This window comes from Nostoc sp. (assembly GCF_036917515.1).
GTDB lineage: Bacteria > Cyanobacteriota > Cyanobacteriia > Cyanobacteriales > Nostocaceae > Nostoc.
On sequence record NZ_JBALDE010000175.1, the window covers coordinates 1 to 48,494 of the forward strand.

At 42.4% G+C, this 48,494-nt stretch carries 41 protein-coding genes and 3 pseudogenes; 22 read left to right on the forward strand and 22 right to left on the reverse strand.

Annotation, left to right across the window (positions count from 1 at the left end; genetic code table 11):
• Positions 1-92: 92 nt before the first annotated feature.
• The 5 genes and pseudogenes from V7K89_RS23240 to V7K89_RS23260 all read left to right on the forward strand — a co-directional run.
• Complete coding sequence (locus tag V7K89_RS23240) at positions 93-512, forward strand: hypothetical protein (protein ID WP_335191348.1); 420 nt, start codon at positions 93-95, stop codon at positions 510-512.
• A gap of 34 nt (positions 513-546) precedes the next feature.
• Complete coding sequence (locus V7K89_RS23245; protein ID WP_335191350.1) at positions 547-1,104, forward strand: hypothetical protein; 558 nt, start codon at positions 547-549, stop codon at positions 1,102-1,104.
• A 548-nt stretch (positions 1,105-1,652) separates the two neighbouring features.
• On the forward strand, positions 1,653-3,290 hold the full coding sequence (locus V7K89_RS23250) for an FAD-dependent monooxygenase (protein WP_335191351.1): 1,638 nt from the start codon (positions 1,653-1,655) through the stop codon (positions 3,288-3,290).
• A gap of 34 nt (positions 3,291-3,324) precedes the next feature.
• Positions 3,325-3,546, forward strand: a complete 222-nt coding sequence (locus tag V7K89_RS23255; protein ID WP_335191353.1) for a hypothetical protein — start codon at positions 3,325-3,327, stop codon at positions 3,544-3,546.
• 397 nt (positions 3,547-3,943) lie between these two features.
• Positions 3,944-4,297, forward strand: a pseudogene (locus tag V7K89_RS23260) (hypothetical protein); the annotation flags it as partial.
• Positions 4,298-4,422: 125 nt separating this feature from the next.
• Here V7K89_RS23260 and V7K89_RS23265 read toward each other — a convergent pair.
• The 7 genes from V7K89_RS23265 to V7K89_RS23295 form a co-directional block, all read right to left on the reverse strand.
• Entirely contained in the window at positions 4,423-5,904 is a 1,482-nt protein-coding gene (locus V7K89_RS23265) for an amidase (protein WP_335191355.1), read from the reverse strand.
• Positions 5,905-6,163: 259 nt separating this feature from the next.
• Positions 6,164-6,823 carry a hypothetical protein gene (locus V7K89_RS23270; RefSeq protein ID WP_335191357.1) on the reverse strand — a complete coding sequence of 220 codons (660 nt, stop codon included), beginning with the start codon at positions 6,821-6,823 and terminating at the stop codon, positions 6,164-6,166.
• 221 nt (positions 6,824-7,044) lie between these two features.
• Complete coding sequence (locus V7K89_RS23275) at positions 7,045-8,529, reverse strand: acyl-CoA synthetase (RefSeq protein ID WP_335191359.1); 1,485 nt, start codon at positions 8,527-8,529, stop codon at positions 7,045-7,047.
• Positions 8,530-8,678: 149 nt separating this feature from the next.
• Positions 8,679-9,659 (reverse strand): magnesium transporter CorA family protein, encoded by a 981-nt coding sequence (locus V7K89_RS23280; protein ID WP_335191360.1) that lies wholly within the window; start codon positions 9,657-9,659, stop codon positions 8,679-8,681.
• A 118-nt stretch (positions 9,660-9,777) separates the two neighbouring features.
• Entirely contained in the window at positions 9,778-11,838 is a 2,061-nt protein-coding gene (locus V7K89_RS23285; RefSeq protein ID WP_335191362.1) for a tetratricopeptide repeat protein, read from the reverse strand.
• A gap of 266 nt (positions 11,839-12,104) precedes the next feature.
• Positions 12,105-13,937, reverse strand: a complete 1,833-nt coding sequence (locus V7K89_RS23290; RefSeq protein WP_335191364.1) for an aspartate kinase — start codon at positions 13,935-13,937, stop codon at positions 12,105-12,107.
• A gap of 121 nt (positions 13,938-14,058) precedes the next feature.
• Positions 14,059-14,628 carry a Uma2 family endonuclease gene (locus tag V7K89_RS23295; RefSeq protein WP_335191368.1) on the reverse strand — a complete coding sequence of 190 codons (570 nt, stop codon included), beginning with the start codon at positions 14,626-14,628 and terminating at the stop codon, positions 14,059-14,061.
• Between the two features lie 97 nt (positions 14,629-14,725).
• Here V7K89_RS23295 and V7K89_RS23300 point away from each other — a divergent pair, with 97 nt between their 5' ends.
• Both V7K89_RS23300 and V7K89_RS23305 read left to right on the forward strand, forming a co-directional pair.
• Positions 14,726-14,956 carry a DUF433 domain-containing protein gene (locus V7K89_RS23300; RefSeq protein ID WP_335191370.1) on the forward strand — a complete coding sequence of 77 codons (231 nt, stop codon included), beginning with the start codon at positions 14,726-14,728 and terminating at the stop codon, positions 14,954-14,956.
• Positions 14,957-14,964: 8 nt separating this feature from the next.
• Positions 14,965-15,327, forward strand: a complete 363-nt coding sequence (locus V7K89_RS23305) for a DUF5615 family PIN-like protein (RefSeq protein ID WP_335191372.1) — start codon at positions 14,965-14,967, stop codon at positions 15,325-15,327.
• Between the two features lie 660 nt (positions 15,328-15,987).
• On the opposite strand, the gene V7K89_RS23310 is transcribed toward V7K89_RS23305, so the two are convergent.
• Positions 15,988-16,197 carry a tetratricopeptide repeat protein gene (locus V7K89_RS23310; RefSeq protein ID WP_442941744.1) on the reverse strand — a complete coding sequence of 70 codons (210 nt, stop codon included), beginning with the start codon at positions 16,195-16,197 and terminating at the stop codon, positions 15,988-15,990.
• An 88-nt stretch (positions 16,198-16,285) separates the two neighbouring features.
• Positions 16,286-16,525: pseudogene (locus V7K89_RS36030) on the reverse strand (IS982 family transposase); the annotation flags it as partial.
• Positions 16,526-16,676: 151 nt separating this feature from the next.
• On the opposite strand from V7K89_RS36030, the gene V7K89_RS23315 reads away from it, so the two are divergent.
• The gene (locus V7K89_RS23315) at positions 16,677-17,306 is read left to right on the forward strand and encodes a hypothetical protein (protein WP_335191374.1); all 630 of its coding nucleotides are present in this window, start codon (positions 16,677-16,679) and stop codon (positions 17,304-17,306) included.
• Positions 17,307-17,602: 296 nt separating this feature from the next.
• On the opposite strand, the gene V7K89_RS23320 is transcribed toward V7K89_RS23315, so the two are convergent.
• The 3 genes from V7K89_RS23320 to folD all read right to left on the reverse strand — a co-directional run bounded on the left by V7K89_RS23320 (position 17,603) and on the right by folD (position 20,298).
• A complete protein-coding gene (locus V7K89_RS23320) occupies positions 17,603-18,058 on the reverse strand; it encodes a divergent PAP2 family protein (protein ID WP_190939008.1) in 456 nt (151 codons plus the stop codon).
• 287 nt (positions 18,059-18,345) lie between these two features.
• Positions 18,346-19,278 (reverse strand): geranylgeranyl diphosphate synthase CrtE, encoded by a 933-nt coding sequence (gene crtE / locus V7K89_RS23325; protein WP_335191376.1) that lies wholly within the window; start codon positions 19,276-19,278, stop codon positions 18,346-18,348.
• 132 nt (positions 19,279-19,410) lie between these two features.
• Positions 19,411-20,298, reverse strand: a complete 888-nt coding sequence (gene folD, locus V7K89_RS23330) for a bifunctional methylenetetrahydrofolate dehydrogenase/methenyltetrahydrofolate cyclohydrolase FolD (protein WP_335191379.1) — start codon at positions 20,296-20,298, stop codon at positions 19,411-19,413.
• 278 nt (positions 20,299-20,576) lie between these two features.
• Here folD and V7K89_RS23335 point away from each other — a divergent pair, with 278 nt between their 5' ends.
• From V7K89_RS23335 to V7K89_RS23355, 5 genes are all read left to right on the forward strand, one after another.
• Positions 20,577-21,119 carry a hypothetical protein gene (locus tag V7K89_RS23335; RefSeq protein ID WP_442941745.1) on the forward strand — a complete coding sequence of 181 codons (543 nt, stop codon included), beginning with the start codon at positions 20,577-20,579 and terminating at the stop codon, positions 21,117-21,119.
• Between the two features lie 21 nt (positions 21,120-21,140).
• Positions 21,141-21,575 carry an NUDIX hydrolase gene (locus tag V7K89_RS23340; protein ID WP_335191381.1) on the forward strand — a complete coding sequence of 145 codons (435 nt, stop codon included), beginning with the start codon at positions 21,141-21,143 and terminating at the stop codon, positions 21,573-21,575.
• A gap of 107 nt (positions 21,576-21,682) precedes the next feature.
• The gene (locus tag V7K89_RS23345) at positions 21,683-22,783 is read left to right on the forward strand and encodes an AI-2E family transporter (protein ID WP_335191383.1); all 1,101 of its coding nucleotides are present in this window, start codon (positions 21,683-21,685) and stop codon (positions 22,781-22,783) included.
• A gap of 334 nt (positions 22,784-23,117) precedes the next feature.
• A complete protein-coding gene (locus V7K89_RS23350) occupies positions 23,118-23,867 on the forward strand; it encodes a hypothetical protein (protein ID WP_335191385.1) in 750 nt (249 codons plus the stop codon).
• Positions 23,868-23,876: 9 nt separating this feature from the next.
• Positions 23,877-24,488 carry a DUF4231 domain-containing protein gene (locus V7K89_RS23355; protein WP_335191387.1) on the forward strand — a complete coding sequence of 204 codons (612 nt, stop codon included), beginning with the start codon at positions 23,877-23,879 and terminating at the stop codon, positions 24,486-24,488.
• Positions 24,489-24,506: 18 nt separating this feature from the next.
• Here V7K89_RS23355 and V7K89_RS23360 read toward each other — a convergent pair whose 3' ends face one another.
• The 5 genes from V7K89_RS23360 to V7K89_RS23380 form a co-directional block, all read right to left on the reverse strand.
• A complete protein-coding gene (locus V7K89_RS23360) occupies positions 24,507-25,241 on the reverse strand; it encodes an HAD family hydrolase (protein WP_335191389.1) in 735 nt (244 codons plus the stop codon).
• Positions 25,242-25,402: 161 nt separating this feature from the next.
• Positions 25,403-26,467, reverse strand: a complete 1,065-nt coding sequence (locus V7K89_RS23365; RefSeq protein WP_335191391.1) for a 30S ribosomal protein S1 — start codon at positions 26,465-26,467, stop codon at positions 25,403-25,405.
• Positions 26,468-26,777: 310 nt separating this feature from the next.
• Complete coding sequence (locus tag V7K89_RS23370) at positions 26,778-26,885, reverse strand: photosystem II reaction center protein T (RefSeq protein WP_084227385.1); 108 nt, start codon at positions 26,883-26,885, stop codon at positions 26,778-26,780.
• 112 nt (positions 26,886-26,997) lie between these two features.
• Positions 26,998-28,527 (reverse strand): photosystem II chlorophyll-binding protein CP47, encoded by a 1,530-nt coding sequence (gene psbB, locus V7K89_RS23375; RefSeq protein WP_335191393.1) that lies wholly within the window; start codon positions 28,525-28,527, stop codon positions 26,998-27,000.
• 501 nt (positions 28,528-29,028) lie between these two features.
• Positions 29,029-29,355, reverse strand: coding sequence for a hypothetical protein (locus tag V7K89_RS23380; protein ID WP_335191395.1), 327 nt, complete (start codon positions 29,353-29,355; stop codon positions 29,029-29,031).
• Positions 29,356-29,818: 463 nt separating this feature from the next.
• Here V7K89_RS23380 and V7K89_RS23385 point away from each other — a divergent pair, with 463 nt between their 5' ends.
• Together V7K89_RS23385 and V7K89_RS23390 are read left to right on the forward strand one after the other, a co-directional pair.
• Entirely contained in the window at positions 29,819-31,471 is a 1,653-nt protein-coding gene (locus V7K89_RS23385) for an ABC transporter substrate-binding protein (protein WP_335191397.1), read from the forward strand.
• A gap of 60 nt (positions 31,472-31,531) precedes the next feature.
• A complete protein-coding gene (locus tag V7K89_RS23390; RefSeq protein ID WP_335191399.1) occupies positions 31,532-32,557 on the forward strand; it encodes an ABC transporter permease in 1,026 nt (341 codons plus the stop codon).
• Here the strand turns inward: V7K89_RS23390 and V7K89_RS23395 are convergent.
• Together V7K89_RS23395 and V7K89_RS23400 are read right to left on the reverse strand one after the other, a co-directional pair.
• Entirely contained in the window at positions 32,554-33,159 is a 606-nt protein-coding gene (locus V7K89_RS23395) for a hypothetical protein (protein ID WP_335191400.1), read from the reverse strand. The two genes, V7K89_RS23390 and V7K89_RS23395, sit on opposite strands and share 4 nt — an antisense overlap.
• Positions 33,160-33,200: 41 nt before the next feature.
• Entirely contained in the window at positions 33,201-33,746 is a 546-nt protein-coding gene (locus V7K89_RS23400) for a hypothetical protein (protein ID WP_335191401.1), read from the reverse strand.
• Between the two features lie 315 nt (positions 33,747-34,061).
• Here V7K89_RS23400 and V7K89_RS23405 point away from each other — a divergent pair, with 315 nt between their 5' ends.
• Together V7K89_RS23405 and V7K89_RS23410 are read left to right on the forward strand one after the other, a co-directional pair.
• A complete protein-coding gene (locus tag V7K89_RS23405) occupies positions 34,062-35,090 on the forward strand; it encodes an nSTAND1 domain-containing NTPase (protein ID WP_335191402.1) in 1,029 nt (342 codons plus the stop codon).
• Between the two features lie 216 nt (positions 35,091-35,306).
• Positions 35,307-38,000, forward strand: coding sequence for an AAA family ATPase (locus V7K89_RS23410; protein WP_335191403.1), 2,694 nt, complete (start codon positions 35,307-35,309; stop codon positions 37,998-38,000).
• Here the strand turns inward: V7K89_RS23410 and V7K89_RS23415 are convergent.
• From V7K89_RS23415 to V7K89_RS23425, 3 genes are all read right to left on the reverse strand, one after another.
• Complete coding sequence (locus tag V7K89_RS23415; protein WP_335191404.1) at positions 37,960-38,253, reverse strand: hypothetical protein; 294 nt, start codon at positions 38,251-38,253, stop codon at positions 37,960-37,962. The genes V7K89_RS23410 and V7K89_RS23415 overlap by 41 nt on opposite strands.
• Positions 38,254-38,335: 82 nt before the next feature.
• Positions 38,336-39,451 carry an ABC transporter permease gene (locus V7K89_RS23420; protein WP_335191406.1) on the reverse strand — a complete coding sequence of 372 codons (1,116 nt, stop codon included), beginning with the start codon at positions 39,449-39,451 and terminating at the stop codon, positions 38,336-38,338.
• A gap of 121 nt (positions 39,452-39,572) precedes the next feature.
• The gene (locus V7K89_RS23425; RefSeq protein ID WP_335191408.1) at positions 39,573-40,454 is read right to left on the reverse strand and encodes an Npun_R2479 family HD domain-containing metalloprotein; all 882 of its coding nucleotides are present in this window, start codon (positions 40,452-40,454) and stop codon (positions 39,573-39,575) included.
• A gap of 546 nt (positions 40,455-41,000) precedes the next feature.
• On the opposite strand from V7K89_RS23425, the gene V7K89_RS23430 reads away from it, so the two are divergent.
• From V7K89_RS23430 to V7K89_RS23450, 5 genes and pseudogenes are all read left to right on the forward strand, one after another.
• Positions 41,001-42,458: an efflux RND transporter periplasmic adaptor subunit gene (locus V7K89_RS23430; RefSeq protein WP_335191410.1), complete on the forward strand. Its 1,458-nt coding sequence runs from the start codon at positions 41,001-41,003 to the stop codon at positions 42,456-42,458.
• A gap of 84 nt (positions 42,459-42,542) precedes the next feature.
• A pseudogene (locus tag V7K89_RS23435) lies at positions 42,543-45,692 on the forward strand (efflux RND transporter permease subunit).
• Positions 45,693-45,817: 125 nt separating this feature from the next.
• A complete protein-coding gene (locus V7K89_RS23440; RefSeq protein ID WP_335191413.1) occupies positions 45,818-46,294 on the forward strand; it encodes a hypothetical protein in 477 nt (158 codons plus the stop codon).
• 203 nt (positions 46,295-46,497) lie between these two features.
• Positions 46,498-46,779, forward strand: coding sequence for a hypothetical protein (locus tag V7K89_RS23445; protein WP_335191415.1), 282 nt, complete (start codon positions 46,498-46,500; stop codon positions 46,777-46,779).
• Positions 46,780-46,868: 89 nt separating this feature from the next.
• A complete protein-coding gene (locus V7K89_RS23450) occupies positions 46,869-48,428 on the forward strand; it encodes a HEAT repeat domain-containing protein (protein ID WP_335191417.1) in 1,560 nt (519 codons plus the stop codon).
• Positions 48,429-48,494: the final 66 nt, after the last annotated feature.

Consider the following 48,494-nt stretch of genomic DNA (forward strand, 5'->3'; position numbering starts at 1 on the left):
TACAAATGCTCTGAATGCGGTAACTAAAAAAGACATTATTGGATGGTTCACCCACTGCTGTTACTATATTGCACCCAACTGAGAACCGCTATATGTACATGACTGGCGCAACAGACGAAGCGGAGCTTGACCGAATCGCCCAGAAACTCGACGTCTCCAAGCTTGCTTTGCAGATCAAGTGTCCATTCCTGGTTGCGGCAGGTGAGGACGACCAGTTGAGCGATTCCCACTATACCTTCGACTTCCTCAACAGCCTGAGAGGTGCTAAATCTTTGATCTTCTATGAAGGCGAAGACCACGGTATGCACGCTAGCCGTGCCGGACAGCTAGGACCGGAAGCGTACACAATGGTGGCGGACTGGTTGAGCGATCGCGTGCAAGGTATCGAGGCTCAGTCGATGTACACCGAGGTGGATGCAACTGGCATGGTTCACGTCGAACCGTGGGGAGACCAGCGTGAGTATACCTATGGCATCACAGAGTATAGGAAGAAGCTGATCTTTGGCAACTAATTGCGAGCGTTAACCTTCAACCAGGAGATTCAAGATGGCAGTAGAACACAAAAATGCAGCCGGGACATTTCCCGATCGCCAACACATCGAGACAGCCCTCAGTCAACTCAAAGCTGCTAATTTTCCCATGCACAACGTCTCAGTCGTTGCTCAGTACGGTGACTCAAATGAGGTAACGCTGAAGCCATTGGAGCCAATGGTACAGTCTGAAGCCCAATTTGCTCGTCACCGCCTGATCGAGCGAATTGAGCATGGTGCTTTAGATGCTGGGAGCTGGGGCGGGATTGTCGGCGTTTTAGGAGCTGAACTCGTAACCCTGGCAGTTCCAGGAGTTGGCTCGATTGTCTTAGCCGCAGAAGCCGCTTCTGTGGGACTTGCGACTGGAACCTTTTATGGAGCTGTGGCAGGTGCAATCCTTGGAGGAGCGATCGGAACAAACATCTCAGACAAACAAATAAAGCGCTACCGGGAGCGGTTAGCGCAAGGAGAATATCTGATCGTGATTAAGGGAACTAACGATGAAATTCACCAGGCAGAAACAGTTCTGAAGACGCAAGGTGTTCAAGATTGGATCATCTTTGACACACTTTAATACCAATTCTCTAAAAGAAGGCAACAGATACAAAGCACAAAACTCTTCCTGCAATGCCGGTTTTTTAATTGCGAATTGCGTTAGCGACGCAGGAGCGTCATTGCAAATTGCGATTCGTGTCCATTCCACGGTGCACCAAACATGCGTTTCAAGTCGATTCGGAAATAGTACGATTCATAAACACCTATGTGCCCGCAGGGTTTGAGTACATGATTATAGAGACAACTGAACCGGCAAAGGCCCGCACATTACCTCCTGCTTCGATACCTTCTCCCACTAAAGAACAACCATTATAAGTGATGGAGCAAGTCATTCAAAAGTATCCGGCGGCAAAAACCAACTTCTTGCAAGCTTACGAAAGCTAAGTTATAGCCTTAGTCATAAAGGTTAAGACATAATGACAAGCGTGAATGCTAGGAATAGTAACAGTTCTACCTCCTGCCTCCAGCATAGCTGCCTCCTGCTATAGCTAACACCGAATCAGCCGAAGCTTGGCTTCAAAAGCGATCGCTCATTTGCAGTACTAGCTATCAATAACAGAACTCTTTATGAACGAGCAAGACAAACGCACAACAAGTAGTCCTCGTCCAGTGCTGATTGTCGGCGCGGGACCAACGGGAATGACAGCAGCGATGGAACTCTCTCGCCTCGGCGTTCCTGTCCGCATTGTAGATAAGCTGCTGTCACCTTCCACTACATCTCGCGCTCTTGCTGTGCAGAGTCGCACATTGGAACTCTTCGAGCAGCGCGGGCTGATCCAAGAGATGCTCCGAATTGGCAACAAAGGCACCGCAGCTACCATCTATGGAGATGGCAAGTGCTTGGGTAAAGTACACCTTGAACAGATTAAAAGCCGTTACAACTTCATCATACTCATTCCTCAGTCGGAAACAGAACGCATTCTGCGGGAGCAACTAATTCGCCAGGATGTTGAGATCGAGCGCGGTACAGAGATGATCGCGTTTGCTCAATCAGAGTCGTCCGCTCAGCCTGGACAGGGTGGTGTGAAGGCTGTACTCCGTAACCGCGAAGGGGAACTTGAGGAACTGGAAGCGGCTTATCTAATTAGCGCCGAAGGTTCACACAGTCTGGTTCGCCGTACCCTAAATTTGCAATTTCAGGGTAAATCCATCGACCAGAATTATGCCCTGGCAGACTTATATCTCGACGGCGATCTTCCTGACGATGAACTCTCGATATTCACCTGTGCACATGGCTTCATGGCTGTTTTTCCAATGGGCAATCGCCACTTCCGGTTTATGGCTACCGATCCGGATCAGTACGCGAACGACGAGCCGACTTTAGAAAACCTGCAAAAGCTCTATGACGAGAACTCGCACATTCCTGCGCGACTGCGAGATCTGACCTGGAGTTCTCGGTTTCGGATTAACAGCCGGATGCTGCATACACTACGGGAGCGCCGCATCTTCTTTGGCGGCGATGCGGCTCACATTCATAGCCCGGCAGGTGGACAGGGGATGAACACAGGCATTCAGGACATGATCGACCTGAGTTGGAAGCTAGCTATGGTTTGGCACGGCAAAGCGGCAAGAGAGCTGCTGAACACTTACGAGGAAGAGAGACTGCCGATCATCCGTGATATTGTGTCGAGGACAGAAGCCGCTACAGATGCGCTCAACTCTAGCAGCATGATCGTGCATCAACTGATCACGCTCCTCACACCAGTTTTCCTCAACACTCATTTAGTGCAGCAATTGAGCACTGGAATGCTCAGCGAGGTCGCTGCAAATTATCGCAAAAGCTCACTTTCCCAAACCTATCATGTTCATGGCAACCTCCAGGCGGGCGATCGGCTCCCAGACATTGATGTACTGACGTGGAATCTGGATTCGTTGAGTGATACCCAGCCTCGCAAAATGCACCTTTATGAAATCCTCGATCCATCGTGCTTTACTCTGCTGGTAGCAGGGAGTAAAAGTACAACCGACCTCCCTGCTACCTGGAAAGAGCAGCTCGAACCTTGGCATGGGTTTCTGAAACTGCAACGTATCGCGCCTGCCTCTACCCAACCGGAAGCAAAGATGCAATTTGACAGCGCCTTTGGCAGTAGTCAGAGCCTTTTACTTGTGAGACCCGACTCGTATCTCGGCTTTGTTGGCAACCAGAATGCTTTACCAGCACTGACACAATGGCTCGGTCGATGGTTCCCACCAACTGCCAGTTGATTGAATCAGTATAAATAACTTCAAGAGAGTAACTATGACCGAACAATGCTACCTCAACTCCTGTATGCAGCTGCAACAAGCAGGCGCGATCGTTTGTAACTGGACAGTGATTGCCGCTATGCTGCAACGGGACTGGCGACGACCCACCGCCGAGAGCACATTCAAGCATGTCTTCGATGGTCATCTGCCATTTTACGAGTGGCTATCAAACAATCAGAACTATACACGCACCGCCAGCAAGAGTACGATAGCTTAAGCCTTGAGCAAGATTGCCCCGCCACAACGTAGATCTGTAAGGAGAATGAAATGGATAAGTTTAGGACAAATTTAACTTAATCTTATCCTTTTTTTGATTTGTTCTTAATTGTCCAAAGACTTTTAATACCTTTTAATACAATAAATTCTATTTAATCAGTATAAAATCCTTCTATAAAAATCCGATTTAATTTTTGAAAAGCTTGCCTGCTGTACCTTTGGGTGATGTCAATCAGAGCTTTGGTATACTTAAAAAGATTAATACCGGATTCTTAAGAGTTCTATGTGATATTTTCAAAGCAGGTTTAAGGATTCAGCTGACCGTTTGGTATTGTCCTCACTAAATCAGGATAAACTCTATGTATCGATTTCAGGTCAGTGCATAGACTCAAACGGGCGAATCCATTGGTCTCGTCGGTTCTACTCCAGAGTTAGGATTGTGGGATATTAGCAAATGTGTTCATCTGCGTACAAGTGGCGATCGCGGTGGTGTGTTAGATTTAGTCAACAAGCTGGAAAAACAATGCCAGGGGAAGCCATTTCATCTCTTGCTTCTTTCTCCCCAAAGCGACGATGAGTTTTTAGACCTTCCAAATGTGCTGCATTACAATGTCGAGTTTAATCCCGATCACATGTATGACGATTTAGGCCACTGGATGTACTGCACAGAGGTGATGCGAGGAATTCTAGAATCCCTTGGTGTGTCCAGTAAAAACCTCTTTTGGTGTCCACCAAAAATACTGAAGGGGTGAGAAGTTAGATCGGGGCGATGCCTGCGGCGGGCTACGTCAACGCATTTGTTATTTCGGGGAACTCATTTGTTATTTCGGCAACTGGGTTGTTTGAGTTTTTCAACTTACCGTGATATTGTATCCGGTTAAAAATAGCCTAATGGATGGCGGAAATCACCAACCGCTTTGTCAAGTTCTTGAGCGATCGCTAGCAACTCTATCTCGCGCCATCGCTTGCCAATAATTTGGATTCCAATCGGTAAGCCATTGTGAGTTTGCCCGATAGGAATCACCACCGCCGGATGACCACTGAGATTAAATGGCATAGTGTAAGATCCGTTTGCCACCGCATGAGGATAGGATTTGCCGTCTATATCAATGGCGCTCCAAGCCGGACAATGGGTAAATGCAGGAGTTGCTGTCACAGGAGTGAGCCATACATCCCACGCTTCTAAAGCTTCATCGATTTGGGCAATGAAGCGATCGCGCTCGGTGAGTGTCTCGAAATATCCTCTTAAGCTAGGATTCAAAAGTTCTGGCAGAAAGCTGCTGAAATTCCCCAATTTTCGCAATTTTTTGTCGCCTTGAGTTGCCGTACGAAAAAGTAACTCTAAGCTGCGTAGCACATTATAGCGATCCTTGGGTTGGGCGTAGTTGTTGATGTATGCTTCCATCCGCCCGCAGAGGTTCCACACTGTCGATAAATCAAAATCTTTGGGAAGCCAACGTTCAACATGAGTACCTGCTTGAGCAAGTTTTTGCACTACTGTCTGTACTGCACCTCGAATTTCCGCAGCAACAGGAACTTCTATCCATTGATCAATCCAAGCAATTTTAAGATCCTGCAAAGACTTGCCTGATGGAGTATCAAGGGGAATCGGTGGCACATCTGGGCGACGCAGATCCGCACCAGCGATCAGTGAAAAACAAAGGCGAATATCTTCGAGCGATCGCGCAAAACAGCCAATAGTCAACATTTGTCGCAAGCATAGCGGCATTCCTGGTACTTCAGGGATACTTCCAGCGGTGGAAATACGGCGATCTGTTGGCTTTAAGCCATACACACCGCAGAAAGTTGCAGGCTGACGCACTGAACCTGCAATATCGTTACCTATATCTAATGGTGAAAGTCCGGCTGCAACAGCAGCAGCACTACCTCCAGAACTGCCACCTGCTGTATAGTCAAGATTCCAGGGATTATTTACCCGTGGAAACAGAGAATTTGTACTTTGAAAATCACTAGCCAGTTCTGCCATGTTGGTTTTTCCCAGGATAACGGCTCCTGCTGTCCGCAGCCTGGCAACAACGGTGGCATCCTGTTGAGGAATGTAGTCCTTAAGAGGAATGTAACCCGCTGTAGTACGAAGTCCTACTGTTTCAAAAATGTCTTTGATCGTGATCGGAACACCGTGCAGAGCGCCCCAGTGTTCTCCTCTAGCTAGGGCTTCATCTGCAAGCTTTGCTCTGGTACGAGCATTGTCTTCGTCTAACGTGCAAATCGCATTCAGCTTTGAGTTATGTTTATAAATCTGCGCCAGGTAAGCATCGAACACTTCGACAGCAGAGACTTGGCGATCGCGAATCATCTGAGCAAGTTGATGAGCGGGTAGAAAAACTAAGTCACTCATAGGTTGATTTCACCTCATTTGTCAGATTCTAAGTTTTGATAAAAATATAGGAAAGAAAAAAGTAAGAACGCCGGGTGTAAACACCCGTAAAACTGCCTAAACACAAGCTTTAGGCGAACTAGTGCTGTTCAGCTTCCTTCCGAAAGAATAGTTTTTATAATCTTTACCTTCAGAGAGAGCAAGAAAATTTTTTGTACACTTATTCAGATTTATAAGCCTAACAAGCATCTAGCTCAACATAGTCTTTGACCACGCATGACTACCCCTTTGCTATCTGTATCATAGACGTCACCGATGGTTCAACTCCGTAATTCGATACTTTCAGAATTTTGATAGGGATAAGATTGTAACTAAACAACAGAGATATTTCATTCGGCAATGAGCTTGGGTTTAAAACACTATCAATGTCTAGCTTTTGCTCGTAGAGTTTGACAGGTTTTTGAGAAGGATTAACATAAGCATATAAAGAAATTTTGTGGAGTCCACACTCATACATAAAATCTAGAGTATCAGGATAAAAAACGTAGTATTTAACAACACTTTCACCAGGCTTAAGAGATATAATATCAGGTATTTCTACCTGATTAGAATTAAATTCTTGACCAAACAGGATGCTTTGCTTCCAAGCATAAAACCTTTCAATTTTATGAGTTGAAAGATTTGTAAGTTCAATGTAAAAAGCATCAATAACTCCAGTTCGACTACCAATGTTTATAATCGCAATCGGAAAATTGATAAGTAAGGTGTGATTTGGTAAACGCCCAAAAGTTATCCATCTTAGTGGAGGACTAACGAACTTTGCACCACGCCAAATATTCCAATAAGCAGTAAAAATTGAAATTAAAAGGGACGTAGCCGCTATAAAGTCTTTGGCTTCTATCTTTGGCAAAATGATATTCGGTAGAGATAGATAAAACATGACGTTAGTTATAAATTCTACCTAACTACAAACCGTATTGAATGAATTCCTGACACTACTATCAACTTTAAAGCATTACTTTGCCTTCAATGTGATGGCTTGGATACTAAATACCTACCGACAATATTACATTCTGGAACAATCTTAGCTACTTGGGATTCACTTAATTTTAAAGACTTACAAGCTTTAAAACTCCACGTCTAATTGGGTGTTAGCGATCACTATGCTCGAAATAGCTCAATCACCCTCGGCTTAATCACTTTCCCCATCGCGTTGCGCGGTAATTCTTCAACGATCAAAATTTGGGTTGGCACTTTATAAACCGCCAATCGCTCTTTTGCCCAACTCCTAAAAGCTTGTAAGGTTAAAGGTTGTGAACCTTGCAATACTAACGCCGCACAAACCCGTTCACCCCACTCTAAATCAGCAACCCCAACCACTGCACATTCTTGAATATCTGGATGCGATCGCAGTACTTCTTCAATTTCTAAAGCTGAAACTTTATATCCTCCGGTTTTGATGATATCTACGCTCATCCGTCCCAGAATTCGGTAGTTACCGTTTTCTATTACGGCGGTATCTCCAGTACGGAACCAGCCATCTTGGAAGGCTTTGGCGGTTGCTTGGGGGTTTTGCCAATATTCTAGAAACACTCCAGGGCCTTTAACTTGGATTTCTCCTGGTGTTCCGGTTGTGAGTAACTCTCCGTTTTCATCTACTAATCTCACTTCAACTTCAGGTAGAGGCTTTCCTACATATCCAGATAACCGTTCACCGTGTAAAGGATTCGATAGCGCCATGCCGATTTCAGTCATACCATAGCGCTCCAGCAGAAAATGGCCGCTGATGCTCTGCCACTTTTCTAAAACTTGAACTGGTAATGCTGCCGAGCCAGAAACCATTAGGCGCATCTTAGCACAGCCTTCTGACATGATTTGTTGACGTTCCTTAGAGGCAGTTTCCCAAGCCGCAATTAGCTTTACATAAATTGTTGGTACTGCCATAAATAAGGTTAAGTCACTGTCACAAATTCGCCTCCAAACGGTTTCGGCATCAAATTTGCTCAATATCTCGCATTCTGCTCCAGACCACAAAGCACAAGTCAGTACGTTAATAATCCCATGAATATGATGTAGTGGCAGAATATGCAAAATGCGTTCGCTAGATGTCCATTCCCAAGCAGTAGTTAAGCTAGTCACTTGCGCTTGAATATTTTGGTGAGTTGTAACTACACCTTTGGGTTTACCTGTTGTACCACTAGTGTAGAGAATTAAGGCGCGTCTAGTGATATCTATCTTCGGGAGGCAACTAATATTATGTGGAAGCGTTTCTGAGGTGAGGATAAATCGTAAATTGTGTTCTTGGGCAAGCGATCGCAGTATATCCTCAAAATTAGGATGAGCAATAATAATCGATGCTCCAGAATTAGTAATTACATACTCTAATTCTGGGCGGGGATGGGAAACACACAGAGGTACAGCTATGCCACCAGCCCGCCAAATTCCCCATTGAGTCGCTACATACTCAAATCCAGGTGGGATGAGAAAGGCAACTCGCTGCTCTTGTAAATCTTTTGTATTTTGAAGAAGACCTGTTGCTATTTGACTGGAAGTGTGAAGCAAATCTCGATAAGTAAATGCTCCGTCTGTTGTCACGATTGCTCTTTTTTCGTTGTATTCCTTAGCACGAATAATCAATTGAATCACCTTTGTTTACCGATTATTTAGGCTTGATTCAGTTTACTTTCATAAAGTATATAGCAATCAATCGGATTTGATTTTTTCTGCGCCGAAAGACTCAAATCCACGAGTTGTTTAATAAGTAAGTAATCTTTTTACTCGTAGCTTTATAGATACTACAACCAACGTTGTTTTTTAGCATAGATAATACTGCCAATCACAATTAATGCCATCATGCCGATCACCGCAGGATAAGCCCAAGGTTGTTCTAACTCTGGCATATACTTGAAGTTCATACCATAGAAACCAGACATAAAAGTGATTGGTAAAAATATAGTTGAGAGGATTGTTAGGCGATTAATTCTTTCACCTGTTTTGCTAGCAATATTATCGCGTTGAATTTCCATTAATTCTGACATCCAGGCTCTCAAAGCTTGATATTCTTGCCAGAGTTTATCAACGTGATGAATCAATTCTTGATTGAATAGTTCTTTCATTGGCTGGCCGATCCATTGGAAATCTTCATTATCCATAATAGCTAGAAGTAACTTGATGTTTTGAAAGTTACGGCGTCCAGAACGAGTAGATTGCCTCATTGTGGCAATTTTTTGGTACGTTGATTCATCACCAGAATTGTCTAAAACTTCATCTTCTAAATCATCAAGCTTTCTAGAAATATAGGTAAATACAGTTTCGTAATTATTCAAAATGTCTTTGAACATGAGATAAAAAAGATAGTCAATTCCTAACTTTTGAATATCTATAGTTCGTTTTTGCAGATGATTAGTTAAAATATTGAAAATTTTTAGTTCAGTAATTTCAAAAGTTATAATAAAATTATTTCCAACTATAATATTACCCCGTATAACCTCAAGCTCATTATTTTTTATTTGAGGAGTTAGAATTTCATAGCTATCAAATAAACAATCTTCTATGTCTTCATCAATTCCTACAGGTGAATGGTTGAAAATCATGTTAACACGAGATGGATTAAGTCCAAAGTGCTTGATAATTCTAGCTATTCCAGTGCGATCGCGGAAATGAATACAGCGTAACCAAATATTATGAGAACCATCAATTATTTTCAGTACCGTATCGACATCCTTATGGGTAAATATTTCCAGACTATCTGGATAAAAAGTCAGGAGAGTTAGCATATATAGCAATTATAATTGAGTCGTGAAAAAATACTGTGACTCATAGTCACTCGCTTCTCAAAATTAAAAATTAAAAGAGTTTTGACAGTTGATAGTCAATACTATATTAAGTGGTAGCTCAGTTTTTTTCTATTTTCCCAGATTTCGGGCGAGTATTTTTCGCTGGCGCAGACTTATTTTGTAAAATTGCAATTTCCCGCTGTGCATCTTGATAACTATCTTGTTCCCCTTGCTGCTGGAATAGTTTTGCGGCTTTTTTGAAATCTGTGATCGCACCCGGTTTATTTTTCTGCTTGGTACGAATCATACCCCGGTTATAGTAGGCTAAGGCATTGTTAGGATTAATTGCGATTGCGCGTGAATAATCTTGATTTGCAGCTTTTTTATTTCCCAGTTCAAGATAAGCATTACCACGGTTGTTGTAAGCTGCTATATTATTTGTATCTAGTTTCAGCGCTGCGGTATAATCTTCAATAGCGCCTTTATAATCTCCAAAAGAAAAGCGGTGAATACCTCTGTGAATATAAGCTGCAATAAATTTAGGATCTATCTGTAAAATAGTGTTGTAATCTTCAGTAGCTTCTACTTGATTTCCCAAATCGCTGTAAATATCACCACGATTTAGATAAGCTTCTATGTATTTGGGATTGATATTGATTGCATCTGTGTAATCTTTCAGTGCTTCATCTTTTTGTTTATTAATAGATTGAGTTAAACCCCTTTGATAATAAGCTTTAGCATCGCTAGGATTAATCTTAATTACTTTATTGAAATCTTGGATTGCTTCAAGTCTTTGTTTGAGACGACGGCGAAGGATACCTCGTTGCAAGTAAGCTTCGGTATACTGAGGTTTGAGAGCTATCGCTTTACTAAAATCTCCAAGTGCGCCTTTATTATCCTTCAATTGAGCATGAGCTAATCCCCTGCCATAGTAAGCATAAGCATCTTTGGAATTTAACTTTATTGCTTGGGTATAGTCTGCGATCGCATTTTTATACTTGCCTAATTCCGAAAAAGCAAATCCTCGGTCAAAATAGGCATTAGCATCTTGAGGATTGAATAAAATAGCTTGGCTAGAATCTGCTTGTGCTTGCTCGTAATCTCCTAATCGATAATAAGCATCACCTCGCCGATTATAAGCCAAAGCGTTTTGCGGATCTAATTCAATAATCTGATTGAAATCTGCAATTGCTCCTTCATAGTTTCCTGACTCATATTTATTTACTCCCTCTTGGTATAATGTCTGTTGGGCATCACTTACAAGTTTTGGCGATCTCAATTGCCAAGCTGCAATAATAAGGGTAATACAGCCAGCTATCCCCGCTAGAACTAGTAATAGTTTTTTCTGATGCTGTTTTTGTTGATTGTCATCAACATTTATTAAATTTTTCAGGTCATCTAAAACTTCGGTTGCATACTGGTAGCGCTTACGATAGTCATAACGCACCATTTTATTAATAATTCTTACTAACTTTCTGTTAACTTTTAAATTTTTATCGCGCCAAAGTATTTCACCCGTCAGCTGATTTTTCTGATTTCGCAAATTAGATATTTCCTTTGTATGTAAACCTTTTAGTACTGCAATCGCAACAAGACCTAAAGCATATATATCGCTGTTATATTTGAGGTTGCCGTTAATTTGTTCTATAGGCATATATTCGAGATTAGTAACGGTATTATTAATAGCTTCATTAAAAGTACCAAAACTAACTAAAACTAATTTTTTATCTGATTCACGGCGAATAATATTTGCTGGTTTAATATTCCGATGAATCATGCCATAGCTGTGTACAACAACTAAAATTTTTAATATCTCTGATAAAAGACTAATTACTTCATCTTCTTTCAAAGGTTGTCCCTGGATAATCTCGTCAGTTAAAGGATTACCGGGTATGAATTCTTGGACTATATAAAATTCTTCATTTTCTTCAAAAGAAGTAATAAGCTTTTGGATTTGGTCGTTTTCCTGTCCGAGCTTTTCTAAAGTTGCTGCCTTATCGGCAAACAAGCGACGTAGAATTGTTAAAGCTTGAGGATTGCTATTAGAAGAACGTAACTGCTTTACTATAAATTTGCTGCCAAGAAGATTAACATCTTCAACTAGATAGGTTTTTTCTTTTTCCCCATCCTTAAGAACTTTTAGTATTTGATAATGTCCATTTAGGAAATGACTATTCATCAATATAAATATAGTTTGATAAATTGTTTGATTATAGCTTAGGTGTTATAGGGAGAAGGCAGAAGGCAGGAGGTAAAAACTATTTTTATCTAATGTTGAGTCTTGCATTTTGTACCTCATTTACTTGCAAACTGCTGTAAATATTTATTTATTAAGCAATTTCAAATGAGATTAAGGCGTGAGCTGCTGCTACCGCGTGTATATTTCAAAGTCCCTCTCCCAAGCTTGGGAGAGGGATTTAGGGTGAAAGCTCATTGATTCAGGTTTTACGCTGGAACGACAAATTTCTCGCTACCAGCTAGTTCAAAGGCTGCATGAATGGCTTGCAAAGCTTTAACACCTTGCTCTTGCTCCACAACACAACTAATTTTGATTTCTGAAGTGGCAATCATTTGAATATTAATTTCTTGTTGGGCTAAAGCTTCAAACATTTTAGCAGCAACACCTGGTTGTCCTACCATACCTGCACCGACAATACTCACCTTAGCGATCGCAGGATTTAAAACAACTTCACCCCATCCTAATTCTGCCGCCACTTGGGTAAGCATTTCTTTAGCATTTTCTCCGTCTATCTGCGAGACTGTAAAGGCAATATCTCGTCTGGGAACACCATCAATCACCCGGCAGCGCTGAGATTGGATAATCATATCAACGCTGATATTATGTCGCGCTAATAGTCCAAACAACTTCGCCGCCATCCCCGGACGATCTGGCAATTGGCGAATAGCAAGACGCGCTTGGTTCAAATCAAGGGCAACGCCGCGAACTGGAGGACAATTAGGCAGAGGGGAATCTAGGTATGGACTCTCCCCTATTTCCCTGCTCCCCTGCTCCCCTGCTTCAATCTCAAAGGCAGTGCGGAGTGCCAGGACAGCGCGATCGCATTCGGCGGCATTGACTACACAACTTACTTTCACTTCGCTGGTAGAAATCATTTGAATATTCACGCCAGCTTCGGCTAATGTGGCAAACATCTTTGCAGCTACACCAGGACGGCCAATCATTCCTGCGCCTGCAATGCTGACTTTGGCAATGTTACGTTCTACCATTACCTCGGCTTCATCAAATTTGGGGTTAGATTGACTTCTCAGTGCTGGGGCGATCGCTGTTGCTACTGCTTCTGCCCGTTTTAATATTGGTGTTGTCACCGTAAAGGCAATGTCATTACTGTTACCTTCATGAACTGATTGAATAATCAAATCTACATCTAGTTTTTGCCGAGAAATTTCTCCAAATAACCTGGCTGCAACACCTGGTTTGTCGGGCACACGCAACAAAGCGACCTTTGCTTGGTTAGTGTCAAATTCTACATGATCTACAGGACGGGCAATTTCTAAATTAATCAGCGATCGCCCTTGGGGTTTGACTGATGTTACCCAAGTTCCTGGTTGATCCGTCCAGCTAGACCTAACTACAAGTGGAACACCGTAGTTACGGGCAATTTCTACAGCACGGGGATGCAGCACTTTTGCACCCAAGCTAGCTAATTCCAACATTTCATCACAATTGATCGCATCCATCAACTGGGCTTCGGCAACTAAGCGGGGGTCTGTAGTCAGAATCCCTGGAACGTCTGTATAAATTTCGCAAAAATTCGCTTTTAATGCGGCTGCGATCGCCACTGCTGAGGTGTCGGAACCACCACGCCCCAAAGTCGTAATTTCCATCTCTCCGACGCTGGATATACCTTGGAAGCCAGCTACTACAACTACTTTACCTGTATTTATGTGGCGAGTTAGGCGAGTAGTTTCAATATGCAAAATCCGAGCGCGGCTGTGTTCAGCTTCAGTAACAATTCCTACCTGAGCGCCAGTCATCGAAATTGCAGGTTGTCCGAGTTCCTGCAAAGCCATACTGAGTAAGGCAATAGTTACTTGTTCGCCAGTAGAAAGCAGCATATCCATTTCCCGGCGGTTAGGATTTGGCGAAATTTCAGTAGCTAGTTTGACGAGTCCATCGGTGGTTTTGCCCATTGCCGAAACCACTACGACAATAGAGTTTCCAGCTTTAACAGTTTTATAAACACGCTGTGCAACAGCTTGAATACGTTCCACTGAACCGACAGATGTACCACCGTATTTCTGAACTATGAGCGCCATAACTTTTTATTTAATCAGTTGTGCCTGCTTTCATCAACGCTTCCGCCTGGTAAGGAAGCCTTCAAGGCTTATCAGTTATATAGTTTACTAAATATCGTGGCGAATGCCCCATGATAATTGATTATTCAAAAACTACATCTTCGTAAAGTGCTACCATTGTTTCCTCAAAATCGACGCTGTTGAGTCGAAATGATTGATGTTCTGCTGTGTAGGATTGTAAAACCCACAACCCTTGCTCATTGCGTCGAAAACACTCAACTCGTTGACGTTTTGTATTAATTAAAACATATTCTTGCAGACTTTCCAGGGTTTGATAATCGGCGAATTTGTCGCCCCGGTCAAAGGCTTCGGTAGAATTAGATAAAACTTCGACAATTAAACAGGGAAATCTTTTATAACCTGGCGTTTCTTGATCTCGTCGATCACAAGTAACCATCACATCGGGATAATAAAAGCGATTCAGAGATTCAATTCTGGCTTTCATGTCAGCAATGTAAACACGACAACCAGAGCCGCGCAGATGATTACGGAGGAGAGCGAACAGGTTTCCAGCAATGGTAACGTGTGGATCTAGCGCTCCAGCCATTGCGTAGATGTAGCCATCGATGTATTCATGCTTTATATTGCTCTGTTCCTCCATTTGCAGGTACTCTTCAGCAGTGACGTAGTTTTGTTGGGGTGAGGCTATCATAGTTGAAACTTCAAGGTTTGAGTAATACTGATTTCTAGGGTAGCCTTTGCTGTGGATTGAAGTTAGTTTTTGAGAGAGATTTTGGAGAGATAATTTTATGTTAGGTCTAGACAGAATTACATTTGACCTTAGCATTATGGGTGGCCAAGCTTGCATTCGCGGAATACGAATTCCGGTTTCTTTATTAGTCAATTTGGTAGCTAATGGAAAACCTATAGAAGAAATTTTAGAAGAATATCCTGATTTAGAAGCAGAGGATATTCGTCAATCTCTACTTTATGCAGCATGGTTGACTCAAGAACGGGTTTATCCATTCAAAATTGCTTAACCAGTAAAATGAAGTTTTTGGTAGATATGGGAATTTCACTACGTACTGTATCTTGGTTGCGTAGCGATGGTTATGATGTCGTGCATTTACGCGATGAAGGTTTGCGAAGACTACCAGATAATAAAATTTTAATTAAAGCCCGTACAGAAGGAAAAATTTTATTAACTATAGATTTAGATTTTGCTCAACTTTTAGCTGTAAGTGGAGATAGTTTACCCAGTGTTATTTTGTTTAGGTTAGGAAATGACAACTACGATGCAATTAATAAACGTTTGACAAATGTTTTGAGTGAATGTCAAGAAGATTTAGAGGTAGGAGCAATTGTTTCTGTAAGTAATGAAACTTTCCGGGTGAGGCGATTGCCCATATAAGTAAAAAGTAGATTCCATCTTGATGTATTGTAATGAGTTTGAGTGCATCCCAGTTTTTATTTTTTAATGAGAAAATAATAGCATAGAAACAATACGCACCTTCATCGCTCTTCTCCAAAGAATATCCCGACAATTCCGGCTGAAACTTCACCACCTTGACCCAAGGAAGTGAATGGATGCATTATATGATTTTAAATTTTCATGGATCGCTTGGAATAAATTCTTTTTTAAGCGATGTCTACGACGGGCTACGCCTACGCTTTTATTTCGGCTCAATAATATACCAAAATGAGTGCGTGAATTACTTAAATGAGAAAGCAAACTGGGGTTTGAGAAAGTAAAAGCTGCTTTTGCTTGCGGAAAACACCAAAATGAGAAAGCAAACTGGGGTTTGAGAAAGTAAAAGCTGATTTTGCTTGCGGAAAACACTAAAATGAGAAAGCAAACTGGGGTTTGAGAAAGTAAAAGCTGCTTTTGCTTGCGGAAAACACCAAAATGAGAAAGTAAAAGCTGCTTTTGAGAAAGCAAAAGCTTATTTTGAGTAAGTCAAATGGCATTTTGAGTAAATAATCAGGCATTTTTACTTAGTTCAATATGAATTTTAGTCTAGGCGATCGCAAATCTAACTTTTAACTTGATACGCTTTTGCACAAAACTTGCCTATTCTTGATTTGAGGAGAAGCGATTGTGTAGATATGCTAAACCTTCACGCACAGTAACGGTATTCGGATGATTTACCCCTAATTGTCGCTCACAAATGTCTAATGCTTGTACACACAAGGGTTTGGCTTCGCTGTATCTGCCTTGGGAGTAGTAACCCAAGTTGCGGGTTATTAAGTTCAGACACATCACAATGGAGCGATCCCACACAACAAAGTGGCGTGGCGCTACGTGCCACTGCGCTTTCAGCTTGATTGAATATTCAGTTACTTAAATTATTTTAAGTTCTTAAAATTACTCACCCTTTGAAAGCTTGCTTGAGTGTAAAAGCAAAAATAAATGCTTGTAAATTCAGTAAAAACCCCTCGGAGATGACTGCATGTATTGATTTCGGGAAAACAGAGGTAATACTACTAAAAACGGTTTCAATGTAATCTCAAGTACATTGCTTGATATATTTCTTCCATTGGGGGTCTTGACGCTTAGAATTTTTTTTCCGGATAACCTCTAGAGAGATTTGACTCGACTCGAAGATGTCAATGGTCAATCAATTACTACGTAGAGACAAGTGCTATATTATTTTGGTGAAACAAAATATTTTTTTATAAAATCTTCTAAGACACCTTAATTTACATAATCTAACTTTTGTGCATAGATTTCAGACTTTACCAAGTGTTTTAGGATTAGCAATGTCTACGATGAGCTTTGCTTACGCAGGGTTGATTGGTGGCATGAGTTTTGTACTTGCTCAAAAAACCATTCCCTCTTGTCAACCACCAAATGCGGGTGAGTATCTTTTATTAGTAGTCAGTCCCACAGCAAATAATCAAAAGCAGTTACGTAGCGCCTTACCACCTGAACTTAAAACTATCACCTGCAAATATCTCAACGAAACCGTGACACGAGTCGGGGGCTTTAACAAAATTGACGATGCCAATCGTTGGGCAAGATATGTCAGCAATATTGTTGGCTTGTCTGCCATAATTACCACTCGACCAACAACGGCAGATGTGCAGCCACAGTTACAGCCAAAACCACCTCAGCAGACAGTCAGCTATAATCCTCAAGCATTAGGAGAAGGTTATGCAGTACTGGTAGATTATTACAACCGTCCAGAACTAGTAAATAGTGTGCAGCAAGTGGTCGGAGGTAACGTCGGTTTTGTTTCTTATGGACAACGCCCTTACTTGCTAGCAGTTTATACCACTAACCAAAGTGAAGCGTATAATACATTGCAAAAGCTAAACAATGGTGGTTTCGTTGCCAGCCTAGTAGATAGTCGTAAGGTGATTCTGCTGCGCTCGACTGTGCGGTTTTAGTGATATTAAGTTCACTGGCATCCTGATGCGAGCTAACAGATTGGTAATTTGTCAATTGACCGAATTTTAGATTTTAAATTTTGGATTTTAAATTCAAAATTTAAAAAGGTTTTAAGCGAATATATATATATTTATATTCGCTCTGTAAGAAACAAGTTATTTGGAACAAATCCTTTTATCCTTAATTCTTTGAATTTATTCACTGGGTAAATCTAAAATCCAAAATCCAAATTTGATTGACAAATTACCAGTTACTAATTATCAATAGCCTTACAACAAAGATTTATTGCCCTAGTTCAATAAGCAGACCTAGCTAACCAATAGATGGTTATACCCAAAGCCGACCCAGCGATTACCTGAACTGGTGTATGTCCGAGTAATTCTTTCAAACGGTCTTGGCTAAAATCTGGTTTTTCATGAAATAATTCATCAATCATTTGATTGAGAATACGCGCTTGCTTACCAGCTGCTTGACGAACTCCAGCTGCATCATACATAACAATGATGGCAAAAACGATCGCAACGGCAAAATCAGGAGATGCCCAACCCAGTGTTTGCCCTACACCCGCGGCTAGAGCCGTAACCAGAGCTGAATGGGCACTGGGCATACCTCCGGTTGTCACCAAAACACGCACATTTAGTTTGCGATTTTTGACAATCTCAACTACGAGCTTTAATGCTTGAGCAATTAAACAAGCTACCAGAGCAACCAGCAGCACCCGGTTGTCTAAAATGTTGCCTATGTCCTGCATGGTATTTTGGTTAGGTTATTAAATATTAGCAGCAGTTGTTGGTTGAGGAAACATTTAGATTCAACCCAAAATTCCCAAATTAATTTATCACGTTGGAAAAAGACTAACGATTCAAAATAATCTAAAAGCTTACTTGATAAGCTTTTGTAATTTTGAATCAGTGAATTTTTAATTTCGCTGGGCAGTAGTAGTACAGTATGGTGTAAATAAACCACCCATTTCCAATCAATGAAACGCTTGCGGTATAGGAATTAGGAATTACGGATTACGAATTACCCAAAGCGTTACTAGTTATTACGGCTGGTAATAAAATGAGCGATCGCTTGGAGTGGTTTGGCTCTGTCTCCAAATGGTTCTAATTCCACACAAGCTGCTTGAACAAGCTCTTGAGCTTTTGAGCGCGATTCCTCAAGTCCCCAAAGGCTAGGATAGGTTACTTTCTGGGCTTTTTGGTCTTTGCCAGCTGTTTTACCTAATTGCTCTTGAGTAGAAGTGATATCCAAAATATCATCAATGATTTGGAATGCTAGCCCAATATTTTGGGCATAACGGGTTAGTCGCTGCCCATCTTCAGGTGATGCATTAGTTATCAGCCCGCCACAAACTACACAAGCTTCCAAAAGGGCGGCTGTTTTGTGTTTATGAATGAAATTTAGGGTTTCTAGGGAAATATCAGATTTACCTTCCGACTCTAAATCGACAACTTGACCGCCGACCAAACCACCTGCCCCCAATGCTCGACCAAGACGGGCAATGACCTGCAAGACTACCTCTCTTTTAACGCTTTGAGGAGTTTGAATAGCAACAGACTCAAAAGCGAGAGCCAACAAGCCATCCCCAGCTAAAATCGCGACATCTTCGCCATAGACTTTATGATTCGTCAACTTTCCACGACGGTAATCGTCATTATCCATCGCTGGGAGGTCGTCATGAATCAACGACATTGTGTGGATCATCTCCACAGCACAAGCCGTTGGCATGGCCATCTCAATGGTTCCACCCATCATTTCACAGGTAGCAAGGCAAAGAATGGGACGTAAACGCTTACCTCCAGCTAATAACGAGTAGCGCATCGCCTCATAAATCTTTTCTGGATAAACGATCGGGATAGCCCGATCCAAAGCATTATCACAAAGCTTTTGTCGCTCTTTTAGATAGGCTGCTAAGTTAAATGTGGCTTCCTCTGGCGGTGTCTTTTGGACGTTATCAGTTGCTACCATTCTTTAATTCCTGAGATTTTGGGATTTTTGTCTGATACATCACAATTTTAAGGTGCTGTGGTGCTGAAAAAAATGAAAAGTTAGGAGTGAAGATTTAGGAGTTAAGAGTTATTAAGAATAACTTTTAACTCTTCACTCTTTTTCTTCTTTTGCCGCTCTGGAATAGCTAGCAAATGTATTTTCCAACAATATGGCAACAGTCATCGGGCCAACACCACCAGGAACTGGGGTGATAAATCCTGCTACATTAGCGGTTGATTCAAAATGGACATCGCCAATGAGGCGACTTTTGCCATTAGCATCGGTAACGCGATTCATCCCCACATCTACCACAACAGCGCCTGGTTTCACCATATCAGCAGAGATCAGTCCGGGACGACCTACTGCTGCAATTAGAATATCAGCATTTTGGGTGATGGGTTTGAGGTCATGCGATCGCGAGTGAGCGATCGTGACTGTGGCATCAGCTTCTAAGAGCATCAGCGCCATCGGTTTACCCACCAAAATACTACGCCCTACGACTACCGCTTGTTTTCCCTGCAAAGGAATCTCATATTTTTGTAAAAGCCGCATCACACCAGCTGGGGTACAGCTACGTAAACCGCTTTCTCCCCGTACTAGTCGCCCCAAGTTAACTGGGTGCAGTCCATCAGCATCTTTATCGGGATCAATTTGATGTAGCAGAGTTACAGCATCCAGGTGGTTAGGTAAGGGCAACTGCACAAGAATGCCATCAACTCTTTCATCGTGATTGAGTGCAGCAATTACTTCTTCTAACTCTCCAAGGGTAGTTTGGGCAGGAAAATGCTTACCAAAAGAAGCGATCCCAACTTTAGCGCAGGCTTTTTCTTTATTGCGTACATAAGCGGCTGATGCTGGGTTATCACCAACCATCAACACTGCTAAACCAGGAGGTCGTCCAATTTTTGTTTGTAATTGTGTAATCGCAACAGAAAGTTCTTGCTGAATTTTTGCTGCTATTGCTTTCCCATCAAGGAGTTTGGCAGTTTTTGTTTCCATGAAAATTTCCAACTATGTTCGCTTATTGTCCAAAGTCCAAAATGAAAATATTGATTCTTGAGTCTTGACTTTCGACTATTATTATGTTGCTGTTTGATGTCGTAGCGTTTGTCTCACAGTAAATCCATAATGTTTATTTTCTCAGATCAACGACATCATCTGAAGAATAAAGAATTGGGAGAGTGGGAGTGGAAGAAATGAAAAGACAAGGGGGGAATTAATTGAACAAGTCTCTCTTTTATCTCCCCTCTCTTCCTTGTCTACCTTGTCTCTTCTCAATGCTCAATGACGCCAGTTGCTTCTCCCAAGGGGAGACGCTGCGCGAACAAGTCGGGCATTCATTGCCCGCCCAACGCACTGGCTCCCCAGTGCCCCATGCCCAAATAAATAAATCGGTGGCTTTTATGCAACAAATGAGAAATTTATCCTTTTCATTTCTGTACGGGCACAGTATTGTTCCTTACCGCTTGGGGTTGACTTTATTCCTGATCACAGGACTTTGTAGTTGTGGTAACTTGACATCGCCTGCTTTGCGTGGGGCTGGCTTAAAAATTGGTACAAATGTAACTCCAATTGGAGAGATTAAATCAAAACAAGACAATCAGGCTATAGTTTACATCCAAGGTCAAGTAGAAAAGCAAGCTCCCCTGATAAAACAGTGGGCTTATAAAATTAAGGACTCAACTGGCAAAATTTGGGTTGTCACCAATCAAAAGAATCTGAGTGAAGGTTCACAAGTTGTAATTAAGGGTAAAGTTCGTTACCAAAGTATTCCTTTAGCTGGCAAAGAATTGGGGGAAATTTATTTAGAAGAAGAATAATCAACAATTAAAAATGAAGATATGAACAATCAACAGGTGCACGTTGCGATCGCAATTCTCTACCAGAAAAACAAGTTTCTCATGCAACTGCGTGACAACATCCCTGGTATTCTCTACCCTGGTTATTGGGCGCTGTTCGGCGGTCACATCGAACCTGGTGAAACGCCAGATGTCGCGGTAAAACGAGAAATTTTAGAAGAAATCGGCTACAATTCACCACCCTTTGTTGAATTTGGCTGTTATTTCAACGAAAGAGTTGTCCGTCATGTCTTTCATGCACCACTTTTGGTGGAATTAAATCAACTGGTTCTGAATGAGGGCTGGGATATGGCGTTATTTACGCTAAAAGAGATTCGCCAAGGTAACTGTTATTCACAAAATGCTGGTGAAGTGCGACCTTTAGGGGCAATGCATCAGAAAATTATGTTGGATTTTATTGAGAAAAATCCAACATAATTTGGGTATTAAGCATAGTTATAATCTTATCCCCCCTTATTCCCTATTCTTCACATCCCTAGAAAGCCAAAATAAAGTTAGAACGAACTCTTATGAGGTCATCACTAATGCAATCAGCAAAACTGCCGCGATGGTTAACTATAGGATTGGCCTTTCCCATTGCCATTCTCAACGGCTGGCTATTGCTCCAGGTTATACAGTATTTTCAACCCTTAGTTAGCGTTATTGCTGCCGCCATCCTGCTAGCTTTTGTCTTGAACTATCCAATCCAGTTTCTCCAAGAACAAGGAGTGAAACGCAACTTAGCGATCGGGGGGGTGTTACTTTTGACTGTGGTGATTTTAGTAGCTTTAGGCATCACCTTGGTTCCGCTGATTATTCAACAGCTTGTTGAACTGGCTAATATTTTGCCCAGTTGGATTGATTCTGGTACTCAGCAGCTGCAAGCTTTTCAAGATTGGGCATTAAGTCAACAGCAACTTCCGATTAATTTAAGTGGTTTATTTACCCAAGTTCTGGAACAATTATCTAACCAACTTCAGTCCTTCACTGGTAGAATTCTTAGTTTTGCTGTTGATACCATTGGTAGTGTCCTCAATGTGCTGCTGGCAGTAGTGTTGACTATCTACCTAATATTGAATGGTGAACGTCTTTGGGACGGAATTTTTCAGTGGTTTCCCCCTATTATTGGGTCAAGAGTACGGGAATTACTGCAAGAAGATTTCCACAATTACTTTATCGGTCAAGCAACATTGGGAGCGGTGTTAGGCGTAACAATTACACTAGTGTTTTTAGCCCTGCAAGTTCCCCTAGCTTTACTTTTTGGCATTGGTATTGGCTTATTTTCACTTTTCCCTTTTGGTACGGGAGTCGGTATTGCCATAGTAAGCTTGCTGGTAGCGCTGCAAAATTTTTGGTTAGGAGTGGAAGTTTTAGGTGTAGCTGTTGCGATCGACCAAGTTAATTCTAATATTATTGCACCTCGAATTCTTGGTAATTTGACTGGCTTAAATCCTGTGTGGGTGGTGATTTCTTTATTACTGGGTGCAAAGTTGGGAGGAGTACTGGGTTTATTAATTGCGATTCCTATAGCTAGTTTCATCAAGGATATAACAGATAGCTGGCAGGCTGGAGAGTTTAATAAGATAGAGGATATAGAGTCAAAACCTGTGACAGTAAAAAGTGAGAGAGCAGGAACTTATAGTTAAAGTTTCATCATTGAGATTAACTGAAAGATTGGTATGTCCATAAATAAACTGTAAAATCCTCATTTAAGATATCAACAAACAAGAAGCTATTATTTTATGGATTAATAATTTTTCAGAAAAATAATGGTAAAAAGCTAAAGCGTAGGGTTAGTCTGCCGTAAATATCGCTATTTACATTTAAGCAAAATATAGTGAAACATTAATCTAATGATAAAACCATACAAAAGTATTATAGAAATCCTTCTCGTCAAGGTAATAACGGAATACAACGCCTTGCAAAACATGACTGCGAAACTTTACGTCAGAAAACCTAAGCAGTCAGTATTTTGAAAAAATGAAAAGTTGTTTAAAACTTACTTTTAATAATGGACAAATAGCATTAGCTACTCAAGTTGAGCAGCCAAAAGAATTGCCTTATGCTCTTGAGACAATAGGGCTGTGCGGTTCGCGTCCTGTTTTAGTAGTAGTGGGGGGTGCAAGTAACATCAGTGAAGCTGACTTTCTCCGTATTCAACGGTTGTTTGTGGAAGTTTTAGCCCCCATCGCCGAAACTTTGGGGGCTTATGTTGTGGATGGGGGTACGGATGCAGGAATTATGCGAATGATGGGTACAGCTCGTACCCAAATAGGTGCTAAGTTTGCTTTAATTGGTGTGACACCTGAAGGTAAAGTGGCTTTACCTAATCATTCGTCGGAAACTGCTACTGATTTAACATCGTTAGAGCCAAATCATACTCATTTTGTACTAGTTCCTGGGAAGAATTGGGGCGACGAGTCTCCTTGGATATCTTGTGTTGCCACTATGTTGGCTAATGATGCACCTTCGATAACAGTACTGTTGAACGGTGGTGAAATTACCTTTAAGGATGCTTTTTCTAGCGTTAATAGCGGCAGGGTAGTTCTTGTGATTGCTGGTAGTGGTAGAACCGCAGATATACTTGTAGATGCTTTGCATGGAAAGGCTACTGATGAACGAGCCAAAAAGCTAGCGAAATCTGGTACATTACAATACATTGACTTAATTGACATAGAGAAAGGAGTTGATAATTTAGGCAAAGTAATTAAAGGGTTACTTTCTAATTAGGAGTAAAAAATGGCAAAAAAAGATAGTTATCATGAATTTTTAAAAGAAGATTTTAATAAGTTATTTGCAGATATTAACTTAGGTGATGTACAAAAACATTTTTTGCGATCGCGCTGGTTAGACCAAGTACTCTGGATGGAAGGTAAAGCAAATTTATCGCGCGATCGCCATTATTTTTTACGGATAACAACTATTATTGGTGGTGTAGTTCTGCCGGCATTGGTAAGTCTAAATATTAATACTAATTTCAAACCTAACAATAGGAATATCATTATGTGGTCAACTTTTGGTTTGAGCCAAATAGTTGCTATTAGTGCTGCCATTGAAGAGTTTTTTCACTATGGAGAACGCTGGCGACACTATCGCCGAACAGTTGAATCTTTAAAAACCCAAGGGTGGCAATTCTCGCAGTTAACAGGCCCTTATCGTATTTATTCAAGCCACGAACAGGCATTTAATTTATTTGCAAGTCATGTAGAAGATATTATTCAGCGAGATGTGGAAATATATGCCACTCAAGTTGTACAAGAAAAGAAAGAAGAAAAACATAATCAGGAAGACCATATCTTTCTGCAAAATACAAAGATAACCAATTTAGAAGAGAAGAAAAACGAAGAATAAAACCGAACTCATATTAAATTAATCCTCTACAATTTTGATTTCATCAAGTTGATTAATCACTACATCCGCACCTCGGACATTATCTGACTTACCTACCCAAGTGATACCAATACAACCTGCGGCTTTAGCATTACGCGCCATTTGCATATCACCAACTGAATCACCCACCATTAATGTAGCGTTCGGTTCAACTCCCAAAGTTTGGCAAGCTTGCAAAAATAGCACTGGATCTGGTTTACTTGGCCCTTCATCTACGCCCATTTCTAACTGGATATAATCACTTAACTGGTGATTGGCTACAAAATTACGTACTTCTTCAGTTGTCGCAGCTGAGAGGATACCAAGTTTTAGTCCACCCTCCCGCAGGTATTTCAAAATTTCTAAGCTACCCACAAACAGTGGTGAAGCAGTTTGTCCAATGTATTTTTCCGCTTCATCCAAAGCTTGACGGGCTATTTTTAAGCACTCAAACCATCCTCTTCCTGTTTCAGCAATATATGCCGCAGTAGCAACTTCTGTTTCACGACGGCTTGCTACTGATATTAAACCTGCGGGATCTAGAAGATTGCCATTGATGCCAAATGCCATTAATAGGGGTTCCCCTGTTCCAGGAATTTGAGCATCTATTAATCTTGCTGCCTTTTGTGCCAGCGATCGTAAATATGTTTCTGAATCTTCTAGAGTACCGTTTTTGTCAAATAAAATTGCCTGGATATTATCAAAAGTGATATTTTTACATTTAATGGTTGCCATAATATTTAACTTCCAACTACTCCCAACTTCTGTACAGACAAGGGTTAATCGCGTCTCTCCAAACTATTCTCGATTCTCCACATAAAAAAAGAGGGTTTTTCCCTCTTTATAAAATGATTTAATACTCTTACTTAAAGATAAGTAAAACTATAAAAAATCTATTACTCTTCAATAGCTGCTGGAATTTCCTCTTCAATTTCCGTCGCTGCTGGAATCGCTGTTTCAAATGCCGCAACTACTGGAATATCTTCGTCAAGTTCTGTTGCTGGTGGAATATCTTCGTCTGCAAGAACTTCCCCAAGTGAAGCCGCAGCAGTTGCACCTTGCTGCTTGGCTAATAGCTGTTCGCGATACTTAGCAGCCATTTCTTCCGCCTTATCGTAAACCAAATCCCGGTTTTTAATCATATCGCCGGGTTCGGGTTCTAGCTGCTTAGTAGATAGAGAAATGCGACCCCTTTCTGCATCCAAGTCAATGATCATAACTTTTACTTCATCATTGACATTGAACACGCTATGAGGTGTATCAATATGTTCGTGAGAAATCTCAGAAATATGCAGTAAACCACTGACGCCGCCAATGTCAATGAAAGCACCGTAGGGTTTGATCCCACGAACAGTACCAATTACTACTTCGCCAACTTCTAAGCGGTTCATCTTGCGCTCAACTAGCGCCCGACGGTGAGATAGAACGAGGCGATTACGTTCTTCGTCCACCTCTAGGAATTTCAACGGCAGATCCTCGCCGACCAATTCTTCTTTAGGTTTGCGGGTACTGATGTGGGAACCTGGGATAAAGCCACGTAATCCCTCAATCCGTACCAATGCTCCACCGCGATTGGTTGCAAACACACCAGAACGTACAGTAGCATCTTCTGCTTGTAACTGTCGCACGCGTTCCCAAGCCCGCATATATTCAATACGGCGAATGGAAAGGGTTAATTGACCATCTTCGTTTTCATCGGTAAGGATGAAAAATTCCCGCGTTTCGTTTGACTGTAATACTTCTTCCGGGCTATCTACCCGGTTAATAGACATTTCTTGTATGGGTATATATGCTGCGGTTTTAGCACCAATGTCAATCAGAGCGCCGCGCGGCTCTATACTGAAAACTGTTCCTGGCACAACATCGCCAGGGCTAAAATGATAATCGTATTTGTCAAGTAGAGCAGCGAAATCTTCGTGAGTGAATCCAATTTCTGTAGCGGTTAAATTCTGATTGACCATGCTGATTTGTTCCTGGTTTTAGTCTCCGTAAAGGTGGTGCAACAAGCGCGATGCGTTATGTAGGCAGTTCTATGGCAGCTTACACAAAACATCCTTTTTTATCCTAGCGCACAAAAGCTAGCATTAACACATATCTACTCCCAAGATTGGAAATTATATCACAACATTAAAATGATTTGTCATTAATCATTGGTTAGTAGTGAGAAGCAACATAAAGGACATAAGGACAAACATAATAATATCCGTTGCTACCATGCTTAGTAGCAACGGATATTAAGATTAAATCCGCTTAAAAGTCTGGGAATAGGATCTACTTATCTTTTGGTTTCTCAAAGCGAGGGGGTTCGCGAAATGCGATCGCAAAGAAGAGAGTACCTATACACAGAGTAAAAATCAAGATGTACGCAACGCTTTCCATATTACGATTTCCTCTTTATCCAGCCAGTAGCTAAAGTTTTTAATACTGAGTCATCTAAGTACTGAGTCAGAGCCTTAACTCAGAACTCAGCACTCAGAACTCAGCACTGAAATTAAAGAGCTTCTTTCCGGCGGGTTGACTTGTCACCCACTTTCTGGAACAGACCCCACTCAACTTGCTCTTCAAGATCCGCGTCAACACCAGCAAATACGTCTCGATAGATTGTTCGAGCGCCATGCCAGAGATGACCAAAGAAGAACAATAAAGCAAATACAGCGTGTCCAAAGGTAAACCAACCTCTAGGACTGGTGCGGAATACACCATCAGATTTCAAGGTTTCTCGGTCAAATTCAAAGATTTCACCGCCTTGAGCCTTACGGGCATACTTCTTCACATCAGCTGGCTCTGTAAAGGTCTGACCATTAAGATCGCCACCGTAGAAACTAACGGTAACACCAGATTGCTCAAAGCTATACTTAGATTCTGCCCGACGGAAAGGAATATCAGCGCGGACAATTCCATCAGCATCAGTCAAAACCACTGGGAATGTTTCAAAGAAGTTGGGGAGACGACGCACAGTTAATTCCCGTCCTTCAGAATCTTTGAATACGGCGTGACCTTGCCAAGACTGGGCAATGCCGTCACCTTTCACCATCGGCCCTGTACGGAATAGACCGCCTTTAGCGGGGCTATTACCGACATAATCATAGAAAGCCAATTTTTCAGGAATCTGCGACCAAGCTTGCTCAAGGGTTGCACCTTGGGCAACGTTTGTTTGGACGCGGCGCTGAATTTCTTGACGGAAGTAGTTTTGATCCCATTGATAGCGGGTAGGACCAAATAATTCGATGGGAGTGGCAGCGTTACCGTACCACATAGTACCAGCAACCACGAAAGCAGCAAAGAAGACTGCTGCAATACTGCTAGAAAGTACTGTTTCAATGTTCCCCATCCGCAGAGCTTTGTAGAGCCGTTCGGGGGGTCTAACTGTCAGGTGGAATAAGCCTGCAATAATACCAACAACACCAGCAGCAATGTGGTGAGCCGCAATGCCACCAGGGTTATAGGGGTTAAAACCATCTGGGCCCCATTCTGGTGCTACTGCCTGGGCCGCACCAGTTACACCATAAGCGTCAGAAACCCATATCCCCGGTCCAAATAGTCCGGTGACGTGAAAAGCACCAAATCCAAAACAAAGCAGACCAGATAAGAACAGGTGAATGCCAAACATTTTTGGCAAATCTAGGGCGGGTTCACCAGTGCGGGGATCTCTAAAGAGTTCCAAATCCCAGTAAACCCAGTGCCATACGGCGGCTAGAAATAGCAGACCGGAAAGAACAATATGAGCGGCAGCAACGCCTTCAAATGACCAGAAGCCAGGATCGGTTGATGGCCCACCAGTAACGTTCCAACCACCCCAAGATTGAGTGACGCCCAAACGTGACATGAACGGCAGGACGTACATTCCTTGACGCCACATCGGATTGAGAACTGGATCGCTAGGGTCAAAAACAGCCAGTTCGTAGAGTGCCATCGAACCAGCCCAGCCTGCTACTAAGGCTGTGTGCATTAGGTGTACAGAAATCAGTCGCCCTGGATCATTCAGAACGACTGTATGTACTCGGTACCAGGGTAGTCCCATCGACTACGCTCCTCCTCGATGAGTTAGTTTACAAAGCAATTTTCTTACTGAGGTTCTAAGAGACGAAAATCGCCACTCAGAAAACTCTCTGTTGTTTTTTGTTATTGCCAGAGCCAGAGTATTACCACAGCTTAATCTTAATAAATTAGACAGCGTGGGTGCTTTGGCAATGCTTACTCGCTTCTGGAGGTTTACCTATATAGGCTAGCCATCGCCAAGCTTAAATGAGAATGTTTTAAAAAGTGTAACTATTGATGGAATTGTTTGCAAGCGTGTAAATTGATGCGATCGCGTAGCATATCTAAGTTTTTTCGCTACCAATACCCATCGAGGATTAAATTTGCTTATCTTTTCTTTACGAGGAGTGGGGCATTGGGCAGAAAAGGCTCCAAGAGGAGGGAGCAGGGGAGACAAGGTGACAAGAAGTGAGAACTTGCAACAAATTTGTCTTTTTGTCTCCAATTCTCCTTGTCCCCTTGTCCTCTTCCCCATACCCAATCTCTACTGAACCACCAACTGGATATTTTGCAGTTGACACTTCGCCTCTGCTGTACTCAAACGTTCGATTACCTGTTCGGCGCTCATCAGACGCTTGAGTACTACTTGACCGATGGTCTGGCTGGCAATTACTGGTGTTGTTGGCTTCACTTCCACGGTTAAAACGGCTTCTTCAACTCGATAAAGCCAGAGTAATTCGTTTTGTTCGACTAAACAAATATTCATTCGCTGAATATCTGGTTGGCGTCGCCATGCGGTTATTTGCCAGAGTCCATCAGATGCCCAGACTCTGGCAACTGCCCATCCCTCAGATAGAAAGAAATACTTCACGGTCTTAGTCTCACTATTAGACTTTCAATCTGCTGTTAACGATATCGCGATCGCTTTAGTCGCTGATGTTCAAACACTCTTCTTTTTGAGAATACAGCGGATCTTGACGATAAAACGCTTTTTCGATGTCTGTTCCCAAGCAGCAAGAGGTAAAATTTCAACGTACACTATTTACGCAGTCAATAAAAACTTTTCAATACTTAACAAATCTTAAATGTTAAATTCTGTATTTTATCAATGATTTTTTGTAATCAAAATAGTGTGTGTACGTAGGCCGTCGTAGGCATCGCACAGTAACAATAAACTTGATTATGAAGTTGAGTATCCGCCACAAATTTTTGATTTAGATGGCTACGGAGCGTTCCATCGAAACAAGAACTACTATAAATTGTGAAGATTCAGCATAATAATCACAAATGTAGTAAAATTGCTGACCGCTACTGATATCAAATATATTATTGCTATGACCTGGTTTTCCTTGTTCGTGAAACGGTGGGGTCGAATTACACAATTCCTATCTTTGTTCTGTCTATGTTTATTTTTAGTTGTTAGTTGCGCTCCTCGTCCACAGTCAACTACGCCACCATCTGGGACTGTAAATACCCCTACAGGTGATGGTCGGATTACGATCGGTACAACAGCCAAGCCAAGAACCCTCGATCCGGCTGATGCTTATGAGTTAGCATCTTTAGGTTTGGTGTTTAATATGAGCGATCGCCTCTACACCTACGAACCAGGAAGCACCGAAATTAAACCCCAATTAGCTACAGCATTACCCAAAGTTAGTCAAGACGGTTTAACTTATACCATTCCCTTACGTCAGGGAGTAGTTTTTCACGATGGGACTTTCTTCAACGCTCAAGCAATGGCTTTTACCATCCAGCGCTTTATTGAAAATAAAGGAAAACCCTCATTCTTACTAGCTGATTTAGTAGATTCGGTAAAACCCACAAGCGAGTATGAGTTGACAATCAAACTGAAAAAGTCCTTTGCAGCTTTTCCCTCACTGCTGGCATTTCCTGGAGTGTGTGCCGTTTCACCAAAAGCTTATGAAGTCGGCGCTGGCAGATTCAAGCCAAATATTTTTGTGGGAACTGGCCCTTATAAATTAGGCCAGTATGGTACTGATTCAATCAGATTTGATGTGTTTGATAAATATTGGGGAGAAAAACCAGCTAACAAGGGTGTTAATCTCCAAATTCAAACTAGTCCAGTTAATTTGTTTAATGCTTTTCGTACAGGTGCAGTGGATGTAGCTTATCTATCGCTACAGCCAGATCAAAATCGTAGTTTGGAAGAAGGTGGCAAAAAAGGGGATTGGCAAGCGATCGCAGCTGAAGGTAGTGTAGTAAGTTATCTGGTATTAAACCGAAATCAAAAGCCTTTAGATAAATTAGAGGTAAGACAAGCGATCGCCTCCTTAATTGACCGTCCACTTTTAAACGAGCGAGTATTATTTGGTCAAGCAGATCCGCTCTATAGCATGATTCCCACAACATTTAAAGTTTCTGTGCCATTATTCAAAGATAAATATGGCGATGCTAACTTCGATCAAGCTAAAAAATTATTAACTACTGCTGGCTTCTCCAAAGAAAATCCCGCAAAAGTGCAAGTTTGGTATCCTTCTAGTTCACCTACTCGTAGTTTGGCAGCACAGACACTCAAATCTCTTGTGGATGTCAAAATGGATGGAATACTGCAATTTGAAGTTACCCAAGCGGAAGGGCCTGCCTTCTTCAAAGATATTGCCAAGGGTTTGTATCCAGCAGCTTTACTTGATTGGTATCCAGACTTTTTAGATCCAGATAATTACGTCCAACCATTTTTGTCTTGTGACAAAGGTTCAACTGCTAAAGGATGTGAAGATGGAGGCAGTCAAACTCAGGGTTCGTTTTACTATAACGAAGCTATAAATAAACTGATTGATAGGCAACGCAAAGAACAAAACCCTGAGGCGCGTCAGAAAATTTTTAACGAAATTCAAACGCAAGTTACTGCTGATGTACCTTACGTTCCTTTATGGCAAAACAAAGACTATGTATTTGCCCGAAATGGTGTTAGCAGCGTCCAACTTAACCCTATCCAAATTCTGGTTTACCAGGCACTTAAAAAGTAGTTATTGGGCATGGGGCATGGGGCATCATTCACAAATGACAAATGACAAATAACTAAAATTATGTCTCGCTCTAAAGCCTTACAATATTACATTGTTTCTCGGTTGCTTCTCGCGCCACTTCAGCTATTAACTATCATCACCATTGTATTTCTCTTACTAAGAGCAACACCAGGAGATCCAGCAGATGCAATTCTTGGTGGACGTGCGCCAGAAGCAGCTAAAGAAGAATTGCGAAAACAACTCGGTTTAAATCTTCCCCTGTGGCTACAGTACCTAAATTATTTGGGAAGCATACTGCGTTTTGACTTGGGAACCTCTTTAATGAGTCGTGGACAAAATGTTTGGGACATCATTGGGCAATATTTCCCGGCGACGGTAGAGTTGGCAGTATGTAGTATGGCGGTTGCACTTATCGTCGGAATTGCGGTTGGGACTCTTTCGGCTTCCCGTCCTGGGACATATTTTGATATTGGTGGACGCTTATTTGGGATCATCACCTACGCACTTCCGATGTTTTGGGCGGGAATGCTTTTACAATTGATTTTCTCAGTCCAACTGGGTTGGTTTCCTAATTCCAACCGCTTTCCGTCTAATCTGCCGACTCCCACTCCTGTCACTGGATTGTATACAATTGATAGCCTACTAGGTGGAAATTTCACCCAGTTTTTCGCATCTTTGCACCATCTTGCTCTACCAAGTTTCACACTAGGAATTTTGCTTAGTGGAATTTTTGAGCGAATCGTGCGAGTGAATTTAAAGCAAACCTTGCAAGCAGATTATGTAGAAGCAGCTAGAGCTAGAGGTATTGGTGAAAATAAAATTTTAGCTTCCCACGCTTTAAAAAATGCGTTAATTCCAGTGATTACAGTTTTGGGATTAACCTTTGCATCCCTGTTGGGTGGGGCGATTTTGACAGAGGTAACATTTTCTTGGCCTGGGTTAGCTAATCGATTGTATCAAGCGATCGCCGATCGCGATTATCCCACAGTCCAGGGAGTGCTGGTGTTTTTTGGTGCGATCGTTGTCAGCGCCAGCATTTTGATTGACATTTTAAATGCTTATGTAGATCCGCGAATTCGATATTAAATTTCTTGAGAAATACCACTGGCTAAAATCCCCAGAATTTTATTCACATCTTTGAGATAATATTCGCTTAAATCAATGGTCAATATTTGTTGTTGTAATTTGAGGAATTGCCAAATACTGCCCGTTGTAACTGCGCCGTAAATTGTTTTAATTTCAGTTGCAGCTTGCTGATTAAATATTTGGGCTGCTACCATTTCGGCTGCACACTGACCAAAACCTGCATTAATATTTTCTTTTTTAGCTTCTACAACTGTAATTACTGGTGCTGTCAAAATTAGAAGTTCTGGAGATTTGGTAATAATAAAATCGCAAGTGCCGTTTAATCCTTTGCTATTATCGACAGTAAAATCTACCCCAGAAAATAAACTAACTTGCTCGTGTAATTGTCGGCGTAAATCGACTAAAATTGGTGCAATAATTAACTCAGAACGCGCTTTTTCACTATTACTACCTAAAGCGATCGCCAAATTATAATTGAGTGTTTCTGCAAGTAAATTACTCGCTGCTAGTTCAGGGATAGCAGCGAAAATATCACGTTTTTCTAATGTGGTTAAGCTAAACTCTTGTTTTGCTTTAGCTAAACTAAAGTCGCTGTAAGCCATAAAATTACTACTCGCTTTTACTTTTAAACAAAAGACTCAAATTACTCTCCCACATCCAAGTCAAAGTAGAAACTATTGTCAACAATTTTGTTACTGCCAATATTTTTTAGAATCCGTATGATAACTCGGTGCTGTCCTGGTTCAAGCTTCCAAGTTTTTTGGAAGTTACCAATATTATGACAAGCAGTATAAATCGGGAAGTTACTAGGAGTGAAAAGTCCATTTTTATAACTCTCAACTCCATGTTTAAATAAATATCCTTTAATTTCTACTTTATTGAGTAGAGTTTGAGATGGTATGCAATAATTGAGGTTTGATAATCTTAGAGTATCTCCAGATTTGAGAAAGAGGCGATCGCGATTTGTCACTTGCTGAAGTTCGTTGCTATTAACTTGGATAGTAAGATTATCAACGCATACTTTAGCAGCGAGAACTTTATCACACGTTGTAGAAGTGGCGATGACTGAGGGCTTTAGTTGTGGGGAAGATTTTTTATCACGTTCAATTATGGCAGGTACCCCGGCAGCTGCTATGGTAGCGATAGCAGCAATGAGAGCAAGTACGATTTTTTTTGTAAAAGCGTTCATGTGACTAGCTCCTAAAGTTTTTATGAGTCACTGCTTAATCACTGTGTCCACATTTATATATGGCTTTTTGTGACTATTACGTATCTTCAAATCAGTTTAAGGTCACGATTGTGAAATGTCAACTTTTTAGGGTCACAAAAACGATGCAAATAGTAAAATTTTGTTTTAAAAACGTTAAAATCCAGTTTTAGTAAAGGTTAGCATGGTAATAATCTAGAAAAAAAACCTATATTTTTATACTTTTGTGTACGAATATGAAAATTTCACAATATTCATAGTCACAAAAATGTAAAAAACAATATAATATGAGGAATTATGGATCAACAGCAATTCTCTGAAGCAGTCAAAAAGCTGACACCTCAACAAGAGAAGGTGTTGAGAAGCGTCTTAGCTGGTGAGTCAGATTCAGATATTGCTGACCAATTGGAAATTCAAGAAGCTACGGTTAGAAAGCATGTAGAAAGGATTTACCGAGCATTTGATACGACTGGCAAATCAAGCGATCGCCCCTCAAGTCGCAGTGAACTTTTTGCTTTATTTTTTAAGTACCAACCTGAACTGTTAGTGAGTACAGGAAAGGCGATAAAAGATTGGAGCGAGCTTATTAGAGAAGTAACTCCCACAGTCACAAGTAACCCCTTCATCCCCTTTACAGGCAGAATAGAAGACCTACAACAGTTTTTTGGCAGGGAACACGAAATATCACGGGTATTTGAAGTACTTAACAGTAATAGTAGTGTCACGCTTATAGGAGAAGAAGGAATCGGCAAGTCATCTTTGTTATGGGTGATTTGCCAACAGGCAGAAAATTATTTGCAGTTACCACGCAAGCCAGTTTTTTTAGATTTAAATAATGGAGTTCATGATGAAGATGAATTCTACTTTGCTTTGTGCGATAAAATTGGTATTCCTGAAAGCAAAGGCTATAGACTAACTCGCAATTTACAAAAGAAAAAAGTGCTATTAGCTATAGATAATTTAGGAAAGTTAATCGAAAACGGCTTTACTCGCCAAGTTAGGGATCAATTGCGCGGTTTAGCTGAAGGGCGTGATGCTTCTTTGCGGTTGATTTTAGCTGCTAACGAACCTCTGGACAAGCTATTTAACGACAGTCAGGATAATGGCAAAACATCTCCACTATCAGGTATTTGCCAAGAAGAACACATTCATCCTTGGGATGAAGCTACTATGCGTGCTTTTATTGCCAGCCGTTTAGCTAACACTTCTGTGAGTTTTACTGAAGAAGAAATCATCCAACTCATCCAAGAAAGTGGCGGACATCCTCGCAAACTGATGCAATTGTGTTACCGAACTTATTCGCGGTATGTGGAGAGTTTGCAATGAATGACATCGCTTTGACCTCTCCCCCAACCCCTCCTTTCCAAGGGGGGATTGAGGGAGGTAATTCGACTTGTGTATACACCGTAGCCCCCACGGGGGGAGAGGCTTTGAAACCCAATTTTAGTTTTTCTCTGCTTGTATGAAACCACCCTGCCCTTCCTTTATAGGGAAGGAAGCTGGAGGGTTAGGTTCTTCACAGGTGATGATGGAGGTTAAATAATGACCCTTGTACCCCGCTTAGACTTAGCGCCTAAGTTGAAGCGTCCTCTCTTGCTGTGGAATCCCTTGGATTATCTACGTCTGCTGTATTGGGTGTTTTTCTTTCCCCAAGCTTTGCGGTGGTATGTGTATACATTCGGGGGTGGTATTCTTGAAGGGGAAATGAATTGGCGAAAGGGATGGGAGTTATTGCGTCAAAATGCTATTCAACGTCAGTTACTTTTCCAAGGATTATTTTTAACAGTAGTTATACCTGTAACTGTAGGTCTAATTTTCCAGGCAGTAAACATTCCCGTTAACTGGTTCGGTGTGGCGTTCGGCGTGGCGTTCGGCGTGACGGTAGGCGTGACGGTAGGGGTGGCGGTAGGTGTGGCGGTAGGTGTGGCGGTAGGTGTGGCGGTAGGTGTGGCGGTAGGCGTGGCGTTCGGCGTGACGGTAGGGGTGACGGGAGCCGTGGCGGTAGGCGTGGCGGTAGGCGTGGCGTTCGGTGTGGCGTTCGGTGTGGCGTTCGGCGTAACGGTAGGGGTGACGTTCGGCGTGACGGTAGGCGTGGCGGGAGCCGTGGCGTTCGGTGTGGCGTTCGGTGTGGCGTTCGGCGTGACGGTAGGCGTGGCGGGAGCCGTGGCGTTCGGTGTGGCGTTTGGCGTGGCCTTTGGCGTGGCGTTCGGCGTTGCGTTCGGCGTGGCAGTACTGCGTCCAGAAATCTGGCTTATTGGCTCACCTTTAAACTTGCGAATCATCCGAAACGGTAATTGGCTACTCCCCCGTATCACTCCGCTTCCCCTTCCTAATCTTGTTTGGCGCTTGGAAAATTGGTTGCAAAATGATTGGGAAACAGGTTTACATAATACTAATGAACTTCTGGCATATACCCTACAATTCATTCCTGTTGTCCAAGCAGTCAATAAAGTACTTGCCAAAATCTCCTTAGAGCAACTTATTTGGACTGTCTCTCGATTGGCGGCAAATCCTTTTGATTGGAATATAGTACGTTTTGCTTCAGCTTCTTTAGATGAAACCCTAAAGTCAAGGTTTATCAAAGATTTCTTCTCCTTGTCTTGGTTCTTTTTCTTCCCTCGTTCTTGGCGAGAAGGTTTACAGGCTCGTCTGAACACAGACACTCGCTTAAATACTCCTGCCCGTGCTGCTGCTGCTGGTTTCTGGCATCTGCATGAAAAAGAACCTGCCAGAGCAATAAAGGCTTTTGCTGTACTGCGTTCTCTACTTTACGGTGAGGAAATGTATACCCTTGCCCAAACTCTAGCAGTGTTTCAGAAAGCTCAAAAACCTGCCTCTATTGCTAGTATCCAAGTTCCTCTTTTTCCACAGGAACCGCTTTTACGTCCAGTTTCTTGGAAAATCCTCGCTAATCTGCGACGAGTTGTTGAAGATATGCAGTTTGTGAACCGTAGCGTCTCACGTTCAGCCAGGTCTTTAGCTCTTAATCGAGCATTAGGCGAACTAGGAAAAATCCTAAATCAAGCCGACACATTACCACAAGCAGAGCGAAGGTTAATAATAGATATCGCTCAAGCTTGGCAAAAAAGCCTTTTACAAATCGCTGGTGAAGTGGGAGAAATTTCTATCACCAAGCCTGTGGTTAATCCTTATGTTGTAGGCGACCCCGTTCAAGATCATCTCTTTGTTGGGCGAGAAGATATCATCAGACAGTTAGAAGAACTCTGGGTGATGGGTAATCAACTCCAGTCTGTAGTTCTCTACAGTCACAGACGCATGGGCAAAACTTCTATTCTGCTTAATGCTGCTAACTGTCTAGGCTCACAAATACAGCTAGCTTATGTCAACTTGCTACGTTTGGGAGATAGCCCCCAAGGTGTGAGTGAGGTGCTAATGGCAATTTGTGATGAAATTTCTCAAACTATAAAACTTCCACCCCCAACTGACGCTGATTTACTAAATCTTCCCTACCGGACTTTTGAACGCTATTTAAAACAGGTGGAAGCAAACTTAGACGGTGGGTTAATCATTGCCTTAGACGAGTTTGAGAAAATTGAAGATTTAATTGAAGCGAAAAAAATCCCTATCGACTTTATGGGTTTTTTGCGCGGTTTAGTGCAAATGAGTTCTAAAATCGCTTTTGCATTTGCTGGTTTGCACACTTTAGAAGAGATGACAGCAGATTATTTTCAACCCTTCTTTGCCAGCGTCATTCCTATTCATGTAGGCTTTCAAGAACGTGCAGCTACCCACCAAATTCTTGCTAACCCAGGTAATGAAGACTTCCCCCTCGACTACATCCCGGAAGCTTTAGATGAAATTTATGCTTTGACACACGGTCAACCATATTTAGTGCAACTACTGGGTTTTCAACTAGTACGCCGCTACAACGACTTTGTTTTTGAGCAAGGACGATCGCGTGACCCAGTTTTCACAATAGAAGACGTGGAAGCAGTTATCAATGACCCTGAGTTTTTCAAACGGGGACGCTACTACTTTGATGGGGTTTGGGGTCAGGCGGCGCGGGGTGCTAAGGGTCAACAAGCAATTGTACAAGTGCTTGCACCTCACTCAGAAGGGCTAAGTCTGGATGCCTTAGCTCAGTCTACAGGTATGAACGACACCAATTTACAGGAAGCACTGAATACTCTGAAGCGTCATGATGTGGTTGAGGAAACTCAGGGAAGCTGGCGGATTATGGTAGAACTGTTTCGTCGCTGGGTTTTACAGCAGTAGAGTACGAGCGATGCCTACGGCTGGCTACGCCTACGCATTTGTTACTTCGGCGATCGCATTTGTTACTTTGGCGTTCGCATTTGTTAATTCGGAGTTCGCATTTGTTACTTTGGCGTTCGCATTTGTTAATTCGGCGTTCGCATTTGTTAATTCGGAGTTCGCATTTGTTACTTTGGCGTTCGCATTTGTTAATTCGGCGTTCGCATTTGTTAATTCGGAGTTCGCATTTGTTAATTCGGCGAAAAAGCGTCAATCCTTCTCCCCTGCCCCTCTGCCTCTCTGCTCCCCTGCTGTCTAAATGTGCTTTCTTAGGTGCTTAACAGCTTATTGAGGGCTTATCTTCTTAAACTGCGCGGGTCAAGTGCATCTCTCAGCCCATCACCGAGTAAGTTGAATGCTAGCACTGTGAGGATAATCAGCACAGCCGGCGGCCAGATTAACCAAGGTTGCAGTACCAAAATTGAAGCATTGCTAGCCAGAGATAACATATTGCCCCAAGAGGGGTCTGGTTGTTGAATTCCTAAACCGATGAGACTTAGTATTGCCTCTGCGCCAATAAAGCCGGGAATTGCAAGCGTAGCAGAGATAATTACATAACTAGCCGTTTGTGGCAAAACGTGACGGATAATTATATAAATTGGGTTCCCGCCCATCGCACGCGCTGCTTGGACAAATTCTCGCTCTTTAAGTGATAGTACCTGTCCCCGAATTACCCGTGCTAAACCAGCCCAGCTAATAACCGAAGTAATCACCACAATCAGCAAAAAGCGCTGGGTACTACTTAAACCTGCTGGTAAGACTGCACCCAATGTTACCAAAAGATAAATACTAGGGAAAGTCATTAACACTTCTGCCAAGCGCATAATGATGCTATCAGTCACACCGCCGAAATAGCCAGAAATTCCCCCGATAATCAAACCGAGGGGATAGGTAATGATAATGCCAAAAATCCCAATAAACATACTGATGCGACCACCGTGCAGCAGGCGACTGAATTGGTCGCGACCTTGGTCATCAGTACCCAAGATGTTGACTTTTGCGCCAGTTGTTGTACCAAATAAATGCCAATTTAAGGGGATACCAGAAAAAATTGTGACTTCATCCCACTTCGGGGGTAGTGGCAAACTCATCTGCAACAATTGGTATTCTACCCCGGAAACAAATAGACGTAAGGGTGAAGGCTTTTTTAAGTCTACAATGAGTTCGCGATCGCCTGTATCTAAATTAGTATCTCCCTGAGTCGTCGGATAAACATAAGGCCAGGTAAACTGCCCTGATTGAGAAACCCAGTGTATCTTCGTTGGTGGCAGCAGTGAACCATTAGGCTGTGAAGCATAGGGATCATAAGGAGCTACGAAATCAGCTGCAATTACTCCTATATAGAAAATTAACAGCAAAATTGCCCCAAAGCGTGCCAAAGGATTTTTCTTAAGTCGTCGCCACCAATCCATAGTAGTTAGGAGTTATAAGTTAAAAGTTATGAGTTATTAAGCTTTTATCTTAATTCATAACTCATGATTAATAATTTTCAACTCCCAACTCCTGTACAAACAAGGGTTAATCGCGTCTCTCCTAATTCCCAACTGCTAATTTCTCTAAATACCGCTGCTGTTCTTCCTGTTGTTTTTGATGTTCCACAACAAATACGTTTGAGTAGAGATTAGCGAGAATTTGTTTTCCCTGTTGTGTCAATGATAGGTAATGCAGTCCTTCTTGGATATAAGGATAGACGCCATTCCAGTAAAACTTAGCGTAGTTGTTACGCAAATCGGCAGGAGTTTTATAGCCTAAAACTTTATTTACACCAGTTTCTTCAAATTCGTAAAATAAAGAAGTAATTTTCTTCAGGTAACGTGGGTCGCTTAGTTGACCAATCAAATCAGCAGCACGCACTAATCCTGCAAAGCACTTCGTATCTTGATGATCCTCTGCCGCAGGCACGGGAAATCGAGTCAATTCAATATTGCTTTTAATTGCCTCAGCATCTATTAACTTGTGACCTCCAAAACGCTCATCAATAAATAGCTTGGCTCTATCAACATGATACGGTGTCAGACTGGCATCAGAAGCGCCAGCAGCCACAGAAATCATTTTGCCATTTTTACCTGTGGCATATAAGTTTGCTGTTTCTCGGTCTTGTCGGCAAACTCCCTTAACATAACCAATATCATGACTGACTAAAGAAATAATACAATGCAACCAGTCTTCACTAGAAACACCGCCTTCTCTAATGTGTTTGCCACGTAAAATTTCTTGTCCTACCAGGGTGACTAAGACAGTGTGTTCAACATTGTGGTAAAGGGCATCGCTATTGGCAATATTTTCCAAAGCCATGTTACCTGCCCAGGCGATAATGTCTTGATAATCATTTTTAAAGCAACCATAAGTGCGGCGATAGCCCTCTCGAATTTCATTTACGAAGGCATCAATCAAAATTTCAGTGGCATTGAACATATCTGCTTACTCTGGTAAATATCAATTTTTTATTGATTTGATTAATTTCAAAATTCCATAATCAAGGCTACCCTTGCTGGAATTCCTTTGTAACTCACGTGTAGCTGTAGATGCTAGTTTTATCTATGTCTGGATACACAGCTTCCTGACAACCAAAGGCTTTAAAGAAATGATTAATTACGTATAAAAAATAATTTACTGGTGTACCAAGGTACATAAACACTTTCGATTTTAATTAAATAAATTTAGATCAGTTATATCAGTTTTTCATATTTAAGCATTGGTTGACAGTGATCTAAATACAGATGGTGTGTGACATAGAGTAGCTTTATAAGATGAGAGAATTTTTTGATCATAATCTATATAAAATTTATTATTACTTTTTTCGTAATTTCTCTGAGTGAGAAAGTTATATTATATACTGTTACAGATAAAAGACATTTACTATGAAATGCGTCATAGTTGATATCGAAGTAAATAAACTTCAAGTTTTCTTAAGAAAATACCAAGATTTGATGTGCATAGGCAGAAAGTAGAGGTGAAACTGTGAGCGATGAAAGTCTTTCAGAAGTTGAAGTGCAAGAAGCTATAACCTCTGAAGATAGGAATTTTTTGAGCAAATCAGATCAAAAACAAACCAGGGGGTGGTTGAAGCCATTATTCTTGGGTACTGGTTTAGGAATTGCGATCGCCTTGGTGGGGATGAGTGTATTAAATCGTTTTCCATCCCGTCAAAAAAGTCCGGTAGCGGATAAAAAAGTTAACCCAGCGATGACAGTCACCATCGCCACAGTAGAAACCGCCCGTGTTGTCCGTACACTCAAAACTACCGGGACTGTAGCCGCGAGTGATTTAATTCCGGTGCTACCGCAGACAAACGGTTTACAAATTAAAAGCATCCCGGCAAATGTCAAAGAAGGAGCTTTTGTCAAACAAGGGCAAGTGTTAGCAGTGTTAGATGGTTCCATACTGCAAAACCAAATTAGCCAAGCAAAAGCAGATGTGGAATCGAAACAAGCAGATGTAGCATCCAAACAAGCCGATTTGGCATCCAAGCAAGCCGATTTGGCATCAAATAGAGCAATAGTCCAGCAAAGACAAGCCGATTTAGCTCAAGTCAAGGCAAGGCTAGAGGAAGCAGCCAAAAATTATCAACGCTATCAACGACTTGCTGACTCTGGAACGATCAGCAAACAAGAACTTGATACTCGTTCTTACGCTGTAAAAACTGCCATAGAAGTTGTCAACCTGTCCCAAGAAAATGTGCGTAGTGCCCAGGCTAATATCGGCAGTGCCCAAGCCAATATTAATAATGCCCAAGCGATCGTTAACAAAGCCAAAGCCGATGTCAAAAGCAGTGCTGCCAAGGTACAACAACTACAAACTCAGCTGGGACAAACTGTGGTACGTGCGCCGGTTTCGGGAATAATCGCCGAGAAGCTGGCTAGAGTTGGTGATGTCACTGGTGTACCGCCGCAAACTCAGGTGGAAACGGTGATTGGTGGTACACAAAAGCTATTTTCGATTATCCGAGATCAAAAGCTAGAACTTCAGGCGAAGGTGCCCGAAACTCAACTAACTCAGGTGAAAATTGGCGCATCGGTGCAAGTTACTTCTGATGCCGATCGGCGGGTGCGATCGCAAGGACGAGTCAGGGATATACAACCCCAGGTGAACGATCAAAGACGTGAGGCGACAGTGAAAATTGACTTGCCACCAACAACTTTACTAAAACCAGGAATGTTTGCTAGTGCTGCAATTACTACTGACTCAGGGATGAGAATAGTAGTGCCACAAAAAGCAGTCCAGTCCCAAGCTGACGCAAGTGTAATTGTATTCATCTTATCAGGTGAAAATACAGTCAGCAGCCAGAAAGTCGAGTTAGGAGATCCTGGTAATAACGATACAGTAGAAATCAAGAGTGGGTTACAGTTAGGCGATCGCGTTGTACTTAATGGTGCAGGCTATCTCAAAGATGGCGATCTAGTTCGAGTTGTAGATTGAAAAGAATGGGAATGAAGAATCGGGAATGGGAAAAATAACCAATGACAAATGACTAATCCAAAATCTCAAATTTAAAATTTCCCGATGTCTTTTAATATCTCAGCCTGGTCGATTAAAAAACCTGTTCCGACAATAGTTTTATTTTTAATTTTGACAGTAGTGGGTTGGTTCTCTTTCATATCCTTGGGGATTGATACTAACCCAAATATTGATGTGCCAACAGTTTTGATCAAAGTCACCCAACCAGGTGCAGGCCCAGAAGAACTAGAATCCCAAGTGACGAAAAAAATTGAAGATGCCGTCGCGGGGTTGGGCAATATCGATTACATGATTTCCACCGTTAGCGATGGGAATTCTCAGACGACAATCAATTTTATTTTGGGTACAGATAGCGATCGCGCTACTAATGATGTCCGCAATGCGATCGCTCAAATTCGCCAAGATTTACCCCAAGATATTAACGATCCAATTGTGGAACGCCTAGAATTTTCCGGCGGCCCGGTGATTACTTACGCAGTTAAATCAGATCGGCGTTCTGTAGAAGAGTTAAGCAATCTCGTAGACCAAACTATTAGCCGTGCCTTGTTGGGAGTCCGTGGTGTCGCACAAATTCAGCGCGTGGGTGGTGTTGACCGAGAAATTCGCATTAATCTTAATCCAGACCGTTTACAATCTTTAGCGATTACCGCCACTCAGGTAAACGATCAAATCCGCGCTTTGAACATTAACTTACCTGGTGGACGTGCCGAAGTTGGTGGTAGCGAACAAAGTATCCGTACTTTAGGAAGTGCCACCAGTGTGGATATTTTGAAAACCTACGAAATCGTTTTACCACAAGGTGGTTCCGTACCTTTATCTAGCTTGGGAACTGTAGAAGATAAATTTGGTGACGTGCGCCAAGCCGCCCGCTTGAATAATCAACCTGTGGTAGCTTTTCAAGTCTTGCGTAGTACTGGCAGCGTTCTAGTGACTGTAGAAGAAGGAGTGAAAGCAGCAGTCAAACAACTGGAAAAAACCCTTCCCCCAGATGTGAAGCTGGATTTAATTTTTACTAGAGCTGATATTGTCCGCCAATCTTACCAAAGCACTATTGATGAATTGATTCAAGCTTCCGTGCTGGCGGTGATCGTTATTTTAGTGTTTTTGCGGGACTGGCGAGCAACATTAATTACTGCTATCACCTTACCACTATCAATAATTCCCACCTTTGCAGTGCAACAAGCCCTTGGTTACACCCTCAACAACATGACTTTGTTGGCATTAGCGCTGGCGGTGGGTAACTTGGTCGATGATGCCGTTGTCGAAATTGAAAACATGGAACGGCATATCGCTATGGGCAAGTCAGCTTGGGAAGCTGCTTTTGACTCTTCCGACGAAGTAGGGTTAGCGGTAATTGCAAGTTCAGCGACGATTATTGCAGTGTTTCTGCCCGTTGCCTTTATGGGTGGGATTCCAGGACAATTTTTTCAACCATTTGGCGTTACCGTTGCCGTTTCCACAATTTTCTCAACTCTTGTAGCGCGGATGGTGACGCCGATGATGGGTGCGTATCTGTTAAAGGAGGCAGGGGAGCAGAGGGGCAGGGGAGCAGAGGGGCAGGGGGGTAGGGGAGTAATAAAATTCTAAAATTTTAAATTTGCACTTCCAGGTAGTAGGAAGGGAAGTAAAAAATTTGGAAATGAAAAGCGTCAGGGTTTTCAACCTTATAGATCACTTTTACAGTGGGCGTTACGCCATAGATTGACAACAATGGCGATCGCTTTCGCTTTTTTTATTGCCAGTCTGATGCTGGTTCCCTTGATTCCCAAGGGTTTCGTTGATGATGGTGACTTTGGAATTTCCAACGTATCTATAGAATTACCTCCTGGTTCCACTTTGGCAGATGTTAACAAGGTAGTCACACAAACAACTGACATTATCCGGCAAAACCCAGTAGTTGAACGCGTACTAGCAACAGAAGAGATCAATTCTGCCACTCTTGCAATTAATCTCAAACCCAGAGAGGAACGAAATATTTCCCAAAAACAGTTTGAGGAACAAGTGCGTCCTGCCTTTGAACAAATACCAGGGGCTAGAGTTAGTTTTCAAAGTCAGTCACCGGGTGACAGTCGTAAAGCTTTATCAATTGTCCTCAGAAGTGAAAATCCCGAAGCATTGAATCAAGCTGCTGATGCCTTAGAAAAGCAGATGCGATCGCTAGCTGGATTGGTAGAAGTAGCTTCTACTGCAAGTTTGGTAAAACCAGAGATTTTGGTAATTCCGAAACCACAGCGGGCAGCAGATTTGGGGGTGACAGTGCAAGCGATCGCTCGGACTGCTTCCCTTGCAACCATCGGCGATAATGAGGCGAACTTAGCGAAATTTAATTTAAGCGATCGCCAAATCCCGATTCGCGTCCAAATCGATCCGCAAGCGCGGGCTGATATTAACACAATCACAAATCTGCAAGTCCCCAGTCAAAATGGTAGATTAGTTCCCCTAATAGCAGTGGCAGATATCCGCTTTGGTAGCGGCCCTGCTACTATCAACCGTTATGACCGCGCCCGTCAAGTTGCTGTAGAAGCCAATTTGCAAGGAATTTCTTTAGGAGAGGCAGTCCAGACAATCAACAAACTACCTGTAATGCAAAACTTACCGCCAGGAGTAGTACAGCAACCATCAGGTAGTGCCAAAATTATGCAAGATATTTTCGGTCGCTTTGGCGGTGCGTTGGGGCTGGCATTAATGTGTATCTATGCAATTCTGGTACTGCTGTACAACAACTTCCTCCATCCATTATCGATTATGGCAGCTTTACCCTTTTGTTTAGGCGGCGCATTGGTAGCGTTGATGGTTGCTCAAAAACCCTTGGGAATATATGCCCTGATTGGTATCGTGTTGCTGTTGGGGATTGTCACCAAAAACTCGATTCTGTTAGTTGACTATACAATCATCAACATCCAGTCAGGTAAAACTCAGCGTCAGGCACTTGTAGAATCGGGTGTGTCACGTCTACGCCCAATTTTAATGACTTCTTTAGCAACGATCGCCGGGATTCTGCCCTTAGCATTAGGAATCGGCGTGGGTTCTGAAGTTCGCCAACCAATGGGAATTGCGATTATGGGCGGTTTTACAACTTCCACTCTGTTGACACTGGTAGTAGTGCCAGTGATATTTAGCTACATTGACAACTTCCAAACTTGGATTATGGATACATTGCGCTATGGCTTTGGCAAGAAACCATCGCGCCAATAATTGTAGAGACGGCGATTTATCGCGTCTCCTTAACCGAACCGTATTGCTTTTGCCCTAGTACCTATTGTGCGATCGCATTTACCAGTGGGAATCATAACAAACAGATTCACCACAGTAAATAACCAATGGCTTACCAAAACATCACCGCCTCCCTTTCCCCAGCAGATATCCGAGAAATTAAAGCAGCCTTTGCGACTATCCAAGCAAAGATGCCTTTTCTCGTAACCCTGAGTGTGGAAGAACGACGCAAGTTATTTAAGATGGGCGATAAAAGCCTAGCTTTCGTCAATACCAGCCTGACTGCGGCCCAGTCTAACCGAGAAATTCTCCCAGCCAGCTTTGATGTAGATGATTTTGTCCGGGATTATCAACTTGCAGCAACGCTTACCGAACTTTTGATTGGATTGCGACAACTGACAGAACAAGTAGATGATACCTTAATGGCAGTTGGCAGCGAAGCAATGGGCAGCAGTTTGACAGTTTATGATTACGTCAAGACTGCTGCTAAGAAAACTCCAGGGTTAAAAAGTCTTGCCGAACAGTTAGGCGATCGTTTTAAGGCTATTAAAAATAAACCTACTAAAACTAACTCTGGTTCATAGGCTGAAAATCTTGCCAAAGATACCGGAACAGTCAAAGGGGAAAAGTTAAAGGGAAATTTAATTCCTTTTCTTGTCCCCTTTTTATTTTGTCAACTGGTGAATGAGTCTTTATACCAAGTTGCGTTCTGTTGTAGTAATTTGTGGTTAGGGGAGATTGCTTCGCTCCACTTCGTTTCACTCGCAATGACAGGTGATACCTTTGATTGCAACTTGGTATTAATACTCGCGCGAGAGTCTTTGATATTCGTGGACGAGTCTTTGATACTCGTGCGAGAGTCTTTGATACTCGCGCGAGAGTCTTTGATACTCGCTCACGAGTATTAAAGACTCGTGAGCGAGTCTTTAATACTCATGCGAGAGTCTTTAATACTCATGCAAGAGTCTTTGATACTCGTGGACGAGTCTTTGATACTCGCGCGAGAGTCTTTGATACTCGTGGACGAGTCTTTGATACTTGTGAATGCAGATCGCCTACTACTTGTTGATACCAAGTTGCATTCTCAATCAGGAATTAGGAATTGCGGAGTTGTTATTATACTCATAACCGCGTCTAATCTGCCACCTTGCTCTAAACATGGTCACAACTCCCCGCCACCGCAGCAAGCTTTCTCGTTTTATCCTTTATACTTTAGCCTTTATCCTTTCTTTCCTTTTTTGCTTGCCTTGGGTTAACGCTAAAGAAACCCCCAAACCCAAACCCCAAGATTGGCAGATTAACGGTATATTAGCCGCCCTTGATGATGGACTTGACCAAGTTAAGGGATATGCTCTCAAGCAATTAGTTGAATATAATCTCAAAGATTTAAAATCCCTAGCGAAGAAACCAGAGGATATTGCCGAGAAAGCTGCCAAAATCCTCAAGGATGAAAAGGTGGACACCTACGTTCGTTATGGTGCGGCATCGGCATTGGGCAACTTGGGAGACGCCGCAGCCAAGTATGTCCTTGACATCGCCAAAATCCTCAAGGATGAAAAGGTTCCCGCCACCGTTCGTTCAGATGCGGCATCGGCATTAGGCAACTTGGGAGACGCCGCAGCCAAGTATGTCCCTGACATCGCCAAAATCCTCAAGGATGAAAAGGTTCCCGTCACCGTTCGTTCAGATGCGGCATCGGCATTGGGCAACTTGGGAGACGCCACAGCCAAGTATGTTCCTGACATTGCCAAAATCCTCAAGGATGAAAAGGTTCCCGCCACCGTTCATAGAAGTGCGGCATCGGCATTGGGCAACTTGGGAGACGCCGCAGCCAAGTATGTTCCTGACATCGCCAAAATCCTCAAGGATGAAAAGGTTCCCGCCACCGTTCGTTATGGTGCGGCATCGGCATTGGGCAACTTGGGAGATGCCGCAGCCAAGTATGTCCCTGATATCCTCAATATCCTCAAGGATGAAAAGGTTCCCGCCATCGTTCGTTATGGTGCGGCATCGGCATTGGGCAACTTGGGAGACGCCGCAGCCAAGTATGTTCCTGACATTGCCAAAATCCTCAAGGATGAAAAGGTTCCCGCCACCGTTCGTTATGGTGCGGCATCGGCATTGGGCAACTTGGGAGACGCTGCAGCCAAGTATGTCCCTGATATCTTCAATATCCTCAAGGATGAAAAGGTTCCCGCCACCGTTCATAGAAGTGCGGCATCGGCATTGGGCAACTTGGGAGACGCCGCAGCCAAGTATGTTCCTGACATCGCCAAAATCCTCAAGGATGAAAAGGTTCCCGCCACCGTTCGTTATGGTGCGGCATCGGCATTGGGCAACTTGGGAGACGCCGCAGCCAAGTATGTTCCTGACATCCTCAATTTTCTCAAGGATGAAAAGGTTCCCGCCACCGTTCGTTATGGTGCAGCATCGGCATTGGGCAACTTGGGAGACGCCGCAGCCAAGTATGTTCCTGACATCCTCAATTTCCTCAAGGATGAAAAGGTGGACCTCACCGTTCGTTATGGTGCAGCATCGGCATTGGGCAACTTGGGAGACGCCGCAGCCAAGTATGTTCCTGACATCGCCAAAATCCTCAAGGATGAAAAGGTTCCCGCCACCGTCCGTTATGGTGCGGCATCGGCATTAACGAATATTAGAAAACTGGAGTTAAAGGAAGTTGTTGTAATTCTGAATAATATAGCAGTTCCTGCTTGAGTGCAATACAGTATGGGATGATGGAGTATATCAACGTCTAAGTGCCTGTAGAATGAAACCTTACTC

Bases quoted from the DNA above. Each gene is read 5' to 3' on its own strand.
- V7K89_RS23240 (WP_335191348.1), top strand. From the start codon at position 93: ATGTACATGACTGGCGCAACAGACGAAGCGGAGCTTGACCGAATCGCC.
- V7K89_RS23245 (WP_335191350.1), top strand. From the start codon at position 547: ATGGCAGTAGAACACAAAAATGCAGCCGGGACATTTCCCGATCGCCAA.
- V7K89_RS23250 (WP_335191351.1), top strand. From the start codon at position 1,653: ATGAACGAGCAAGACAAACGCACAACAAGTAGTCCTCGTCCAGTGCTG.
- V7K89_RS23255 (WP_335191353.1), top strand. From the start codon at position 3,325: ATGACCGAACAATGCTACCTCAACTCCTGTATGCAGCTGCAACAAGCA.
- V7K89_RS23265 (WP_335191355.1), bottom strand. From the start codon at position 5,904: ATGAGTGACTTAGTTTTTCTACCCGCTCATCAACTTGCTCAGATGATT.
- V7K89_RS23270 (WP_335191357.1), bottom strand. From the start codon at position 6,823: ATGTTTTATCTATCTCTACCGAATATCATTTTGCCAAAGATAGAAGCC.
- V7K89_RS23280 (WP_335191360.1), bottom strand. From the start codon at position 9,659: ATGCTAACTCTCCTGACTTTTTATCCAGATAGTCTGGAAATATTTACC.
- V7K89_RS23285 (WP_335191362.1), bottom strand. From the start codon at position 11,838: ATGAATAGTCATTTCCTAAATGGACATTATCAAATACTAAAAGTTCTT.
- V7K89_RS23290 (WP_335191364.1), bottom strand. From the start codon at position 13,937: ATGGCGCTCATAGTTCAGAAATACGGTGGTACATCTGTCGGTTCAGTG.
- V7K89_RS23295 (WP_335191368.1), bottom strand. From the start codon at position 14,628: ATGATAGCCTCACCCCAACAAAACTACGTCACTGCTGAAGAGTACCTG.
- V7K89_RS23300 (WP_335191370.1), top strand. From the start codon at position 14,726: ATGTTAGGTCTAGACAGAATTACATTTGACCTTAGCATTATGGGTGGC.
- V7K89_RS23305 (WP_335191372.1), top strand. From the start codon at position 14,965: ATGAAGTTTTTGGTAGATATGGGAATTTCACTACGTACTGTATCTTGG.
- V7K89_RS23315 (WP_335191374.1), top strand. From the start codon at position 16,677: ATGTCTACGATGAGCTTTGCTTACGCAGGGTTGATTGGTGGCATGAGT.
- V7K89_RS23320 (WP_190939008.1), bottom strand. From the start codon at position 18,058: ATGCAGGACATAGGCAACATTTTAGACAACCGGGTGCTGCTGGTTGCT.
- crtE (WP_335191376.1), bottom strand. From the start codon at position 19,278: ATGGTAGCAACTGATAACGTCCAAAAGACACCGCCAGAGGAAGCCACA.
- folD (WP_335191379.1), bottom strand. From the start codon at position 20,298: ATGGAAACAAAAACTGCCAAACTCCTTGATGGGAAAGCAATAGCAGCA.
- V7K89_RS23335 (WP_442941745.1), top strand. From the start codon at position 20,577: ATGCTCAATGACGCCAGTTGCTTCTCCCAAGGGGAGACGCTGCGCGAA.
- V7K89_RS23340 (WP_335191381.1), top strand. From the start codon at position 21,141: ATGAACAATCAACAGGTGCACGTTGCGATCGCAATTCTCTACCAGAAA.
- V7K89_RS23345 (WP_335191383.1), top strand. From the start codon at position 21,683: ATGCAATCAGCAAAACTGCCGCGATGGTTAACTATAGGATTGGCCTTT.
- V7K89_RS23350 (WP_335191385.1), top strand. From the start codon at position 23,118: ATGAAAAGTTGTTTAAAACTTACTTTTAATAATGGACAAATAGCATTA.
- V7K89_RS23355 (WP_335191387.1), top strand. From the start codon at position 23,877: ATGGCAAAAAAAGATAGTTATCATGAATTTTTAAAAGAAGATTTTAAT.
- V7K89_RS23360 (WP_335191389.1), bottom strand. From the start codon at position 25,241: ATGGCAACCATTAAATGTAAAAATATCACTTTTGATAATATCCAGGCA.
- V7K89_RS23365 (WP_335191391.1), bottom strand. From the start codon at position 26,467: ATGGTCAATCAGAATTTAACCGCTACAGAAATTGGATTCACTCACGAA.
- V7K89_RS23370 (WP_084227385.1), bottom strand. From the start codon at position 26,885: ATGGAAAGCGTTGCGTACATCTTGATTTTTACTCTGTGTATAGGTACT.
- psbB (WP_335191393.1), bottom strand. From the start codon at position 28,527: ATGGGACTACCCTGGTACCGAGTACATACAGTCGTTCTGAATGATCCA.
- V7K89_RS23385 (WP_335191397.1), top strand. From the start codon at position 29,819: ATGACCTGGTTTTCCTTGTTCGTGAAACGGTGGGGTCGAATTACACAA.
- V7K89_RS23390 (WP_335191399.1), top strand. From the start codon at position 31,532: ATGTCTCGCTCTAAAGCCTTACAATATTACATTGTTTCTCGGTTGCTT.
- V7K89_RS23395 (WP_335191400.1), bottom strand. From the start codon at position 33,159: ATGGCTTACAGCGACTTTAGTTTAGCTAAAGCAAAACAAGAGTTTAGC.
- V7K89_RS23400 (WP_335191401.1), bottom strand. From the start codon at position 33,746: ATGAACGCTTTTACAAAAAAAATCGTACTTGCTCTCATTGCTGCTATC.
- V7K89_RS23405 (WP_335191402.1), top strand. From the start codon at position 34,062: ATGGATCAACAGCAATTCTCTGAAGCAGTCAAAAAGCTGACACCTCAA.
- V7K89_RS23410 (WP_335191403.1), top strand. From the start codon at position 35,307: ATGACCCTTGTACCCCGCTTAGACTTAGCGCCTAAGTTGAAGCGTCCT.
- V7K89_RS23420 (WP_335191406.1), bottom strand. From the start codon at position 39,451: ATGGATTGGTGGCGACGACTTAAGAAAAATCCTTTGGCACGCTTTGGG.
- V7K89_RS23425 (WP_335191408.1), bottom strand. From the start codon at position 40,454: ATGTTCAATGCCACTGAAATTTTGATTGATGCCTTCGTAAATGAAATT.
- V7K89_RS23440 (WP_335191413.1), top strand. From the start codon at position 45,818: ATGGCTTACCAAAACATCACCGCCTCCCTTTCCCCAGCAGATATCCGA.
- V7K89_RS23450 (WP_335191417.1), top strand. From the start codon at position 46,869: ATGGTCACAACTCCCCGCCACCGCAGCAAGCTTTCTCGTTTTATCCTT.